Source organism: Calothrix anomala FACHB-343, from assembly GCF_014696435.1.
GTDB classification, from domain to species: Bacteria; Cyanobacteriota; Cyanobacteriia; order Cyanobacteriales; family Nostocaceae; genus Aulosira; species Aulosira anomala_A.
In genome coordinates, this window is sequence record NZ_JACJQG010000065.1 from 1 (window position 1) to 57,671 (window position 57,671).

The following is a 57,671-nucleotide window of genomic DNA, read 5'->3' on the forward strand; positions in this document are numbered from 1 at the left end:
GTTATGTTCATTGGCTTGAGGAGATGATGTTATGTTGACTATTTTAGGCTTTTTAGAATTACTCTAACCAAATATGTAAAGTTTTGTATCGAGATTCAACATTTCTGGTTTTGTCCATAATAAACCAGCAAAAGCTTGTCGCTGTACTTGGCGAATATCTGCTGATAAATTATTCGCAGAAATAAATTGATAAAATTCGTCGGCTTCTTGCTGACGCAACTGTAATGTGGTATCAAATTCTTCAGCTAAAGGTTCTGCTAAATCTGGAATATCAGACAATCTTAGGCGAATAATTTGCGTTTCTCCTGCGCCAATTTCTAATTGGTAATGGGTTGCTGCTTTTGTACCTGTTTGGCTGGGATTGACTGCTTGCTGATCGCCGTGAATAATATAGTCGTTAATTCCATCTTTGACATAGGGAGAATGATTTTTCACTCCAAATAAACGCTGGGAGTTAGTTTCATTTTCAGTAAATAAAACATTGTGGCAATTTTCAAAGTAAAGCCAGCGATTGCCTAAAGAAGGGTGAGATGCATGAATAACATTAGCAGCATGGCTTAAAATTGGCTTTTGGCTGTCACTTTGCCAAGACCAAGTATTACGAAACCAGACTGTAGGTAATATATGCAGGGTTTTAGCTGACGCAGCCCGATTGACAATGCTAATTTGAATGAGAATATCTTCGGGTGAATGTTTGGCATATTCGACAAACACATCAAAGTATTCATGATGATCAAAAATGCCTGTATCGACTAATTCAAATTCGGGTTCGTCGTAGCCCCGACGCTGATTTTCTGCTACTAATTTTTGGTAGGGAAATGCTTTTTGGGGATATTTATAAAGGTATTTCATGTAGGCATGAGAGGGAGTATTGTCAAGATAAAAGTAATATTCTTTGACATCTTCCCCATGATTACCTTCTGGCCCAGATAGCCCAAATAGCCGTTCTTTGAGAATGGGATCTGCACCATTCCAAAGTGCGATCGCAAAACACAACCGTTGATGATTATCACTAATACCCGCAATTCCATCTTCACCCCAACGATAGGCGCGAGAACGAGCCTGTTCGTGGGGAAAATAATCCCAGGCTCTACCATCTGTACTGTAATCTTCGCGCACTGTTCCCCATTGGCGATCGCTCAAATAAGGCCCCCATCTGCGCCAATAGGCTTCACGGTTGCGGTCTTGTTCCAGTCTGTTTTGTTCTGCGGTCATGTTTTTTACTCTTTTTGCTAGTTTTATTTACGCAGACCAAGCTTCTCGAAAGTCAGCGTATAGCGTTAGTCCACCATCAATAAATAGGGTTTGTCCAGTAATATATGCAGCTTCATCGGAGGCTAAAAAAGCTACCACCGCCGCCATTTCCGCCGCAGTTCCCGCACGACCCATTGGAATATGACTTTCCACAACAGCTTTCTTTTCGGGGTCGTTTACCCAATCTTCGTTGATGGGGGTGATAGTTGCGCCTGGTGCGATCGCATTCACGCGAATACCTCGGTTTGCATATTCCAACGCCAGAGTTTTAGTCATATTTTCCATCCCACCTTTGCTGATGGAGTAACTAATATACATCGGTCGGGGAATAATTTCGTGAACGCTGGAAATATTAATGATGATTCCCGGTTGATTTTGCGAGAGGAATTGTTTAATTGTTTCCCGCGCACAGATATAAGCACCACGCAGATTTACTCCAATGACTCGATCAAAGTCTTCAGTCTTGATTTCATGGGATGGACATTCAGTTTGAATGCCAGCATTGTTGATTAAAATATCAATACTGCCGAATTTGTCCACTACAGTGTTGACCATTTCGATAATGTCGGATTCCTGAGACACATCACCCTGTATCAATAGAGATTGAACGCCGCAATTATCGATATCGCCACAGGCTTTTTCCATAGCCATTTCCTCAGTATCTTCCGCAGCTTCGGGACTTTTGCGGTAATTAATCGCAATATTGCAACCTTCTTGCGCCAAACGAATAGCAACAGCTTGTCCAATTCCCGAACTTGCACCTGTAATCAAGGCGTTTTTACCTTTTAATCCTTTCATGGCATTTTTTCCTATATATGAATCAACTAATTTCTAGGACTTACGCACCGAACATCAAAACCCTCACAAGGGTGGTCAAAAGTCAAAAGTCAATGGTCAAAATTCAGGTTTTGGACTATGGACTATTGACCATTGACAAAAAGCATGAAAAATATCTGACACTGCGTAAGTCCTAATTGCTATGAATCTTTTTTTATCTAGTAATCCGGAGAATTTTGTCTTGCTGTGCTGGACAATTCCCCCGTCCATCACAGTTACTAGTTGTGACATATAATTCACCATCTGGCCCCATAATCGCCTCGCGCAGTCGTCCATATTGACCTTGTAAATACACCTCATGACGCTCGACTTGTTGGGGAGATTGGGGGTTGAAGGCGACACGTTGCAAATGTTGGGAACGCAGAGTTGCAATAATTAAGCTACCCTTCCATTCCGGAATAGAATTGCCAGTATAAATTGCTGCTCCCCCAGGCGGTAAAGCTTCGCGCCACACCATCGACGGCGTTACCAACCCTTCCCCTGCTTCGCAACGATAGATAGTAGGCCAGCCAAGGTTATCACCTGCTCTTGCTAAACTGAGTTTATCGTGACCTCTTCTACCCAATTCACCGCTAGGGCCGTGGTCTGTTACCCATAGAGTTGATGTATCACGCCAATCAAACCCCTGAGTGTTGCGAATCCCACTGATATATACAGGACTTTTCCCAAAAGGATTGTCTTGGGGTACTTGTCCGTCAGGAGTCACCCGCAGAATTTTTCCAGCCAGGCTATTAACATCTTGGGAACTTTGCGGTTCTCTCGCATCGCCAGTTCCAATGTAAAGCATTCCATCGGGGCCAAAGCGAATCCGACCACCGTTGTGAAATTGCGCTACAGGAATATTATCAACAATTACCCGATCTGCTGAAGCACTAAGTCCGTCTTGAGATAATCGCCAGCGTTCAACACGATTCACCTGCGATCCATTTCTATCTGCGGTATAGTACAAGTAGAAAAATTTGTTTTCAGCAAAATTGGGATGAGTTGCAATTCCCAGTAACCCATCTTCACCCGTCTCCGTGACTTTGATAGTAGCTACTGGTTTAGGAATCAGTTTTCCACCCTGCACTAGGCGAACTCTTCCCGGTCTTTCCGTAACTAACATATCTTGATTGGGTAAAAAAGCAATTCCCCAAGGAACTTCTAAACCTGTTACTACTTCTTCAGCCTTTAGCTTTACCTGTCCCTGGGAACCGAAGCCACTGTCTACTAAAGTACAGGTTTGATTATTACTCCCAGTTTGTTGGCTGACTGGTTGGGCTGTTTGTGTTTCTTGATTATTAATATTTGTGGAATCAGTTGTAGGTAAGTTACAAGCTGAAAGTCCTAATAATACCATACTAAAAAGTAATTTTCTTGTAAGAGTATTTGTCCTTTTCATAATTTATTCTCTGCCAAAAATAGCCTTTTGCATGGTTGAGGAAATTGCTCATTAATTGAGTTGGTTCTATAATGAGTTGCAAATTTAAGAATATTAATTAAATTAGCAACTTGAATTTTTCAGCACAATGAACACCATGATAATATAGTTTGTCTGTACCCAAATTTTATTGCATCTACCCATAGACCGAATTAGAAAAATTTGCCTTGAATATTCGGGACTTCCAGAAAGTAAATTATCCAGCGATAGGATATTTTTTTTGAGAAGTCCCTTGTTCGCGACCTATTTATGATTGCTGTAGGTACATTTAACCAGAATTTATCTAGAGATATATCCTTAACGCATCACGATATTTCGTTGAGAATTTGGTGTCTGTATAGTTATTTCATCTGTTACTTGACGGTATTGTAACCAAGCGAATAAAGCAGCAGTACCCAGAAAAATTAAAGTTATACTGGCTACAACTTGCAGCATGATACTGTAACGCATAATCAAAATTAAGGAAATGTAGATTTTGGGTTTTGGTAATCAATTGAAATGGGAATTTTTTCGCCAAAATTCTCCAATCAACCAACTAGGAATGTCGGCTAACGCTATAAAATAGCAACCTGTGAATTAAGTTAAACAAGGTTGTAATGTTCCATGTGAATATTAGTCACAGGTACATCCAACTTGTGTAAAGCTTTTTCAACTTCATTCATCATTTTTGGTGCAGCACAAATAAAGTAATTGCGAGTCGCAGGACGTTTAGGAATATAGCGTTCTAGCAGTTGTTGATCGACATATCCATTTTCGCCTGACCAATCTTCTGGAGGTTTGCGAAGAACGTGGATAACTGTCAGGTCTAATTTGTCTTTTAAGGCGTCAATCTCTTCTCGGTAGGTTATATCATCCCAAGTTGTACTCGCATAAATTAAGAGTAGAGGGCGCTCGTCTTGACGTTCTGCTAAAGTAAAAAGCATACTGATAATTGGTGTGATCCCTATCCCTCCAGCAATCAAGACAAATCCAGCTGTATTCTCATAGAGGTCTGTAGTAAACACGCCATAGGGGCCATCGAGGAAGGCTTTAGTACCTGGTTTGACATCCTTAATTGTGTTGGTGAAATCTCCTAAAGCCTTAATCCCAAATTCAATGCGATCGCGTTTTTCGGCACTGGAAGCAAAAGAAAATGGATGTTCCCGCATTCTAAACGGCGATATTTCCAAAGTCAGCCAAGCAAATTGGCCTGGTTGGAAAGTAATTCCATCATGTCCTCTAGGACGCAAAACCAAATTCCAGACATTACCTCTTTGGGGAATAGCAGCTTCCACTAAGTAGGGTTTTTTCTGCATAAAATAAGGTTTAACCAACCTGACATAAATCAACAGCCACAACGCCGTTATTGCAATAGCAGTCCAGATTAACGCTTTCCAAAACAGCCCTAAGTAGTTACCTACACCCAATGCATGTCCTAAACCAAATGCAACGATAATCACAGCTAAAATGCCATGAGCTATACGCCAAGGTTCATAGGGAATATTCAATTTTTGCCGCCAAATTGAGGTGACAATAATTGCAATTAGCGCCAAAGTAGCTATTACTGCTGCCCTTGCTCGCCACGGTGCTTGGATAAAATTTAATAGTTGTAGTGTCTCTGGATTATGAATGAATAGAACTATGGGATGAGCCAGGATAAAAAAGAATGCAACTATGGAAGTATAGCGGTGAAACTGAAGAATTAAGTCAACACCATAGGAGGCTTCGATGCTTTTAATCCTAGCAGTTAAGGCAAACTGCATTGCCATCATTGCTAAACCAATAAAACCCAAAGCAGCAGACAATTCTAACCAAAAACTACGTTCATCACTGGGTGTCGGTGGGTATAAAAGTAAGATGAATAGAGGGAAGAGAATAATTAAAATATATGCTACTATCCAAGATACCCCGATAACTACAGGATTTTTCATCAATAAACTTCTCATCAGCCCATACCTCTAAACTTTTTGTTGCAATCCAGCTTGCGATCGTCTGTTAATTTCTGTCCAATTCACCACATTCCACCAATTATTGAGATACTCAGGACGGCGATTTTGATATCTCAGGTAATATGCATGTTCCCAGACATCGTTACCCATAATTGGGTATAAACCATCCATGATTGGGCTATCTTGATTAGCTGTAGTTACTATTTGGAGTTGATTTTGGGCATTACGCACCAACCAAACCCATCCACTACCAAATCTGTCTCCACCTGCTTCATTAAATTGTTTTCTAAAAGCGTCAAAACTACCAAAAGTTTGATTTATTTGTTGGGCTATTTCTCCTGTTGGTTGTCCACCACCATTAGGACTCATAATTTGCCAAAAAATTGTATGGTTGAGATGACCACCACCATTGTTGCGCACCGTCTCCCGAATATCTTCTGGGATATTATTTAAGTCGCGCAGCATTGCTTCGACACTTCTATTTTTCAGTTCTGGATGCTTTTGTAAGGCTTCATTGAGATTATTAACGTATGTAGCATGGTGTCTGTCATGATGCAGTTTCATGGTTTCTGCATCAATAGCTTTTTCTAGTGCGTTATAAGCGTAAGGTAATTTTGGTAGCTGTGCGGGAGTAGCAGTTAATTCTCTATCAGGATATGCTACCGGTGGAGAGTTGGTAGTTAGAGGAGTTTGTTGTGTTACAGGTGAGACAGTAGCAGTTGGTGACTCTGTAATTTGGTTTTCTTGACAAGCAAATAGTACAGACACCAAAAAAATTCCGGCGATAAACAAAACAAATTGTTGTCGTAAAAATTTTGTCAGCATAGATTTTATCCAATTAAAAGTTGATACTTCTCGTTTATTGCATAACTCCAAATACAACAATTCCTGTTCAGGTAAGCGGTGCGATTAATCTTAGGAGTATAGAGTTAATAATTGCCAAGGAAATTGAGCCAAGCAAAGCACTCCAAAAACCGTATCTGAGACGAAAACCAGGTACGATCGCAGCTGATAAAGCAAAGATAATCGAATTGAGAATAAAAAAGAATAAGCCTATGGTAATGATAATGAATGGCAAGGTGAAAAAGGTTAAAACTGGCAGTAATAGAGCATTTAAGATGCCAAAAACTGCGGCGGTAATTAATGCTTTCCCAAAATTGTCTATTTCTACGCCTATTGGTAGTCGAGAAATAATCAAAAAACTGATAGCTGTGACTACCCAAGTAATAATCAGCCCAACCATAAAATACACTTGTGAACAATATTTTGATTATGAGCGATAAATGTGAAGAGAAAGTGACTGCTTTATCCTGCTCACTGTACCCCGTCGGGAGAAAGTGCTGCTCGATTACCAAAATGAAATATGCTGTTATTCAAGCGAACTTGATATAGGTTGTAGATTAAATTAACAGATTTCTCAATTTCTTTGAGTGGTGATTTATGTTTCAACGAGTTTTGATTTGCACAGATTTTGCGGATGGTTTGCATCGGCTCACAGGTTTTGTTTCTAGTCTGGCGCTGGCGGGGATGAAACAAATAGTATTTCTCCACGCTGTTCCCTTGTGGGAAAAAGGCATTATCCCACGAGTTGATAATGAAAAAATAGAACAAGCTCAAACTCGTTTGGCAAAAACTCTTGGTGAAAGTTCTACCGATGTAGAAGTAAAAATAGAAGTTTTATCGGGTAAGTCTGTTGATATTATTCTCAAGGTTGCCCAAAATTACCAGTCTCAATTGATTATACTGGGTTCTCAAAGCCGCAATTTACTCACTGAAAAATTAGTGGGCAGTACAATGGCTGATTTATCTCACAAAACAACAATTCCGTTGCTGGTGCTACGTCCTCAATTAATTTCTACTTATACTGCTGAGGAATTAACACTTCGATGTCAGCACCTTTTCCGTTCTTTACTACTCCCCTATAACGGAACTCCAGCTGCGAATTATTTAGTGCAACAGGTAAAGCAATTAGCGCAACAACAATCCGCTCGCTATGTTCAAGCTTGTACGCTATGTTGGGTATTAGAAACTACTGGTAATCGCTCACTACCGCAGAAAATTTCACCGCAGCAGGCGCAACAAAGCTTATCTGAGATAAAAACTGATTTAGAAAAGCTAAATTTACAAGTAGAGACAGAAGTGCGCGAAGGATCTACGGTAACGCAGATTTTAGAGGCGGCGACAATGGCAGATATTAGCGCGATCGCATTATCTTCAGCAACAATCGGTACAGCCCAAGAATGGCTAATTTCCAGCTTTGCTGCTGAATTATTGCGTTTTAGCTGGTATCCCGTACTCTTTTTTCCACCCCAACGTCGCTAAACCTGTTATCGATACCAGAAAAAAGATAAAGGCAATTTAGGGTAACCTTTTAGTTGGCGTAGAAGGCACATTTTGCTGCAGACAAGGTTACCCTTTTTATCTAATTACCAGGAAATGCCATAGTACTGAGCAAGGCATTTTCTGCTTGTCGCGAATCTAACCGAGTATGTTGCACTACAATCGGTACATCGGAGGTAATAACACTGGCAAAATCAGTATCATGCGGGATCGGTTCTGGATCTGTCAAATTATTAAAGCGGATATGCTTTGTACGTTGTGCAGGAACAGTTACCAGGTAAGGGCCAACAGGGTCTTTATCACTGTAATAAATCGTAATTTCTACATGGGCGTCCTTGACCCCAGCATTAAGAATACACACAGTTTCATGACTGATAAACTGAGGTTCCGGCCCGTTGCTGTATGGAGGAATGTAACCTTCAGCGATCGCCCAACAAGTACGTCCAATTGACTGATTCATCGAAAATCTCCTGGTAAATACCGCACTTTTCTACGTGATGTCTTTCGCTGTGACATCTAAGGAAAACCTATGCTTGTCAAGATACTGAAGGTACTACCAACAGCCTCATCAGCACTGGTTTGTTCTCTAAAATTATACAAACTGCCTACATCGTATAAATCGAAACAAATTTAAAGAATTTCTGATGTGAAATCCCAAAAAAACAGGTTTGTAAAAAACCAAACAGTATTGTTTATTTTTGCTTCTATCTACAGACAGAATTTTACTAATAAATGCCTTGTGTTCGTGATGACAGCAGATGCAAATCTAGCTAACTCAATCATTAAAAATAAATGTGATTAAAATGTGACTGCCAAAAAAATTCTCAATATCCTAAAAACTCTATTCTGCTTCTGAGGGAATACTCAAGGGTAGCGATCGCACTTATCCGTTACTGCGTCAAAAACTTTAGTTTGTAGATGCGTTGTCTAAATTGTTCGGCTCTTTGCTGGTTCGGGATTTCTGCTACCAAAGTTTCTATAAGTTGTTTTGATGTTATCTGGGGGTAATTATCTAAAGTATCTTTGAGAATTACACTACCAAAAGGCCCAACAAAACTATTTAGTTCTCGCCGACAATTTTCTAAAAATTCCGGATCGCTAATCGCCGGATATATGTCCAAGAGTTCCTGGGGATTTTGAGAAGTTTGCAGTTTTTTTGGGTTAGGTTCTACAGGAAGGTTAATCCGACTGCTAAATTCTTTTGCTCGTTGAGAATCAGGAATTGCCGCAGTTAGCACTTCAATAAATTCCTTTGGTGCTATCTGTGGATTTTCTTGCAAAGTGTGTTTCATCAAAAAACTAGCAAAAGGCCCGACAAAACTAGCTAATTCTCTTTGACAATATTCCCAGAATTCTGAGTTGAAAGCAACAGGGGTTTGTGTTGGTAATTTGTTAGTTGCTTCAATCTCTTGTTCAAGGCTTGGTTTATGTTGATCTAATACAATCAATTCCTCTGGAGATTGATGAGAAATTGCTGTTGGTTTTTGTTGTGGTTGAGAAATATTATTTTGTGTAGTTGGTGCTGACTGATTATCATTTATGTTATCAGATAATGTAATTGAATTCTTATTCAATGTGACAATAATTTCTCTAGCTGATTGGTAGCGATCGCTTGGCACTTCTGCCACCATTTTGTCTAGGATGTTAGCGAAATAGTCACTGACTTTGGTATGATAACGCCATTGCCAGCAAAAAGTTCTATCCATCAGCATAGATGGTATTTTTCCAGTCAAAAGCACTATTGCACAAACACCAAGTGCGTAGATATCGCTACAAGGATAGCATTTTCCCAAACGCAGTTGTTCTGGTGGCGAATAGCCAATTTTTCCCACTATTGAATTGCCAACTGAGTAATGATAATTGGCAGAATTACCAGCGAAAATTTGAGTAATTTTTTCCTTAACTACTCCAAAGTCAATTAGCACTAGCTGAGATTGGTTCTCAGGAAGCATGATATTTTCTAGGGAAATATCGCGATGAACAATATCGCGATCGTGGATATATTCCAAAACTGGCAATATATTTAATAGCCATGCTTTCACTTCTGCTTCTGAAAATGCCTTTTTTGTGTGAGTGAGACGTTCATGTAAAATTTGGGCAAAATTTTTACCATCAATATATTCCTGGACAATAAATAGCCGTTCATTTTCTGTCAACCAAGCTAAAAATTTGGGAACTTGAGGATGTTGAATTTGGTATAAAACTTTTGCTTCGCGCTCAAATAGTTCTCTAGATTTACGAATTAGCTCTTCTTTGGAGGTTGTTGGTACAAATTCTTTGACAACGCAAGGTTCACCAAAACGTTGCGTATCAATTGCTAAATAGGTTCGACCAAATCCTCCTTGACCAAGAAGTTTCTGAATCAAATAACGATTATTGATTAAAGTGCCTAATTTAATTTCTGGTTTCATTGCTATATTCTAATTATTTTATTCATATATTTTTAGATAACTTCGTCATTAATCATACCGCAGTTCAAAAGTTTTAAGTGCTAAAGAACTGTTGGGAGATGTTTGAGATTATCGAATTTGAGATTTCAAATTTTGGCTTGAGGAAATTTTCCGGGAAAATCCTAAATCCAAAATTGGGTTACTTTAATTTATACCGTCAAACATGAGCAACTTATGCAGAGAACAGGCTGTTAACTGCGTTCCTACCAGAAAATTCATTGTGAGTATATAATAGTATTTGATTTTTAAAATCAGTAAGAGTCTATTTCCTTCTTGCCTGTTCCCTCCCGACACAAATAATTTCAGCAATTAAATCGGATTAATATATATCAAGTTGGAGTATAGGTATTTTAAAAAAGCAAGATTTCGCGTTCAAAGTTTTCTGGAGTCGGTTCTGTCTCCCAAACTAATCCTTCTTGTTCTTCACCTAAAGCAATTTCAATGTAAATACTTTCTACAGCAGTTTTAGCTTGTACTTGGTTACCATCAAAAGGCTGTAAATCTTCTGTCAAAATTCTCAATTTAAATCCGCTGGGAATCATCTGTCCCCTAGTTGCATTTCGCAGTTCAAAGCGCCATACTCGATTTTCAATGTTACTTTTAGGCTGGACGCGCAATTCGTATTGTTGTCCAGCAATGGTTATTTTGCGTACTAAAGTTGGTAATGTGAATGCTGGCGCGGAACTCCTAGCACCAGCATAATTGATTTGTGAATCGATACTAGCCCAACCAAATTTTTGAGCAAAATCGGATACACCTGTTTGCAACCATTGGGAAATCGACCATTGTTGTTGTTGTCCTTGGCGTTGTTCATACAATCGCTGTCTCCAACCGCCATGTTCTAAGATTGCTCCCCAGGTGGAAAAGGGTACTGCTAAACGTGGTAAAATTAATTCTGGATTTCCTAGTCGTTGCAGTAAGTTTTGCACTTGAGCGATCGCTAATTCTGGTAACGGTGCAATTTCCTCAGGACGGGTTGCTTCGTCTGGACAGATTTGACTCGCCATCCATAAGATATTCAGGTGAGAAATCAAATCTGCACCATCTAAACAATAGGCGCGATCGCTTGCATCGTAACTACCCATACTTTTCAAGAGAATTTGGGTAGTGTATCCCCAAATGCGGATATAACCCTCTTCTACGTTAACTTGTACTGCTAGATAATAATCTGCTGTCCAACTGGGAATATCCACCCACTCTTGGGGAACGCGCAGTTCGCTTAAATCCATTGCTTCCGATGGAATTAAGACTAAGCGTTTACCTTCCCAAGAAATCCCTACGCCGTTGACTACTTCCCAAATGCTGGGTAAAGTAGCAAGATTTGGAAAAACAGCCGCATTGGGAGCATATTCTGTTTGTAGCCACGGTAAAAAGGTATTTAAGCTCAAGCGGTTAAGATATGCTATCCAACACCGATTATTGCTAGAAAATCCTTGACTTTGCTGCCAAATTTGGTTTTGTTCGGCTTCGGGAATTTCTAACCACAAATGTGTAGGGTTGATTAAATTGACTGTGCTGGAATCAAACATTTTAATTTATACTACTCCAACTAAGATGAGGAAGGATGATAGTAAGCTTTTAACCATTCCTCTAAAACTGTGCTGATATAGTTAAGTAGCAGCGAGTTTAGAGAAATATGCAGTGATTCCTTGCTCCAGTTGGCAAGTTTGAGTATTAATGAGTCTTTGGCTTTGCTGAGTCTGCGAGAAATTGTATATTGTTTAATTCCCAACTGTTTGGCAATCTGTTGTTGAGTTAAATCTTGGCTGTAATAAAGTTCGATAATCTTTTTTGCTTCCTCATCTAGCTCGTTCAAGGCGGCGATTAACACATTGCTGATGAGAGATTGCTGTGACTTTCGCTCCTGCAATTCTTCTTGAGCAATAATTTCCGTCATTAAGGAATCTTGCTTAAGTTGTGGTAATATATCTTGATACTCGCCTGAATCGTCATCATTTCTGGACGCATTCAAAGAGGCCATGCTGGGGTAAAAATAATCTCGTACTGCTTTGGCACTAGCAACCAGCCATTTTTCCATCGTTTGCCCATCGCACTCTGGCCCTGGTGGGGAAAGTTGGGTGTGACGTTCCGAATTGTAAAGCCGGGCGATCGCCATCCATGTCGAGTCATCTGGCTTTGACAGTTGACGAGTACCTGTAGGGTGCTGTGGCGCATAGATTGCTTGGTAGCATTTCCAAGCTAATACGTAGCGTTGTATTGTTTCTGCACTCAGTCCCACATTTTGTAAAGACTCCACCAGACGCTTTTGAGTTAGTTTGCGTAACAATCGCCAGTTAGTACTAATATCAATTTCATTGCGCGATCGCAACATTTCCTTGATTTCGTTGCTGAAAATCGTACTCGCATAATTATTCAAATTAAACCCCATGTTGGGTTTAAATCCTTTCAAAATCTTATCTACACGAGTGATGACCATTTGAAAACAGTCAGACACTGTGTATTGAGTAGCAGAAAGATTACTAATTATTTTGTCAGCAGACCAATAACAGGTTTCTTGTAAATAAGCCGAGAAATGTTCTCTCGCCAAACCTTCCGGCTGATTTTGCCACAGTTTATACCAATAACTTATCCAAAAATTCTCTGAATGTTCTGGCTGTGATAAACTTGCCTGACACTTGAGTAGATTTCGCCTTAGTTTAGCATCAACTGCCCAACCAATCACCCTGTCAGCATCTAATTGTAAAAAAGTTGTAAATAATTCAGTGATACTTTGACGAGTTCGCATAAAAGTTACTACTCATTTTGGCATCAGTCTTCAGTTATAAATTAGAATTTATGGTTTCGCAAAAATAATTTTATGACAAGTTACCCATAAGTAGAAATTTGCTCTATCATTGATAAACGTTAATAATTTTAATTTAAATTAAACATTAATAAACATAAATCTCACTCATAATACCATCAATTTCCCAAATCAGAGTACAAGATATCGATTACTGTGGGATAGTGGGTGAAATTATTGTCAGCGATCGCTATTTGAACTTCAAGAATATTCATATAGCTGAAATCTAGAGCTTGCTAGGCTCAACAAATATAACTACCCTTAAATTTTCTTACTTAACCTTAACTCAGTTTGTGAACGGGAGATTTTTGGACATCAAACTCCTTAAGTTATCAACATTTCACTTTCTCTGTGCAACAGGCAAACTAGTAATAACAGCGATGGCTGTGGATTTGGTTATGGACAAATTTAGCTTTTTTGGAGTTACCTTATGTTTGGTCATGTTACCTCCCAAGGAGAGAATTGGCGAATGCTAAAGTCATATTTAAAACATATTTGCTGACAAAAATACGCAAGAAGAGCGATCGCTCAACAGGCTAGTACCGCCGTGAATTCAAAATTCAAAATTCAAAATTCAAAATGAATACAGCATAGGTGTTTCATTGATTAGGAATGGGTGGTTTATTTCCGCCGACTTGTACTAGTGCATAAACTTTGCACCTTCATCGTTATAAAGCATTAGCAGCCAAAATACAAGTAAAATGACTTAGTTACAGCAATTTAGCCAAAAAAGCAACGGCACTTGAGGATCTGATAATATTTGAGAGAATTGAGAGTCAGAAATTTCATTTTCGCGGTAGTTGAGCGAAGCCGAAGCTGACTTAGCGCATAGGCGAAATGTCAATATCCTGGATGGTGAGATATGATGCTGAGACTGTTAGGCAGCAAAAATACAAGATTTTGCGATCGCACTATCGCCACTTGGATTTTAATACATGAATAGCAAATTTTTGCTATAAAAAGTAAAAGATAAAGTAATTTTTTACAGTAACTCCTTTTGAGAGTTTTTGACTGGATTATAACTCAAAGAAGCTAATTAAAAACAGTAATTTTAGGATAAAACTAGTAAAGATGTCTCCAATAGCAGTTGGTTCTAGTTATTCAAATAATACATTAAAAACGGGAGAAGCCAAGCTCTGGATTTTATTAGTTGGTGTTAACGAATACCAAGATTCTGGCTTACCTTCTTTGCGTTACCCAGCTGTGGATTGCCAAGGGTTAAAAGAAGCACTAGTAAAAGCCACAAAGGGATTTCCTAATAAAGAAGTAATAATTCATCATGATTTTGCGGCACAATCCCCGACCTTGGAAACAATTCGTAGTAGCTTGCAAAGAATTGTCTCGCAAACTCAATCCCAGGACTCGATCCTGTTATATTTTTCTGGACATGGAATGTTAGATCCTCATACTCAGCAAGCTGTACTTTGTTTAGCAGATACCCGCAAAGATGACCTGCTGTCTACAGGGTTGGGTTTGCAAGAATTATTACAGATGTTAGAGGTGACAGCAGCAAATCAGCAAATAGTTTGTTTAGACACCTGTCATAGTGGAGACTTCAAGTTATTAGGAGGAAACGCCGGTAGTGCTAGAGACGGAAATATCCCCGAGAATTTATTTAATTCTGCACCAACCTTGATGAAGGTGTTACAACAACGAGCCTCAAAAAGTAAAGGATTTTGCGCCTTATTATCTTGCGATCAAGGACAACAATCTTGGGAATTTCCCGAACTAGGACATGGTTTATTTACTTACTACTTAATGCAGGGCTTATTAGGTGAAGCTGCTGACTCCCAGGGTATCATCGAAGCCGACGGTCTTTACAAATATGTTTATCGTCAGACGCTGCAATATATTGATAAATTAAATCATCAACTGCGTCTGATTAATCAGCAAAAGCTCGATCGCGGTGACAGTAAACTTCATCCTGAATATCCTTTGCAAACACCCAAACGAATTGTGGAAGGTGTGGGAGAATTAATTTTAGGATTCAAACCTGATGCAGTTGAATCTCACAAACAGCGACGAGCGCTAGTCATCGATGGATTTGCAAACAAGAAAACTACAACAGACTTGAGTCGCCTATTTGCTGGATCTGGTAACTTTGAGGTAGAGTTGTTTCCTCAACAAGGTCAATCTTGGTCAGAAATCAGACGAACAATCCAAGAATTTCTACATAAGGGCGATCAATCCACAACTCAATCTGTTTCCCATCTAGGAACAATCAAAAATACACCAACCTCCTTATTATACTTACGGGGACACATCGAGGAAATCGAAGACGGGGAAGCATGGTTAGTTTTAGGCGATGGAATGCGTCTGAGTCGCTCTTGGCTAAGACACGAGTTACGACGCGCTACAAAGTCTCAACAAATAATTATTCTGGATTGTCCTGAAGCTACTACCCTGAACAATTGGATAGAAGATTTGCATAGCGGTACAGAACAAGGACAATGTATAATTGCTGGTGCTTCTATAGCCCAAGCTCCAGAACTATTTTCGCAAACCCTTCTCGAAACACTGAGCGCCGCTAACCCCCAAGCTGGGTTACCAATTGCTAAATGGATTACTCAATTACAAACCGCATTACCAGCAAAAGGTGTTAAACTTGATGTCTGTTTATCAGCTACACAAGCAGTAATTGATATTTTACCGGGTAATATTAATATAGTTTTTCAACAACTAAACGAAGTAGCATTAAACGCAGAAAAACAACAAGAAGAGCAGAAAAATTTACTTTCCCCAGACGTTAACAATTTACCAACAGTAGAATTTCCTTATCTACCTTCATCCCAGTCATTGATAGAACAGCCTGTCTCTGTTACTGCGCCTATTACTGCTGATTATGTAACGGAAGCACCACCGCAATTAAACTTCCAGCTAGACTCACAACAGTATTCTCAAATCGAATATTTGCTGAAGCTATCAGTAGGTTCGATTGCGCCTGCAATTTTAAAAAAGACTTTAAAAAAAGCTACTAACTCTCAAGAGTTAGTAGGAAAATTAACCACGCACTTGTTACCTGAAAAGCAACAAAGTTTTCAGCAACAAGCAATAGCTATTTTAGAACAATCGACTGTTGAATCTCAAAGCAAGTCAGATAATTCCTCAAGAATTTCTCCCGAATTTATCAGTAAATGCGAGCGCGAGTTAGCTTATGCAGTAGGGCCAATTGCTAGGTTTGTAGTTCAAGATATTTTGAAATCTTACCCGCAAATTTCTTTACTAGAATTTGTCAAGAAATTATCAGCAGGAATTCGCGATCCACAAAAGGCTTTAGAGTTTGAAAATCGGATTCTGGGTAACTGAAAATAATACCAATTCAAAATTCAAAATTCAAAATTCAAAATTAAGAATCCAGACAGAACAAGGCGTTGAGGTTGTGTATCTGTCGCATTCTTTTTTCAAATTGGTATAAGTTAGTCAGGAGGATATTCTGGCTAGGCGATCGCTTGCATTAAATTTTATTTAATATTGGTATTGTTGTTTAACATATCCAGAGCAATTTCTAAACTATACTTCATCCGGTTAAAAGCTTCTGCTAACATTCCGATTTCATCTTTATCTTGTTTACCAAAACTCGCTTCCATATCGCCAATGCTCACTTTTTCTGCTACATTCGCGATACTTTTGATTCGCTGTATTACTGTCTTTTTAATTAAAAAATTAATAATTATAACGATGACTATAAAAATAATTACTAACATTCCTAATATTAAGTAAGAAGACCGTTGAGCAGTTTTAAAAATTTCCTCAGCCGGAACATAGACCATTTGAGCAGCAACAATTTCATGTAGCTTCCACCCAAAACCATTTTCTCTTCCATAGGCTGTTATTTGACTTTTAGGAGCCGCTTCCGGCGTGCTATGACAACGTAAACAACTTTCTTGATTGACTATAAAAGGTCGAGCAGTATAAAATATTTTCTCTCCAGATGTATTAATAAACCCAGATAACTCTTGGTCTTTTTTGTCTGGCTGCTGACGAAATTTTTTAAGAATATCGGCTTCAAAATCATCCGCTTTATCTCGGAAATTGGTTGGATTTAGCGCTGCATCTTTATAGCTAAAAGCTAGAAAATTAGGATTGTTTTTGCGGTAAATTTCTACCATTTCTCTCACAGAAAATGTTGGTATAGATTCTGGGATAAACACTTCTTGAGTTTCAACTTTTGGTAACAATAAAGGTTGTACGCGATCGTTGGTATATTGTCGCAGCGAGTTGGCAATTTGCATGATCACTACTGCTTTCGAGGACACCTCTTTTTCTGCGTTGTGTTCCAGGACTTGTGATAAAGCAGTACCGCTAATTAAAATGCCACCGATAAACACTACGATCAAAATTAAATTAACTTTTGTTCCTATCTTCATGGGTGTACTTACTGTTTAATCGTCTATACTATACAGCCAAACATAACAATACATTAAAATATATTAGATTATATTAAAAATATATTTTTTATTTTGCTTAAATGTCCGCTAATGCGTTTTTATTGTTACTGTGGTAATCTAATTTTATCCTCTATTTGGGCATTTTACATCAATTTTGGCTATTGTTAACGTATTATTTTTGACATTTAATCATCAAATTAACCGATGTATTAAGTAGGGTTTTTCTGCCTCGATATGTATATTGGTTGTCAACCATCTGCATTTTCGATTCTGGCAGTTGCTCTTTCATCTCACGTTTTCTCAGTAAATTCTATGATTAAAATTAACTATTTATACTTCAATCATGTCATGTTCCCTCTTCTGAGATTATCTGCGCCTCCCTTTGTGCAGCACCTATTAAGAATTGCTGTAGGTATTATTTTACAGGCTAAAAGAGTAAGATGATTGTTAGACAGTCAAAAGCTATCCTTATACAAAATAATAGAATCTATTGATGAAAATTAAGAGTTCTCGGCGTTTATTTATTTTGCAGATGCTCTTTTTATTTGCTGCTTGTGAAAAACAAGATAGCTCAATTAAATTTACAGAGTTAGTTATTGGTGTAATTAGCTATGGTAAAGAAAAACAAAAGCTAGAACAATTTAGTCGATTCCGTGAATATTTAGGTAAAAAAATCAGAGCCAGGATTCAATTAGAGCCAACTTTCAATGAAAATATGGCGATAGAACGTATCAAAAATCATAATTGGTCATTAGTTTTTGCCTCTCCTGGTTTGGTAGCAATTGCTAAAGCGAAATATCAATATTTACCTATTTTTCCGTTGATGGTAGAGGTAAATCTCCGCTCTATTTTCGTGGTTCGCAAAGACAGTCCTTTGCAAGAATTGAAAGATTTGCAAAATCAAACAGTGGCTTTAGGTCTCCCTGGTTCTGCTACTGGATATTATTTTCCACTATACAATCTTTATGGTTTAACATTAGCAGAAATTTTATTTGCTCCTACACCAAAAACAGTACTTGAATGGGTGGCGCAAAACAAAGCTGCTGCTGGTGCTATTTCACTGGAAGAATTTAATGTGCATCGCCTAGAGCTAAGTAATGTAGAGTTTCGCATCTTATTCTCAGATCCTCAAATTGTCCCCCCTGGTGCTGTTTTGCTGAGTCCGCAACTTGACAAAAATCATCAAGATTTGATTCGTAATTATCTTCAAGAAGCGCCTCCTACTTTAATTCAAGAAGTTGGATATGTACCAAATGTCGAAGTATCCAATTATGAATATATGATTTCTGTGGTCAACCGGGTCACATCGATTGCTACTAACCTGCGCACTAAACCTGCGCGGATATTTTAATTAAGTAAGTCGGCGTAATTAAATATAACTGGTGAGGGTCGTCATTTGTCATTGGTCATTTGTCATTTGTCATTTGTCATTGGTAAGGGTTTTAATTGTGTTTACGTTTCTTAACTTAGTTCGGTTTTTTTATACTGACTGACTTAGGTGACTCTGGGAGTAATTTAGGCTATTTGAAATATGAATTGAACTGCTTCTCGCCGTCCGAAACTCAAGCTTAGTTCGGGTTTTAACTTATACCAAGTTCCGGGAATTAAAGGATACTTGTTGATAAAAGTTCCATTAGTACTACCCATATCTTGAATATAATATTCTTGACCATCAAAGCGAATCTGGGCGTGAATTCGGGAAACAACTGCCGAATTTGGCAAATCTCCGAGATTGATATCGGGATAAATGCGATCGCTCATTTTACCAATAGTAATTACCTCAAAATTTTCAGGAAAGAGAATTGTCTGATGAGTTTGGGGATGGAATAACTGTCCTATGGGTTGTTGGACGATTGTGGGAGATGTCAGCGGTTCAGAAACGAATGATGGAGGCTCATTACTAGGTGGTAGTGGTAAATGTATGGTTTTAGCCGTGAAGCTGAATACTTTAGTAGTTAACAGAAAATTAAAGATTGTAAATGAAATTAAGGCAAAAACGGCGCTAGTATAAAATACTGCTTTTATTCCCCCAAAAACTACGGCTATACTTCCCAGCACTGGGCCTAATGTTTGCCCCCAAGATAAAATTGTCATATTGATTGCCATAAATCCCGCACGAGATTCTTGAGCAGCTAATCCAGCTAACAGTGCTTGAGAACAGGGAAGAGCGACACCTTGAGCCACACCTAGTAAAAACATGGGGATAAATAGCAACCAAAAGTTAGAAACTAAAGGCAGAATGAAAAGAGCGATCGCAAATAATAAAAAAGAAAGTTTAATCAGCTTAATTTCTGAAAGATTTCGCAACAATCGCCCTAATTGAGAAGCAGTAATGGCGAGAGAAATTGACATACTAGTCAAGATAAAGCCATTAACGGTATCCGATGTCTGGAACTTTTCTACTGCTAAAAAGGGAATAAAAGTTAAACATAAAGTTTGCAATAAAAATAAAGCCATCACCGCAAATAATAATCCAATTACTGGACGTTGATTAATATTGCTCCAAGTGTTTTGGACATAAGCTTTAAAATCAAACTTTTGCGTATGTTGTTGTTTTGGTACTTTCAACATTATGAGAGCAATTACTGCTAGCGGCGCAGCCAGCACTGAAGCTAAAAATGTATATCTCCAGTTAAATTCTCCTAATTTTCCCCCAATTAAAGGTAGCAGTGCGCCACTAATACCAATCAAGCTGGCATTAAATGCCATCGCCATTCCTAAACTTCTACCACGATAAAGGTCAGCAATAATCGTAACTTGTAGCGGTTCTAAGCTAGCTGCACCAACACCTTGTAATAATCGCCATCCTAAATGACTAGTAAAATTAGATGTTAAGCCACTGAACATACCACTAAAAGCAAATAATAGCAGTGAAGGAATTAAAATTGCTTTTCTACCTAAGCTATCAGCTAATATTCCAAATATCGGGGTGATGATGGCACTAGGTAATTGATAAAGTGCTGCTGTCCATGAAATTTGCGCCTCCGAAACTTGGAAAAAATGCTGTATAGTTGGCAGTACGGGGTTAAAAAGTGTTCCCCCAATTATTCCCATGACTGTCACTAAATTGACGATGTAAAAATTTTTATCTTGGAAAATATTGGTGGGATTTTTAGATTTGATATTTGTCATCGAAGTCTGCATGGATTTGGATTTTGTTGTTGACGGTTGATTGTTGACAGTTGACGGTTGACGGTTGACAAGCGGGTTGATGATTTTAACCCGCTTTTAGGGTAAAATTTAGGTTAAGCTAAAGTAGCGCCTAACTGTCTTCCGGTTTGGGGGCCGACGACTCCATCTACTGTTAAATTGTGGTCTTGTTGAAATTTCTTGACGGCATTTTCAGTGACTTCATCAAATAAACCGTTGACGGGAATTTGATATCCTAAGCGAGATAAATCACCTTGTAAGCGTTCAACATTTTGACCAGAGATTCCGCGTTGTAAAATAGGCATTTGAGACATTTTGATTTCTCCTTGTGAGTTATATCTGTTAATAGCGGTAGCAGTTTGAGAATTATGCAATCTATTAAGAGGAAAAACTGAAAATAAAGTGAGAGATTTTTCTGTTTTCATGCAAAGCGGGTTGATAATATCAACCCGCTTTTAGAGGAAAATTTAGGTTAAGCTAAAGTAGCGCCTAACTGTCTTCCGGTTTGGGGGCCTACGACTCCATCTACTGTTAAATTGTGGTCTTGTTGAAATTTCTTGACGGCATTTTCAGTGACTTCATCAAATAAACCGTTGACGGGAATTTGATATCCTAAGCGAGATAAATCGCCTTGTAAGCGTTCAACATTTTGACCAGAGATTCCGCGTTGTAAAATAGGCATTTGAGACATTTTGATTTCTCCTTGTGAGTTATATCTGTTAATAGCGGTAGCAGTTTGAGAATTATGCAGGGGATGACAAATTTGTTGACGGTTGACTGTTGACTGTTGATGGTTGTAGGGGCGGGTTTACAAATATCTAAGGGTTGATAACCCGAATCTCGGTTAACCCGCCCCTACAGACTGTTGATGGTTGGTAGATCCCACTCCACATATAGGTTTGTTAAACCCCGGAATACCATTGTGGGGATATAGTTAAATTCTTGGTTGGGTTGGAGTCGCAGATTTGCTAGTCTTTGAGACAGGGTTTCTAAAGCGATTCGCCCTTCTCGCAGCGCTAAGTTGGAACCGATACAGCGATGGACTCCGTAGCCAAACGCTAGATGGTTGGGTGTGGTGTGCTGGAATCGTTCAATTTCCAAGCGATCGCTTTCACTGTATTTAGCTGGATCGCGGTTAGCAGCAGCATACATCAAAAATAACCGCGTTCCCTTTGGTAACTGCATTCCGGCTATTTCTACCTCTTGGGTAGTGGTGCGACTCATGGCGGGTACAGGCGCTTCATATCTGAGTATTTCTTCTAAAGCAACTGGTATCATTGAGGGGCGATCGCCTAAAGCTTGCCATAATTGAGGACGTTCTAACAAGTGTTTTAAAGCATTGCCAATTAAATGGGATGTTGTTTTATGTCCCGCTTGGATCAATCCCGTTAAAATTCTCACCAACTCTGGCATGGTTAAGTTAGAGGTGATGACATGACTAATCAAATCATCCCCTGGTGTTTGGCGTCGTTCCTCAATTAATCCCGCTACAAAATACTGCATTGATACCATACTACGCGCACATTCTACCTGTTCATCTGGTGTCAATGGCGATGAAATTAAGGCGTTCATGTCGTAGCACCACTTCTTAATCTCTGCCATCCTGTCTAAAGGTATACCGTACATGGTGAGGATGGCTTCTAAAGCCAGTGGGTAAGCAAATTGGGCAATAATATCTGCGTTACGATTATCAATAAAATCGTCTATTAATCTGTTAGCGATCGCGCGAATGGAATCTTCCATTGCTTCCAACCTTTCGGGCGCAAACACTTTCATAAAAGGCGCACGTAAGCGTTTGTGTTCTTCGCCATCGCTATCCACTAAATCCCGCACTAAGGGGAAGCCTTGACGCAGCACTTCAAATACCTGGGGCGTAAATTCAACAATTGGACTCAGGGTATCCGCAGAAGAAAACCGATTTGGGTCTTTTAAGACGGCTATGATGTCATCATAACGAGTTAAAACATAGCCATTAAGTAAAGGGCTGAAAAATATCGGTTCCTCTTGTTGCGCACGTTGATAAAAAGCATAGGGATTGTCTAGTTGTGGTTTAACAAAAGGTTGAAATTCCACACCCAAATGGGGACATTTTTTTGATTGTGTAGGATAATGTGCAGTCATACTTTTAATTAATTCGTAATTCGTAATTTGTAATTCGTAATTATTGGTGCAATACCACGCTAATACCAATTCAAAATTCAAAATTAAGAAATTCAGACTGTATCTCGGTTTCCGGCTTTGAATGTGTTGCTAGATTTTCGAGAATTGGTATAAATTGTCAAATTGGTTGTTTTTATCAGTTAGGGATTTAAACCCCAAATGATTCAATTAGTAACTCGGTAATTGCACCAAACTATTACGAAACCTATAAATCCACTTGAAGCCCTTACCAATGACAAATGACAAATGACAAATGACATTAACTTTGGCAATCAATAGTGAAGGGATTACCTTCTGGATCGGCACCTTCAGCAATTTGTAAACCTGGGGAAGGTGAACGAATTGGACTTAATTTGACACCGCGATCGCTTAGTTCTTTGTAGGCAGTTTGAATATCGTTGACGTGAAATGCTAACTTGGGTCTATCTTTACCATGTTGGGCTGCTAAATTGCCGTGTAGTACCAAAGTACATTCGCCTGTGGCAAATTCCACCCATTGTTTATCATTGCGTCCAGCTATCGAAAGGGAGGATTTAACCTCAAGCCCTAAGCGATCGCGGTAAAATTGCACCTGTGTGTCTATATCTTTGACATAGAGGATGGTTTTGGTTAATCCTTTGATCAAACTCATCTCACACCCCCACAGATTTTGTAAAGGTAACAGGTAAATGGTTCGGCCCGTGAAAGATAATGTTGTTTGCCCAATCGATGTTTTCACTGGCGAGGCGGAGTTCAGGTAAACGGTTGAGTAAAACATTAATGGCAATTTGTCCTTCGGCGCGGGCTAGGGTAGAACCAAGACAATAGTGAATTCCACCGCCAAAACCGCAATGCTTGATGTCTTCACGTTGGATATCAAAAACTTCGGGATTCTGGAACCGGGCGGGATCGCGGTTAGCAGAACCAAGCATTATACCAACGCTGTCGCCCCGTTTAATTAATTGACCGCCGATTTCAATGTCTGCGTATGCCCAACGGGTAATCATTTGAATGGGGGTATCGTAGCGGATGATCTCTTCAATGGCGTTGGGTGCTAGTTCGGGATGCGATCGCAATAATTTATAAGCTTGTGGATTTTGCAGTAAAGCTATGACACCCTTGGCGATTAGGTTAACTGTGGTTTCATGTCCTGCGGTTAGCAGATGGGTACAAGTAGCAACAATTTCTTCGTCAGTGAGTTTATCGCTTTCATCGGCAGCTTTGACTAAGTTAGAAATCAAATCTTCTTGGAGATTGGCGCGTCTGTCGGCAATGATGGGCTTGAAGTAGTCAATAAATTCTTGGCTGGCCTTTTCTGCTTTTTCGTAAACTTCTGGGGGTGGTTTCAAACGTGAGGCGCTAGCATTTTGTAAAGCGAGTGCCCATTGACGGAATAGCGGGTGATCGTGGGGATTAGCACCCAACATTGTCGCAATCACCATAATTGGCAGGGGAAAGGCGTATTCTTCCACCAAATCCATCTCACCACGGGCGTGAACTTTATCTAACAGACTGTCTGCAATTTCATAGACTACTGGACGCAGATTTTCCACTACCTTGGGGGTGAATGCTTTGGCTACCAAGGATTTGAGCCTTGTGTGATCGGGTGGTTCCCGGAAAACTATCCACTTGCTCACCATTGTTAAGAAGGTCTGATAAGCTGTTGGTACTGGGGTAGTTTCTACGTCCTCACGTTTAATAAATTCCCGCCCAAATCTGCGGTCTTCCATAACTTTCATCACATCTTCGTAACGGAAGACGTACCAAGCACCAGATAAGTTAGGGTTTGAGGAAACTCCCCAATGTACTGGGTCTTGCTCTCTGTAAAGACGGTAATATGTATAGGGGTCTGAGGTGACTTTAGGCAGAAATGGATTTAATCTCTCTATGGTTGAAATAGTCATTTTTTGAATTTCCAAATAAATTTGTGGTAGTTAGAGGGCAGTCAACAGTCAACAGTCAACAGTCAACAGTCAACAGTCAACACTAGTTGCAATGGATACCGCAACTTAGATAACATTGCGGTCATTTGCTCCCGTCCAGAATTGAAAGCCTTAGCTACAGAGGGTCTGGATTCTAGACGTTTGACGTAATTTCTCAGGTTGGGCAGATGTTGGTAGCTATAGAGCATACGTAGATAGGCGAGGGTAGGAGCTGCGGCACAATCAGCTAAGGAAAACTCTTCTCCCGCGAGCCATGTACGGTTTGCTAGTCGCTGATCGAGGAGTGCGATCGCACTTTCTAATAACCGCTTGGGTTTAACTAATTCCTTACCGCCTCTTTCTTGTTCTGGACGTTGGCTATCGGCAAATAACGCCTCTCTGCCAGTGTTGATATATACATCAACTATGCGTTCTAGCATCCGCACTTCTAAACTTAATTGTGGGTCGAGGGGAATCAGACGGGGTAATTCGTGAAAGTAGTTGTCTAGGTATTCAATAATGATGCCAGATTCAAAAATGACTTCATTATCATGAACCAGCGTGGGGATTTTACCAAAGGGGTTAATTTGCAAATAGCGATCGCGCGCTACGGGGTCAAATAAATTTACCGGAATTGGTATAAAGTCTGCACCTTTCTCATAGAGAGCAATTAAAACTCGCTGTGAGTAGGATGAAGCAGGAGCATAGTAAAGCTGCATATTCACAAACATCCTTGTTTACTTACTCTATTACTTAGCGGTAGGTAAAGCAAGTTTATGCAATTTTGCTCCGCGTACTTGATCAATTAATATTCCCGCATCTTCTGGTAAAGCTTCTCCTCTCCAAGCGACATGTCCATCAGGACGCACTAAAACAAAGTTACGCTCGTAAAGCTTGGCAATTTCTGGGTTGTTGATTTGCTGGGTTGTCAACGGTACGTTTCTTTCTTGGCAAGCCTGTTCTAATTTTGCAACTTCTTGTGGCTGGGAGTCAAAAGACATTAGCACAAATCCATGACCAAATAAATCTAAGGTAGATAACCCCGGTTCTAACCAAGCGTGAGGTGCGCGACAACCAGGGTAAGTACTTTGCTCCCATTGAAAAGGATCGTTGCTGGGGGGTGTGCCATCGGGGATAATTATCGGGGATTCGTAGCAGAAACCAAAGTGAACCCCAGGTGCGTCAAACTCCCGTTTTACACCACTGCGTTCCATACCTTCCGCCATTTCCTGGCGAATCTGCGCCCCTGCGGGGGAGTCAGTCATAATGACTGGGGGAATACTACGTTTTTGCGTGCGTTCTAAGTTAGCATTCGCCTGTTCTAAATTGCGGACAGCGATGGGACGGCGTTCGATTTCATAGGTGTCAAGTAAGTTAGCACCAGCCCAGCCTTTGATTGTAGCAGCCAGTTTCCAGCCTAAATCAACCGCATCAGCGATACCTGTGTTCATCCCAAAACCACCGGAAGGTGAAAGTGTATGGGCGCTGTCACCCACAAAGAAGATATTTCCGGCGCGGAAATTATCTGCAACGCGATGGGTTAAACGCCAGGGTTGATTAGAAATAATTTCAAATGGGGTATCAATTGATATCGCTGCGCGGATTGCTTCTTCCGCATCCCGCACTTGACCGTCTGCTTGTGGCTTTAAAATGAGACGATATAAAGAACGCCCGTCTACTGCTCGTAGTGGTTCTTGGATGATGGGATTGACCAGAAAATAAACCATTGCGTGGTTTTTTCCCATCTGCGCCGCTAATTCAGGTGCTTTAAAGACGACACTCTGAAAAGTTTGGGTGGCGTGAAAGGTAGGCGCATCAACACCGCAAGCTTTACGTATAGGACTACGCGCTCCATCGCAAGCTACCATGTAACGAGCGTGGATAATCTCTGTGTCTCCTGTTTCTACGTTTTTCACTTGGGCAACGATCCCTGCGTTTGTCTGCTCAAAGCTTTCTAAGGAAGACAGGAAGCGAATTGTTCCTTGAGGCTCTTTACCTAAGAAATTCTGAAATACTGGAGCAAACCAGTCTTGGGGGCATACTTGTTCTGGCTCTGGGGTATATTCAGGGAGAGTGCGATCGCGATAGGAGGGAAAATGAACTCGGTATATTTCATGACCGCCTACAGATGTTACCCAAGCAATATCTAGAGTATGATCGGCAGGCCAGCCAGCGTTACGGATTTGCTGGGAAATGCCCCAACGGCGGCAAAATTCCATTGATCGCGGCCCGACTGTGCTGACTTTGGGGTCGGTGACAATGCCGTCTGTTTGTTCGATGAGTAGGCAATTTATACCTTGATAGCGTAGTTCTACTGCCATTGCTAGACCCACAGGGCCGCCGCCGACTATTAGCACATCAGTTTCAATGTTGTTGTTTTTCATGGGTTTTCTGAAGGAACGAACCGCGAAGGCGCGAAGGACACTAAGGAAGAGGTAAAGAAGCAAAATTGGAAACTTGCTTCGCTCACGATTTCACTGGGCTTTTAATTAATACGGTTCAGTCATTACAGCAGTTTTCATGTATTTAAACCACAAGTTGGTATCTGTATTTCTTTGTTCCTTTGCGCCTTTGCGTCTTTGCGTGAGATAAGAAAATGTGCTTCATTTACACGAAGATCTGTAAGGTGATTTTTTTAAGGAACCGCAGAGGCGCAGAGGGCACAGAGAGAAGAGAGGAAGTTTAAACCTGCGTTTGTTCGTTAATGTAGTAAAGATTGGGGGTTATTCGCCAGGTTATCAAAAAATTTGGCGTAGTAATCAAACATTTCGGATACTGTACTGTGAATAACTTCGCATTCTCTGGCTTTCTGTCCCAGGCGCTCAAATCTGCGGGAGATTGCATTCATTGCTACTTCGGGTACGGGGATGTAAGCGGGTGTGTCAATCTCAAAAGATGGGCCTGCGGTTTTACCCCGTTTGCCAGAGGGCATACTCATTAATAATTCTCCTAAGGGACGCATCATCCCTGTCATGACATCAATTCCTGCATTCATTAATTTGGAACGCCGTAAACTACCTGTAGGCATGAAGCCAAAGTGCTGTACCATTAACTGCATCATGAGAAAATAGCTTTCGTTAAATATTTCCATGACGGCGCGGGTTTGGGGAACGGTAACGACATTACTGTTATAATCTCGCTGATTTAGGCAAGGATTACGCAAACTTGGGTAAGAAGGATTCCAAGCTCTTTTGCGTTCAGTTTTGGTGTCATTTATCTGTTCTTGCGCGAGCGCATCTGCCAAACGGCTGAATTGTTGGTAGTGCGATCGCTCAAATTTTGCTGATTTTTGCTCGCAGCCTTCTCCTTGTTCAACAATTAGATCTATGGCAAATAAGGCGCTGTTGAGATCGTCTACTTGTAATTGGTAGTCTGGATGGGCTTTATTAAAATCGTCACGTAAAAATAAGCGATGTTCGCCACCTACACGGCCTTTTTTGACTACAAATAAATCGGGGATATTCTCTAGTCCTTGGCGAATCTGGCGATACAGTTCGCTTAAGGAACCATAACCATGTAAGCTGTCAATTGTGCGATCGCTTGATGCTGGTTCGTTAGCCAAGTTTTCTTCTAAGAAGTCGGGCATTTCTAAGCGCAGGAAACGCTGTAGAGATGTAGGATTGAGTGGTTCTAGTGCTAGGTCTACATCAATGGGGAATCTTTGGTTAAGTTTACTAAAGTCGGGGACGGCTGGGTAAAAAGGTTCGCCAATCGCCATCAATATATTATTTACCATCAAAAAGTGAATCATTTCCTCACGGGAAATTTCGATTAATACTCCCCGCATTCCGTAATTCTTTACTTCTTTCCCATCGCCACAGGCTAAATGTAGCTGTTCTTGTGTCCACAATCCCCGGCGTACATATTCTTCGCCTGTGACGTAGTTGGGGATAGAATATCCAGCATAGATATATTGCAGCATCACAGCTACTTCTAACTCGGCTGCTTGTTTTAAAGCACTCACCAATTCTGCGCGAGTTTGAATGGTGCGTTGGCTATGCTTTGGTTCGGGAATCGCTGGGGGAACATAACCGACTCGCTGCTGATTTTGCAGAAATTTCCGTAACAGTGTGGTTTTAGCTTGGGACATATCGCGGCTGGGTGGCATATAGTAGGTTTTATATTTGTTCTTGGGATCGGACATTTGCCACATTAATCGCGCATAGGTTTCGACTTTGCACTTGTCAGCCAGACTGAAGACATCGACTTTCATAAACGAGAAACATAACTCGTAGTAAGCCAGAACATGTTTGTAGATCAAGTTAAAATCTACAGCTTCAGTGGGAATTTCATCTAAGTGCCAATCGTTACTTAATACGCGCACGGCAAAAAAGCCAGCACCTGACCAGAAGCCAAGTTTATTGTCATTGTCATAAGCTATTTCCGCAGCATCTACGTGATTAATATCACCAGGAAACTCATCAGGTTGGGTAGATAACAGTACCTTTGCAGTTCCCGCGATCGCACCCCGTAGAGTCACCCAACCGCGTCCAGTCGCATCAGTAGAAATTACAGTTTTAGGTGCAAAATCTCCTGGTTCCGCTTGCTTACCTGGTTTGAAGTGGACAATTGCCATTTCTGAGGGGTGGGGAAAGTGGAAAGTGGAGTCTAAATTAGTGCGATCGCGCAGTTGGGGAAATGCTCTCGGATTATAGAACTGACTGAGATAAACAGACTCAACCGCCGTCGGACAACCCCGTACAAAAGACCTTACCTCTAACTCAACTGCGTGGTCTTCACCAGTTTTTAAATTAGGATGTTCAATAAACAAACAAGCGTCATCTATCTGAAGATTGATTTCTTGTTCTTTAACAAGAATTTGCCGTTCTCCGTTAACATCTGTACCGATGATGCACAAACCTTGCTGTTCTATCTCATCGCGCAGATTCTCAAATGGTTCCGCTAGCTGTACATCTACAATCCCACTTGTCAATTGATAGGCTGGAAGCTGATAAGCATCCTTAAATATCCGTCCAATCAGCCGTTGACTACCAACTGTACGCACCTCCAAATCGCCCAAGTCAAGCTTGCAACCAATCGCATGGGTAGGCCCTGGCCCTGGCTTGGCAGCACGCCCCACACAAGGTACTGCCGTTATCATGTTCAAACTAATACCTTGTGAACTTACTTGCAAGGTAAGGTTAGAAAGCCCTCTTCCTTCCCCTCTGCCCTCTGCCTCCTGCCCTCTGCCTTCTTCCTCAGAAATCAACAACCGCCCATGCGGATAACTACTGAGTTCATCTTTACACCACAGTCCGATAGTTCCGTGCAGTTCCCAGAAACTGGGTGAATCCGGTTGAACTGGTGCAGACATATTGCTGATGCTAAACTGCACTACCAGTCCCAAAACATCATTGCGGTTCATCGCTTCCCGTAACATGGTTACCGTTGGTGACTGGGCGACTTCTTCACCCCATAACCAATCCTCAGCATCTTTGGGAATAGCAAACTGATAAACTGCTGCCCGTTTAAATTCCTGATTCAGGCAATGTTCTGGCAATTCGCGGATATAATCAAAGTTTTGCCACCGGGCTAACTGCATACCTGTGATGGGTGCAGAAAGCATATTTGGGACTTCGTGGGAAGCGCCTTGACGACCAAAGGTCAACTGACCTAACATAATTGTGTTAGTCCAGTTAGAAGCTGGATCGCATTCAAAGAAGCGGGCGCGGTTGAAAGTAGTTTTAACATAATCATTGTAATGACCCCACAAATCAACACTGCGTCCCACCACTGGATCTTGTCGATCAATTTGTCCAAACTCGCGCTGTGTGCTGACAATTTGTGCTTCTATCGAAAAATGACCGTTTCCGCCGAAATTCCAACCCATAGCGCTGCTAAACGCACCATTTTCATCTAATTGTCCTTCGGCGTTAAATCGCGTACCTAAGTTGTAGAGGTATTCGTGGTACTCAGATACAGGGCGGTTAAGGTCAACAGGTTTACCATTCATGTAAACAGTATTGCTGCTAACATCTACTTGTCCGTTTTTGTGTCCTGTAGGCGCATGGATACGGGCGAAACCTTGGAAATGAAGCCGGGGAAAATCTAGAATACTCATTATTCAAAAACGCTTTGATGAATGACTTGAATAGAAAGTTACAAAATAAGCAAAGACTTTATAATTGCTGGCGAGTTTAAGCTTTAGAAGTTGTTAATTGCTGTAGAGACTTTTCGGTTTCGTTCTTCAAGGAGTACTTTGTTGCTGTAATCAAAGCAGGTTTGGAGGAAACGATATCATAAATTGCTTCCAGTGCAGACTCAATTGAACCTTGTAGCCAAGCGGGATATCTAGAACAATGTTCGCCAGCAAAGAAGAGGGTGTTTTGGGGTCTAGCAGCTTCTAGATAATTAATGCTGTAGTTAGCTTCGTCGGACATATCATCCTTCCAGTGTACAGTGCAACCACCATCACTCCACTTGTAATTACCCCAGGCAATAGAAGCCACATTTGTTACCATATCAGATGATTGCAGTTCTGGATGAACTTGGCTGACAACGTTTTTAACATAGCTGTGACGTTGTTCTTCAGACATATTTCCTAAGCGATCGGCATCGTCACCGATAGTGTAGCTAGCTAACATTACACTACCACTATTGGGGTTAAAGTTTACAGAAGGATAATATGTTTGGCGCACACCGTCACCACTGAAGGAAGCACCACCATTAATACCTTGCTGTTGCCAAAAAGCTTCCTTTGTATGAAATGCAACTTTAGTTGCTGGGCAATATATTGTATTTTGAATCGAATCTAATTTTCTGTCATCGAATCCGCTTAACTCCATTTTCCGCAGGATAGAGAAAGGAATAGTACACAATACATAGTCACAACGGCGGGTGTATCTTTGTCCATTTTCTAACCAATCAATTTCTGTATAATCTTCATGGACACGAATCGCAACGATTTGTTGGTTGCACTTAATTGGCGCTTTGATGGATTGAACTAAACGTTGAATTAGTTGATCCATACCGCCTTTGAGTTGTAACAAATCGTGGCTAGTTTCCACTAAAATATCACTGAGGAACATATCAACGGCTTTGCTACAACGAGCGCGAAAACCAGGGTTGTCTTTAATAAAGGATTGCAGGTCAATATTTTCGCCGTCTTCGCTAAAATAAGGTTCTAAATCTAACCGTTCCAACTCATCCATTAAGTGTGACTGTAAGTCTTGTTCTAAGCTTTCACGCAAATTTCCCGGGGAGATAGTATCAACGATGGTTTTGAGCCAAGCAGCAAACAATCGAGTTTTCTCGCTGTAACGACTATCAGTAAAAATTCCTTGATAGCGTTCTTGGAGAATGCGGGGTGCATCTTTCATGCGGAAAATTTTTCCTTGGATATTCATGAAAGCATTTTGTTCTTCAAAGACTGTGACAAATTTGCACAGCTTGTCACTCAATCCCAATTTATGTACATAGTGTAGTGTGTGTTGATGTGCGCTAGGTATACGCATTGCTCCGAGTTCTGCATAGGGAGCATCAGGTTCATTACCAAAGCGATGTGTCCAAATTCTACCGCCAATCCGTGGGCTAGCTTCCATAATATCGACTTCATGACCCATGCGTTCTAATTCATAAGCTGCAACTAAACCTGCAATTCCAGCACCCAGAATGGTGATGCGCTTACCTTTTTGAAAGTTGCTCAGTTGGCTCATTTCTAGAATTGTGGTGGTGTCCATTTTTCAATACCTCGTAAAATTTTCAGATGGGATAAGATTTAATAAGAAAGATTGTGTTTTGGTTGAAAATCTGTAAATTAAGCTTGTGAGTTGCTTTACCGCAGCATTTCAACCGCCTCTGTTATTTGATAGCGATCGCCTAATTTGATTTATGCAATCCGCCGTAAAAAATTTGAAAAAACGCCCAAAATGCTTGTGGGGTAAGCAATCTAACTTACTAAGTTAGGTAGATTCTGTTCTGGTTGGGAAATAATGTTGACTGTTGACGGTTAACTGTTGACTGGGAAGAGAGATTGTCAAAGAGTTATACCTCGCTCCCATGCTCTGCGTGGGAGCGTAAGTCTAGGAGGCTCCGCCTCAATTCATTTCAACAGGAGGCAGCAGCCCACCAATACGCATTTCCAGGCTCAGTCTGGAAAAGAGAGTTTAAAAATAAGGACGCTAAGGCTAGGGAAAAAGCAGACTATGTTAATAAAAGTAAAGTAGCTCAAACTATCTTCTCTTCTGCTTTCTGCCTAATTTCGATAGGAAATATGCACAAAAAACTACTTATATAACGTAGAGCGATCGCTTGCTCCTGATTTTAGGAATGCATAACTTCTCTTCTCCTGCTGGTAGTGAAGAAATAGTTCACCAATGCAACACCCAGGAGACAGCAAAAAATGGTTCCCTTATCAAAAAAATTACCAAGTAAAGCTGCTAACAAAAAAATTGATAGTAATTTATTCCTAATAGTTTGTATATCTTTAATTGCCACAAGTGGCATATTTAGCATTAATCCTGTAGTGCCAAATATAGCTACAGGGCTTAATACCTCACCTCAAGAAATCGGGCTAATCATGACAGCTTTTTTATTACCTACTACATTAGGTAGCCCGATTGGTGGCGCTTTAGCTGACCGTTTTGGTAGAAAGAAAATTCTCATTCCTTCACTCATACTATTTGGTATTGGGGGAGTTTTATGTGCTTTAGCAACTAATTTCCGCAGCTTAGTAGAATGGCGATTCCTCACAGGTATTGGTGCTGCTAGTTTAGAGTCTGTAGAACTGACTATTATTAGTGATTTATATAGCGGTAAAATGCTTACTGCGGCAATGGGATTTAATTCGGCGATGATTGGCGTTGCTGCTACAATTTATCCTTTAATTGGTGGTGCATTAGCTGCTTTCAATTGGCGATATACATTTTTATTATCAGTATTAGCTTTGCCATTGGCATTATTAATTGGCACAAAATTGCAGCTACCAACTCAACAAAAAACTACTGAAAATTTAGATTGGAAAAGCTATCTCAAAACTACGTGGATAAATCTCAAGAATCCCCAAGTTATTGGATTACTATTTACAGTATTTTCCATGTTCATCATTGAGTTAGGTGCTTTCTATATATATCTTCCCATCTACGCAGGTAAATTTTTAAATGCAGCTGGTGCCCAAATTGGATTACTACTTTCTACTGACTCAATTGCTTTTGCTTTAGCCGCTTCACAACTGGGACTTTTAGTCCGTTGGTTTTCAGAAAAAACCTTAATTGTTGCTGGTTTTGTAATCGGTGCATTGTCCCTGTTGATGATTCCGGCAATTCATAACGTTTGGTTATTGCTGATTCCCTGCGTTATCGCTGGTGCATCTCAAGCCTTGGTTTTACCACCTCTGCAATCAATGTTAGCCGCGATTGCTCCCGAAGGTTACCGAGCTGGATTTATGGCGCTGAATGTTACTGTTCAATCATTAGGAAGAGCATTAGGCCCTTTATTTGGCGGTATTACCTTCGCCGCTTGGGGAATCGCCGGAGTATTTTATGCCAATGTCGCTCTTTCTTTAATTACAGTTGTAGTGTTTAGTTTGCTCTTGAGAAAAAGCAACTCAAAACCCTCCAACGCCTAAAGTTGTAAAATTGATAATTTCAGCTTCAAAGACATTTTACCCCACCCCTCAATCCCCTCCCCGTTTACGGGGAGGGGACGTTTTGCGTTAGCAAAGCTGGGGTGGGGTAAGGCGGATCGTGATGGTAAGTGAGAGAATTTGCTCATCTCTGTTCCTTGGCGTTCTTTGCGTTCTTGGCGGTTCGTTTATTAATATTAAGATTTTTTGTAGTGATGGCTCTCTAGCCCGCTTTCTTGATATTAGGGAGCAAGATGCTCCCACTACAAATTTATTTGGAGCAAAATTGAGATTCTCCCATTTCACTGCATAAACTATCGCTACCTACTTCTATATAAATTTATCAAGCGAAAAACTATTCCAAAGCGTACAAAGACATTAACCACAACCACAAATATTTCCGGAGAACAAGAAAATGATAGTTGTAATGAAAACCCACACCCCAGCCGCAGAAATTGAAAGCCTAATTCAAGAATTCCGCAGTTGGAATCTCACACCAGAAACCATTGAAAGCAACAACAAAGTAGTGATTGGTTTGGTAGGAGATACTGCTAGTTTAAATATCGAACAAGTTCAACAACTCAGTCCTTTTGTTGAGCAGGTTTTACGAGTCAAGCATCCCTTTAAACGCGCCAGTTTAGAATTCCGTCATGGAGAATATAGCGAAGTAGCTGTACCAACTCCCAATGGAGTCGTAACTTTTGGACAAAATCATCCTTTAGTAATTGTCGCTGGCCCCTGTTCTGTAGAAAATGAAGACATGATTGTGGAAATAGCACAGGTAGTTAAAGCTACAGGTGCGCAATTCCTTAGAGGTGGAGCCTATAAACCGCGTACCTCTCCTTATGCTTTCCAAGGACATGGAGAAAGCGCCCTATCCCTGTTAGCAAAAGCCCGTGAAGTTACAGGTTTAGGAATTATTACCGAAGTTATGGATACAGCGGATTTGGAGAAAGTCGCAGAAGTTGCAGATGTAGTGCAAATTGGTGCGCGCAATATGCAGAATTTCTCTCTATTAAAGAAAGCTGGTGCTACAGGTAAACCTATTTTGCTCAAGCGGGGCTTGTCTGCAACCATTGAAGAATGGTTAATGGCAGCAGAATATATTTTAGCTAGTGGTAATCCTAATGTAATTTTGTGCGAACGTGGTATTCGCAGTTTTGACCAAAAATATACCAGAAATACTCTAGATTTATCTGTAATCCCTGTATTGCGCAAATTAACACATTTGCCAATCATGATTGACCCCAGCCATGCTACTGGCTACTCAGAATATGTTCCCACAATGGTCAAAGCTGCGATCGCAGCCGGCACAGATTCTTTAATGATTGAAACTCACCCCAACCCCAAAAAAGCATTGTCTGATGGGCCTCAATCTCTCACTCCTGCGGAATTTGCGGAACTAATCGCAGAAATTACTCCCTTGCTACAATTCTTTGGCCGTGGTCATCAATCAGACTTGACAACAACATTTACTGCTAAAGTTCCTTCTACTGCTCTAATAACTGCATAAATTCAATTGTATCTCTTGAATTTAAGGTAGTAGTGATTAACTTGACGAAGGTAACTGTGGATGGGATTAGAGCAAGCGATGTCTACGACAAGCCGCTGACACGTCTACGCATGGAGCAAATCTTGGAGACAAACACAAAATTTAGCTTCGGGCGATCGCACTATTCCCATCATTATTATTTTGTAAATAAAACTCGTCAGAGGTAAGCATTTATGTATTTTGAAACAGGTTCCTATACAACTCAAGGCGGTATATTTATCTCCCGTTCCGTCACTAATACTTCCATCCACACGGCAATTGAAGAAGTTTTGATGCGTCTCGATTCTCAGAGGGGCGGATTACTTACAAGTAGCTATGAATACCCAGGTCGTTATAAACGCTGGGCTATGGGTTTTGTCAATCCACCCTTAGAAATTGCGACACGCGATCGCAGTTTTACAATTACCGCCCACAATGAGCGAGGCAAGGTACTGTTAGATTATTTAGCAGAACTATTGCGCGATCGGCCATATCTTGAAACTGTCACTCAAGAAAATAATTGTATCATCGGCTCTGTTCAACCAACCCAAAGCTTATTTTCCGAAGAAGAACGCAGTAGACAACCATCTGTTTTCAGTGTGATTCGCGAGATATTATCAGCCTTCGACAGTCAGGAAGATGAACACTTAGGACTTTATGGTGCATTTGGCTATGACTTAGTTTTTCAATTTGAGCAAATGCAAAAGCGTCTGGAACGTTCCTCAGACCAAAGAGATTTGGTACTATATCTACCTGATGAATTATTTGTAGTTGACTACCATCTACAACAAGCATTTCGTTTGCAGTATGATTTCGTCACTAAAAATAGTAGCACCAGAGATTTACCCCGCAAAGGTGAAGTTATAGATTACCGAGGTCAGCGTTTGAGTGTAACTCAAAACTCCGACCATGCACCAGGTGAATATGAGCAACAGGTAACAAAAGCACTTGATTACTTCCGTCGCGGCGATTTATTTGAAGTTGTACCCAGTCAAAACTTTTTTCAAGCCTGTGAAAAATCTCCCACCGAACTTTTCCGCACCCTCAAAGAAATTAATCCCAGTCCCTACGGATTTATCTTTAATTTAGGCGGAGAGTATATCATCGGCGCTTCTCCAGAAATGTTTGTTCGCGTAGATGGCAGACGTGTAGAAACTTGCCCCATCAGTGGTACAATACGCCGAGGAAAAGATGCAATTGATGATGCGGCACAAATCCAAAAGCTGCTAAACTCGCGCAAAGATGAATCTGAACTAACCATGTGTACCGATGTAGACCGCAACGATAAATCGCGGATTTGTGAACCGGGTTCAGTGCAAGTCATTGGTCGTCGTCAAATCGAATTGTACAGTCATCTAATCCATACAGTAGATCATGTAGAAGGTTTACTCAGACCAGAATTTGATGCTTTAGATGCATTTTTGACTCATTTGTGGGCAGTTACAGTCACAGGCGCGCCAAAACGTTCCGCCATGCAGTTTTTAGAACAAAACGAACACAGTCCTAGACGTTGGTATGGTGGAGCAGTAGGATATTTAAGTTTCAAAGGCAATTTAAATACTGGCTTAATTCTCAGAACAATCAGACTCAAAGACTCAGTTGCCCAAGTGCGAGTTGGTGCAACAGTTCTTTATGATTCAGAACCAGAAGCAGAAGCCCAAGAAACCTTGACAAAGGCCGCTGCACTTTTCCAAACACTTTTCCGAGTCAACTCCCAGAATACAGATTTAGCCAAAACATCAAAACTGGAGGCGCAACCAGCAAATACAGCAGCAGGTAAGCGTGTCTTGCTAATTGATTATGAAGACTCATTTGTTCATACCCTAGCCAACTACATCCGTCAAACTGGCGCTACAGTCACAACACTACGACATGGTTTTGCAGAATCAGTCTTTGATACCGAAAAACCAGACTTAGTTGTCTTATCTCCCGGCCCTGGTAAACCCAGTGATTTTGGCATTGCAGATACCATTCAAGCCTGCAAAAAGCGACACATTCCTTTATTTGGCGTATGTTTGGGATTGCAAGGAATTGTCGAAGCCCACGGCGGAAAATTAGGAATTCTCGATTATCCTCAACATGGTAAAGTATCTCGTGTTTCGGTTGTAGATCGAGATTCTCTAACTTTTAAAAAGTTACCCGAATCCTTTGCAGTTGGTCGATATCACTCCTTATATGCATTACCCCAGTACCTACCTTCAGAACTAAAAATTACAGCCATGTCCGAAGATGGCGTAATTATGGGCATTGAGCATAAATCCCTACCAATTGCTGCTGTGCAATTTCATCCAGAATCCATCATGACTTTAGCAGGAGGCGTTGGTTTAGAAATGATTAAAAATGTAGTTTTTGCATTCACAAATTTACCTGCTTTCTCAGTTCTAGCAAATTGAACCAAAAGCCTTCAGGCTCAAGTCTGAGGCTACACAAACAAAGCCTAAATATGCAGGCTCAAAACCTATCTTTTGTGAGTCCGCTGATTCCCCTCCTCGTTTGCGGGGAGGAGTTGGGGGTGGGGTATGATCAGAACGGTGCAAATAAACCTAAGTATTTAACGGAAAGTCAAGTTCACTAAAAACCTCTTCCCCTTCTGCCGTCTGCCCTCTGCCGTCTGCCTTTTCTTAACAATAAATATTCACGCCGACCTACATAAATCCTCCAAGCAAAATGCTAAATTATCATTCTCAACTCACACAAACAAATACAAAATCTAGCAACTCGCGTCATATTCTCGATGAAATTGTTGAGTATAAACAACAAGAAGTTGCTCAAATAAAGGAAAAATTACCTTTAGCAGATTTAAAACTTCAGCTAAATTTAGCACCGCATCCGCGAAATTTCCGCAACGCCCTGAGAGAGAATTCTCGTAAACCTAGCATCATTGCAGAAGTCAAGAAAGCCTCACCTAGTAAAGGAGTGATTCGTGCTGACTTTGAGCCTGTAAAAATAGCCCAAGCATATGAACAAGGTGGTGCGAGTTGTATCTCTGTTTTGACCGATGAAAAGTTTTTCCAGGGCAGTTTTGAAAACTTACGGATTATTAGAAATCATGTAGCACTGCCACTGCTTTGCAAAGAGTTTATTATAGACCCTTATCAAATTTATTTAGCAAGAGTTAATGGAGCAGATGCTATATTACTAATTGCGGCTATTCTATCTAATGAAACTCTGAAATATTTTATGCAAATTGCTCGCGATTTGGGCATGGTTGCCTTAATAGAAGTACATACTTTAGCAGAACTTGACCAAGTATTAGAGTTAGAGAATGTGCAATTAATCGGGATTAATAACCGCAATTTACAAGATTTCAGCCTAGATTTAAAAACAACTCAACATCTGTTAAGAGAACGGCGACAGCAGTTAAGCAGCTTAGATATTACGGTTGTTAGTGAATCAGGTTTATACACATCTGCTGATTTAGCTTTTGTTGCCCAAGCAGGTGCAGAAGCTGTATTGATTGGTGAATCTTTAGTTAAGCAAGCTGATTTAGTCCAAGCTGTTAAGCAACTCTTGATAAATTAACATAAGACTTACGCAAATTCATGAAAAAACGAACCACGAAGTACGCAAAGAACACGAAGTAAAGAGAGTGAGGGAGATTTATCGCGTAAGTCCTATAACAATATAAGCAAGGTAGAGGGCATAATTAGGAGCATCCCAAATGTGTAAATTTATTTTTTGTAGTGATGGCTCTCTAGGGCGCTGATTTGACATTAGGGAGCAAGATGCTCCCACTACAAATTTATCGCGCTCTTGCTATCAGTTGTAGGGGCGGGTTTACAGATATTCTCCTTAATTAAGGATGATCTAAATAAACCCGCCCCTACATATAAAACAGAACTTACGCAAAAATTGCCAAAAAGCTTAATTTATTGAACCGCCAAGACGCCAAGAACGCCAAGAATTCGTAGAGTGTGCGTAAGTCCTATAAAACTCCACCCATCAAGGGAAGGAGTTTTTTATTTACTTCTGCCTCCCGCCATCTTCCAACTGCCTTCTTCCCAAATTGTGCATTTTTTATTCTTCCTTTCCCCTATATAAAAATAGTTAACCTTTACTTACTAGTTACTTACTATGACATCTATTTCTCAACGATTTGAAGTTTTACGTGCAAAAAATCAATGTGCTTTGATTCCTTTTTTAACAGCTGGCGATCCGGATTTAGAAAATACAGCTGAAGCCCTAAGAGTTTTAGATGCAAGCGGTGCAGATTTTATTGAATTAGGAGTTCCTTATTCCGATCCGTTGGCTGATGGGCCGATTATTCAAGCAGCTGCTACCCGCGCCCTAAAACAAGGAACTCGTTTGATTCATGTTTTAGAAATGGTACAGTCGGTGACTCGGAGTTTGCGATCGCCTATTATCCTCTTTACTTACTACAACCCTATTTTAAATATGGGTGTGCAACGATTCCTTGAGCGGGTTGCAATCTCCGGGGTTAAGGGGTTAGTTGTACCCGATCTACCTCTAGAAGAGGCAGGTAAACTATTACAGATTGCCGATTCTGTGGGGGTTGAAGTCACATTGTTAGTCACTCCTAATAGTTCGCCAGAACGCATTCAAGCGATCGCGCAGCAATCCCAAGGCTTTATTTACCTAGTGAGTGTCACAGGTGTTACAGGTATACGTCAAGAGGTACAAACTCGTGTTAAAGATGTACTCGCCCAAATCCGTAATGTCACAGATAAGCCAATTGGTGTAGGATTTGGTATTTCTAGCCCAGAACAAGCCCTGCAACTGAGGGAATGGGGTGCAGATGCAGTCATAGTTGGTAGTGCCTTTGTACAAAGGTTGTCAGATAATACACCTTACCGAGGTTTACGCGCTATTCGCGATTTCTGTAGCGATTTGAAAGTATCCATAGGGGCTAGAGGCTAGGGATTAGGAAAACAAAAATCTATTACCCAACCTTTTAACAGTCAACAGTCAACAGTCAACAGTCAACCGTCAACCGTCAACAATTAACGAGATTAATCATGTTAACCAACACACAAAACACTAATATTTCTACTTCACAATTCAACCAGCAACCTGATGCTTTAGGTCGCTTTGGTCAATTTGGTGGTAAATACGTTCCAGAAACCTTAATGCCTGCATTAAGCGAGTTAGAATCAGCGTTTTACAAGTATCGTGACGATGTTAATTTCCAAGCTGAACTGCAAAATCTCCTCCGTGATTATGTAGGACGCGCAACCCCTCTTTACTTTGCTGAACGCTTAACTCAGCACTACGCCCGTCCAGATAGCACCCCGCAAATTTACTTAAAACGTGAGGATTTAAATCACACAGGCGCTCACAAAATAAATAATGCTTTGGCGCAGGTTTTACTTGCAAAGCGCATGGGTAAAAAAAGAATTATTGCGGAAACAGGAGCCGGTCAACATGGTGTAGCAACGGCAACAGTCTGCGCTCGTTTTGGACTGGAATGCGTAATTTATATGGGCATCCACGACATGGAACGACAAGCTTTAAATGTGTTTCGGATGCGCTTGATGGGTGCAGAAGTCCGTCCTGTGGTAGCGGGAACAGGAACTCTCAAAGACGCTACCTCGGAAGCAATTCGGGATTGGGTAACAAATGTGGAAACAACCCACTATATTCTCGGTTCAGTGGCTGGCCCCCATCCCTATCCGATGATGGTGCGAGAGTTTCAAGCCATAATTGGTAAGGAAACTCGCGTTCAAGCACAGGAAAAATGGGGCGGATTACCAGATATTCTCCTGGCTTGTGTCGGTGGAGGTTCTAATGCGATCGGGCTTTTCCATGAGTTTATCGATGAATCTTCTGTGCGCCTAATTGGTATTGAGGCGGCGGGTGAAGGTATTGATACCCAAAAACATGCCGCGACTCTCACAAAAGGACGAGTTGGGGTTTTGCATGGTGCAATGAGTTACGTGCTGCAAGATGAGGATGGACAGATTATTGAAGCGCACTCAATCAGTGCGGGATTAGATTATCCCGGTGTCGGCCCAGAACATAGTTATTTGAAGGAAATTGGACGTGCTGAATACTACAGCATCAGCGATGCAGAGGCGCTGGCGGGATTTCAACGTCTATCCCAACTCGAAGGAATTATTCCGGCCCTGGAAACATCTCATGCGATCGCTTTTTTAGATCGGCTTTGTCCCCAACTCACCGGTAGTCCCCGCATTATTATCAACTGTTCCGGACGGGGTGACAAAGATGTGCAAACGGTTGCCAAATTTTTCCCCCCTGCATAAATCAATAATCATCTCCGCTAAATAGTCAATATAGGCGTTGCATCAATGCGGGATGAATTAACGGTTAAACCATGATTGAGCAACGCCTCAATATCAATTACTTAGGAACCTATCACAATGATTACCAAGCGATCGCGCTACTGTTACCTACCGCAAATGGCTTAAACATTTGAATGTAAATTTTGGCACCATCGCAGCATGATATTCAAGAAATTACACCAAATTATTTCTAAGTAAAAATGAAATCTGTTCTTTTATTGGAAAAAGTTAGGTTTAAAACCTCGCCCCTAGTGGGCGAAAAAATCCTTGTTTCGCGCTTGTTGGTAGAAACCCCAACGCCAGTTCTCTCAAGTCGGGACACCCGCCCACGAGACTGGCTCCCCCTTGTGGGTGACTGTCTTTAATTTTGAATTTTGAATTTTGAATTTTGAATTGATTCATGTTTTAATTTCTGTCTATCTCGTGTTAGCTAATTCGTGGTAAGATTTTCACCTAAGTTTGATTGCATAAAAATGTCGCCTAAATGGAGACAATCAGCTACTGGTTTAACTATGTTTACCTGAGAGTTTTGCATTTAAAAAGCTTGATCAACTAAATTAAAAAAATATCCAAGTCTAATTTTTAACGCTAAAAATAGCCAGGTGTGAGGGAAAATGCTGAAGAAAGTTGTTAATATCAATACTGACCAAAAATTGCCGGGTAATATTGTCAAAAGTGTAAGTTCTTTAAGCTTATTACTGCTATTAACTTATCCAGCAAGGGCACAAAATGCACCAGAGTCTTTCCCAGAATTAGAAATAGCAGAAAGTACATCTGGAATGAGCCAAGTAACAAGTGTCAGTCAGCTGAGTGATATTTTACCTACCGATTGGGCATTCACAGCGTTGCAATCCCTAGTAGAACGCTATGGTTGCATAGCTGGATATCCTAATTCTACCTTTCGCGGGAATCGGGCTATGACCCGTTATGAGTTTGCAGCCGGACTCAATGCTTGCTTACAACGGGTGAATGAACTGATTGCAACAGCAACTACAGATTTGGTCAAAAAAGAAGACTTGGCGACTTTGCAAAAGCTACAGGAAGATTTTGGCGCTGAATTAGCAACTTTGCGCGGTCGGGTTGATACTCTAGAAGTACGTACAGCTGAATTAGAAGCCCATCAATTCTCCACAACTACCAAACTTGGTGGTCAGGTCATTATTTCTGTAAATACTGGGGGGTTTAGTGGCGATCGCATTATTGACCCTAATGGTCGAGTACTTGCTACCTCTAACCCCAATCCTACAGTATTGTATCGAGCCGGAATTGATTTAAACACCAGTTTCCACGGAACCGACTTACTAAAAATTCGTCTGGAAGGTGCAACTGGTGTGATAGACAATGGTCGTCCCGATGGTGGTAGAGACAATGCAGCCGGAGTCCTAGAACCGTTTTTTGGTAGTGTTACCGACTACTCAGTCAAGCCGCCTACAGTGGGGACATTCGATATCGGCAGACTAGTTTACACTTTTAGACCCATTTCCGACCTTGCAGTTTCTATCGGCCCGGATATTCGCACCACAGATTATGTTGACCGTAACAGTTACGCTAATCTGAGCTTTTTGGACTTTAGCACACAGGCATTTGCAAATAATTATATTCTCTTTCCGGTTGACGGCCCTGCGGCTGGGGCTGCAATTGACTGGAAGCCAGGAAACGGAGCATTTGCTGTGCGGGCGTTGTATGCTGCTGGAGACCCCGCTAATCCTGGTAGAAGCGGAGTAAATATCAGCACTGCAAGATTTACTCCCTTACTGTATCCCAGCGATTTTGCCCCCACTGCTCAGAGCGATCGCGGTTTATTTGGCGATACCTATCAAGGTACAGTCGAATTAGAATACTCACCCTCTAGGAATTTTGCCCTGCGCCTGCAATACAGTGGTGGTGAAGTATTTGCTAAACGCTTTGATGTCATTGGGGCAAATGTGGAACTCACACTCAGCCAAAGATTTGGTATTTTTGGACGCTACGGTTACGGTAGCTATAATGACACCGCCTTTGGCGACATTAAACCCAATTATTGGATGGCTGGGATTGCCATGAGAGATTTGTTTACACGGGGTGCTTTAGCTGGAATTGCCGTTGGACAGCCATTTATTGTCAATCAAATTGGTGATTCTACTCAGACTAATTACGAGGCGTTTTATAATTACCCATTTAGCCGGAATATCCAAATTACACCCACAATTCAAGTGATTGATAATGCTGGAAATCAAGGAAGCAACGGCACAATTTTTACAGGCACACTCCGTACTGTCTTTTCTTTTTAGCAGTAAATGTAACAAGCACACATTTAGGGAATTCCAAATGAAAAAATATTCCCATCATTAAAAACTTACCAAACACGCCCTACTTTGGCTATTAGCCTGAGAATTTATTCTCAGGCGGGTGACAAAGCTAAGACAGAGGCAATTTTTAACTTACAGCAGTTTTCACCTATTTGAACCACATCTGTCGTAGTAGGGGCACGGCATCAAAAATCTTTTGGTACATACAATAATTTTACTGGTGCCGTGCCCCTACAGCGTGGTCTATTTACCTGAAAATAGCTGTAAGTTGACACGTATGGATAACCCCGCCCCTACAATTGGCATGATTTATCGTACATAAAATGCTTTAAGACCCCTACGTCTATACGTAGTATCATTTTCAGTCGGGGTTTAAATTCCCGTCTGAAAATGTCTTTAATTTTGAATTTTGAATTTTGAATTGTTATTTTTTGGAGTTCCCTGAAGCTACAAGCTATACAGAAGGGTTAGCCACTCGATCAATCATAATTAGTAACGATAATCAATTGCTGTCACGAAGTTACCATCTACGCAGATTTTTTTTACGCAGCCATTAAGTATTGCTCGTTTATCTTGAGGATTCAGTCCTTGCCAGTAATTTTTATTAGCAAAAGCCTTAATAATACGTTCTTTAGCAATTAATGATTCTCTAGATATATTATTAATTGTTCCCAGTGCGATCGCTATTTGTTCTTTGATGTCATTTTTAATTTGTTCTATTGCCGAACTTGGTGGTAAGATTTCTAGATTATTCAGCGATGCGCGCAGAGTTTTTACTTCTGGCGGTTCTTCTATTATCGGTGGTTTGTCTGCTTCTACTAAGTTAGCTAACCGTTCGGCTTCTTGTGATAATAAATCTGCTACTTGAATATCTAATTTTTTTGAAGAAATCATATCTTTATGATTACAATTACCAGCTTTATACAAGCGACACTGATAATAGTAAATAGCTTGCCCCTGCTTATCTACTCGTTTTGCATGGCGCGTCATGGAACCTCCGCAATGAGCGCATTTAATTAAATTAGAAAATGGGTTAACTTCATTATCTTCTCTAGAAGCCCATCGATTATGACGATTACCGCGAATAATTTGTTTAATTTGTTCGTGTTCGGCGCAGGTAATAATGGCTTCATCATCGTGGGTTCCCCATTTTACCTTCCATTCATCAAAATGTTTGCGCTTTCCCTTAGATTTCACATAAGTATCAAAAGGTAAACCTCCTGCATAAACAGGATTAACTAATAAGGCTTTTAAACCAGGAATTGACCATCTTAAACCAGACCAAGGATAACGCAAAGGGTGATTAGCTTTAGCTGGTGTAAAGACAATTTTATCTAAGTCTTCATCACTAATAATTCGTGAATATTTTTCTACTTTATTCCAATCAAAAGCTTTTGTTTCTATGCCAAAATCTGAATGCAATTTACGCACGGTAGCCGCAACGGAACCGCATTCAAAAAAAGTATTAAAAATATATCTAGCTACATCTGATACAGTTAATTCTCTTCGCCCTGCTAACAAGCAAACGCATGGAGAATTATCCCGTACATATTTATCATTGTGAATGCGGTATCCTAATGGTGCAACTCGGTGGCTTTTCCCCTGGGTAACGCGATGACGGCGTTCGCTTTTTAATCTCTCCGTTACCATTCTCACTTCAAATTTAGCAGCAGCCAGCAACATATCAATGGTTAATTCTCCGCCCAGACTGTCGGGATCAACTCCTTGATCTAAAGCGATGAGTTTAATTCCTTTAGAGCGTAATACCTCTAACAGTGAATAAAATAAACGGGATGATGAACCAATGCGATCGATGCGGGTAAATTGCAGAGATATTACCTTACCTTTTGCAGATGTCTTCAAATCATTAATTAATTGTTGTAACCCTTCCCTAACTTCCGTTGTCCGTGACTGAATATCCCAGTAAACTTTGGAACAACCAGCATTTTGCAAGCGTTCTATTTGTTTACGCAATGCACCTTTATCTGTTTGCTGCTCCTCACCGCTAACCCTTGCATAACCCCAACTTTCCATAACAGCGCATAGACACAACCTTTATTATATTTGATAGTGAATACTGCTATTCTCAGAAATTCTCTGAGCAGTTACAAAAGCGTCAACCCCAGGTGAACTATGAGGGATAAAATATAAGGGATGAAGTATTGAATCTAGAATTCCACGGAAAAATAAGGCAGAGATGCTCAAACTGCCTGTGAAAGACTAGCTTGATACTTCACCTTTCTCCCTTCATCTTTCATCTTTGATAATTCATAATTCCTAAATTAAAGCCAATGCAAAGCAACTGCATTTATCTCGATAATAATGCCACCACAAAGGTAGATCCAGAAGTTGTAGAGCTGATATTGCCCTACTTAACGGAATATTACGGCAATCCCTCTAGTATGCATACCTTTGGCGGACAACTTGCCAAAGCCGTGAAAACAGCAAGAGAACAACTTGCAGCCCTTCTGGGAGCAGATGAGTCAGAAATTGTCTACACTAGTTGCGGTACTGAAGGTGATAATGCAGCAATTCGCGCTGCACTGTTGGCACAACCAGACAAACGCCACATTATTACAACTCAAGTTGAACACCCAGCAGTACTGAATGTCTGCAAACAATTAGAAACCCAAGGTTACAGTGTTACCTATCTTTCAGTAAATCGTCAGGGACAATTGGATCTCAATGAGCTAGAAGCTTCCTTGACAGGTAACACAGCTTTGGTAACCACGATGTATGCCAATAACGAAACTGGCGTGGTTTTCCCCATCGAGCAAATTGGCTTACGTGCCAAAGAATATGGCGCTTTATTTCACGTTGATGCGGTGCAAGCAGTGGGTAAAATCCCCCTGAATATGAAGAATAGCACCGTAGATATGCTGACACTATCAGGTCATAAAATACACGCACCTAAAGGTATTGGTGCTTTGTATGTGCGACGCGGTGTGAGATTCCGTCCCTTCTTAATTGGTGGACATCAAGAACGCGGGCGGCGTGCCGGAACAGAGAACGTTCCAGGGATTGTTGCTCTCGGTAAAGCTGCCGAACTGGAAATGTTACATTTAGAAGAAGCGACTAAGAGAGAAAGAAGGCTGCGCGATCGCCTAGAACAAACCTTACTCGCTCAAATCCCTGACTGTGAAGTTAACGGCGATACAACACAGAGATTGCCCAACACCACTAACATCGGCTTCAAATACATTGAAGGCGAAGCCATTCTGCTACTACTAAACAAATACGGTATCTGTGCCTCATCCGGTTCAGCTTGTACATCTGGCTCTTTGGAACCTTCCCACGTATTGCGGGCAATGGGCTTACCCTACACCACTTTACATGGTTCCATCCGCTTTAGCCTCTGTCGCTACACCACAGAAGCCGAAATCGATCAAGTAATTGCGGTTATGCCAGAAATTGTCGAACGTTTGCGTGCCCTTTCACCCTTCAAAAATGATGAAGCTGGCTGGCTGCAAGCGCAAGAACAAACATTGCTAGGGACTAGGGGCTAGGAGCTAGGGATTAGGGACTAGAGGTTAGGAGCTAGAGTATGAAGAATTTTCCTAATTCCCAATGCTCAATGCCCCATGCCCCATGCCCCATGCCCCATGCCCCATGCCCAATGCCCAATGCCCAATGCCCAATCTAAAATCCAAACTCTAAAATCCTAAATCGGCTATGTGGGACTACACAGATAAAGTATTAGAATTGTTTTACAATCCCAAAAATCAGGGAGTCATCGAAGAAGCTGAAGAAACTGGGGTGAAGGTAGCGACTGGGGAAGTAGGAAGCATTGCTTGTGGTGATGCTTTAAGACTACACCTGAAAGTTGAAGTCGCTAGCGATAAGATTCTTGATGCCCGCTTTCAAACCTTTGGCTGCACAAGTGCGATCGCATCTTCCAGCGCTTTAACCGAAATGATTAAGGGTTTAACTCTAGATGAAGCCCTCAATGTATCGAATAAAGACATTGCAGAATATCTGGGCGGATTGCCAGAAGCAAAAATGCACTGCTCTGTCATGGGACAAGAAGCCCTAGAAGCAGCTATATATAATTATCGTGGCATTCCCTTGGCGGCTCATGATGACGATGATGAAGGCGCATTAATTTGTAGCTGCTTTGGTATCAGCGAATCCAGAATTCGGCGCGTGATTTTGGAAAATAACCTCACTGATGCGGAACAGGTAACAAATTATGTGAAAGCTGGTGGCGGATGCGGTTCCTGTTTAGCGAATATTGATGATATTATTAAAGAAGTTCAGCAAGAAGCCGCAACACCTGCAATCAACAACTACGGCGTGAAAGTTGCAACCGATATTGCTACTGGTAAACAATCACAACTCGGACTCACGAATGTGCAAAAGATTGCACTGATTCAAAAGGTCTTAGATGAAGAAGTCAGACCCGTTCTGATTGCTGATGGTGGAGATGTTGAACTTTACGATGTTGACGGCGATCGCGTCAAGGTTCTGCTTCAAGGAGCATGTGGTTCTTGTTCTAGCAGCACAGCAACTCTCAAGATTGCCATAGAAGCCAGATTGCAGGATCGTGTCAGCAAGAACCTGATAGTTGAAGCCGTCGAGCCACTGCTATAAAGCTTTACGCACCACACAAATACACCTAATGTGCAAGACTCTAAGAAACAGAAAGTAGGATTTGACCGAGACAATTCACTTCGCATCAATGAATTAAATCCTACCCACAACAGACAGCTTAAGCACATAGGCAAGTATTCAACGCCTAATTGCGATTTCCATAATCCAACTCGCTTCAAAGGAATGAGGATATGAGCGCACTGTACGAAAAAATTGGCGGACAAGCAACTCTCGATAAAGTAGTTGCAGATTTACACAAACGCATCCAAGCAGACAGCAGCGTGAATACTTTCTTCGCTAAGACAGATATGGCGAAGCAACGCGGTCACTTTGTTGCATTCGTAGCTCAGTTACTCGAAGGGCCCAAGCAATATGCAGGTCGCCCAATGGACAAAACCCATACTGGTATGAACATCCAGCCCCAACACTTTGATACCATTGCTAAACACCTCAGCGATGCAATGGCAGCCAATGGAGTATCTGCTGATGATATCAGCGCTGCAATGGCTCGCGTTTCCAATGTCAAAGGCGCTATTTTGAACAAGTAATTGGACTTGATGATTGATTGTTGACGAAGAGATTCAGTCAAGTTCTACCAGGTGTTTCTATCTGAATCATAAGTATTTGTAAAGTGCGTAATTACCTTTGTTAATAGTCATTTCATGGCTATTAACAAAGAATAAAAGAAAAAAAATTTAATTTGACCGAGGAACATAGTACATGTCTTTACAACCGATAGTTTTTGCTGTGGAGCGATCGCCCCCGGCGACGTTCTACACAAACTCACTCCGAGCTTCAACGGGCGTGAGACCCAACAGACCAAAGCAAAAGACCCACCAACCAACCAATTGCAGGAAACACGAACCATGACTGACGAAAATATTAGACAGATAGCTTTCTACGGTAAAGGTGGTATCGGTAAATCTACCACCTCCCAAAACACCCTTGCAGCTATGGCAGAAATGGGTCAGCGCATCATGATTGTGGGTTGTGACCCTAAGGCTGACTCCACCCGTTTGATGCTCCATGCTAAAGCTCAAACCACAGTTCTTCACTTGGCTGCTGAACGCGGTGCAGTAGAAGACTTGGAACTCGAAGAAGTAATGCTGACCGGTTTCCGTGGTGTTAAGTGCGTAGAATCTGGTGGTCCAGAACCCGGTGTAGGTTGCGCCGGTCGTGGTATCATCACCGCTATTAACTTCTTGGAAGAAAACGGTGCTTACCAAGACCTAGACTTCGTATCTTACGACGTATTGGGTGACGTTGTGTGCGGTGGTTTTGCTATGCCTATCCGTGAAGGTAAAGCACAAGAAATTTACATCGTTACATCTGGTGAAATGATGGCGATGTATGCTGCTAACAACATCGCTCGCGGTATTTTGAAATATGCTCACTCCGGTGGTGTGCGCTTGGGTGGTTTGATTTGTAACAGCCGTAAAACTGACCGGGAACACGAACTCATCGAAACCTTGGCAAAACGGTTGAACACCCAAATGATTCACTTCGTACCTCGCGATAACATCGTTCAACACGCAGAATTGCGTCGGATGACTGTTAACGAGTACGCTCCTGACAGCAACCAGTCTCAAGAATACCGCGCGTTAGCTAAGAAGATCATCAACAACACCAACCTCACCATTCCAACACCAATCGAAATGGATGAATTAGAAGCATTGTTGATCGAATACGGTATCCTTGACGACGATTCTAAGCACGCAGATATCATCGGTAAGCCCGCAGAAGCTTCTGCTAAGTAAGCTCAGTAAGCAAAGTTTTAGGAAAAGGGAATACCTACATCACTTCCCTTTTACCTTTGATCTAATTTCTATCCCCCACGGGGACGAAGAGTCCCCAACCCCATAGGGGAAATCCCCTACCCTGACTATCCCGGTTCCTTAGGAGCAAGAGAGACTAGAAATGACTCCTCCAGAAAACAAGAATATCGTTGACGAAAGAAAAGAACTAATTAAAGAAGTTCTCCAAGCCTATCCCGAAAAAGCAGCTAAAAAACGGGAAAAGCACTTAAATGTATACGAAGAAGGTAAGTCTGACTGCGGCGTTAAGTCTAACATCAAATCTTTACCTGGTGTAATGACCGCTCGTGGTTGTGCTTATGCAGGTTCTAAAGGTGTGGTTTGGGGCCCTATTAAGGACATGATCCACATCAGCCACGGGCCTGTAGGTTGCGGTTACTGGTCTTGGTCTGGTCGTCGTAACTACTACATTGGTACAACTGGTGTTGATACCTTTGGTACCATGCACTTCACCTCTGACTTCCAAGAAAGAGACATCGTTTTCGGTGGTGACAAAAAACTCTTAAAGCTGATTCAAGAACTCGAAGTACTATTCCCCCTCAGCCGTGGTGTTTCTATTCAATCTGAATGTCCCATCGGTTTGATTGGGGATGACATCGAAGCCGTAGCTAAGAAAGCAGCTAAAGAAATCAACAAGCCTGTTATTCCTGTACGTTGCGAAGGCTTCCGTGGTGTGTCTCAGTCCTTGGGTCACCACATTGCTAACGACCAAATTCGTGACTGGGTATTCCCCAGAGCCGACCAAGCTAAGAAAGACGGTACACTGCCTTTCGACTCTACTCCTTATGACGTAGCTATTATTGGTGACTACAACATCGGTGGTGATGCTTGGGCTAGCCGGATTCTGTTAGAAGAATTAGGCTTACGTGTAGTTGCTCAGTGGTCTGGTGATGGCACCATCAACGAAATGATGCTGACACCAAACGTAAAAATTAACCTCATCCACTGCTACCGGTCGATGAACTACATCAGCCGTCACATGGAAGAGAAGTATGGTATTCCCTGGTTAGAATACAACTTCTTTGGGCCTACTAAGATTGCTGAATCCCTCCGGGAAATCGCTTCTAAGTTTGACTCTAAGATCCAAGAAAACGCTGAGAAGATCATTGCTAAGTACCAGCCCACAATGGATGCGATTATTAAGAAATATCGCCCCCGTTTGGAAGGTAAGACCGTCGCTATGATGGTTGGTGGTCTACGTCCTCGCCACGTTGTACCCGCTTTCCAAGATTTGGGTATGAGAATGGTTGGTACTGGTTATGAGTTCGCTCATAACGACGACTACAAACGTACCACTCACTACATCGAAAACGGCACCATCGTTTACGACGACGTTACCGCTTACGAATTTGAAGAGTTTGTTAAAGCACTCAAGCCAGATTTGATTGCTTCTGGTGTGAAAGAGAAGTACGTATTCCAAAAGATGGGTCTTCCTTTCCGTCAAATGCACTCTTGGGATTACTCCGAACCTAGCAATTGTTCTGAGAACTGGCGACTCTAGCAGGTTTTTTGGCGGTGGGAGAAAAAAGTGTCTATTTCTAGCCTAAATTTAATTTATAGCGTTATCTACTAACAACCTTTTTTGATACTTGAGACAATATAACCCTGATTCTGTCTGGTTTTGAGATTTGGCTGGCATGAGTCTTAAATTAAAACTGTTAAGTTAAAAACTAATTTAAATGACATTTTTTAGATTAAATAGTATAGTATCGGATTATTTTTATAATATATGATAAATCAGTAAGGCATTTTAGTAAGATTAAGGAGTAATACTTTTGGCTAAGAAAGTTACTATCACTATTGATGATGACATTCTTGCTTTTATTGACCGCAAGGCTGCCTCAGTTGGAGATACGCCTAACCGCAGTAGCTATATAAACTCTGTTTTAGCAAAACACCGTCGTACTGTTTTGGAAGCAGAAATGATCGCAGCGCTCAAAGAAGATGCCAAAAATCCTGAATATCAAGCAGAGATAGCAGCTTGGGATTCTGTTGCTGGAGATGGTATTGAATAATGCCAAATGGTATTTTAGCTTATCGACGCGGGGAAATTCGCTGGGTAAAACTTGATCCAACAGTGGGTGCAGAAGCCCAAAAAACACGTTCTTGTCTAATAGTTCAAAATGATGTGATGAATCAATATGGTTCTTTAACTATTGTGATGCCATTTCGACCGGGAACGAAAAATGCTCCTTATGTAGTAAACGTTAAAGCTACAACCAACAATGGTTTAGACCAAGACCGTTATATTGATGTTGCACAAATTCGCAGTGTTGATAATAGTCGGATATTGGGGTTGATCGGAATTTTGGAAAATGAATATTGGGAAACAATTCGTGCTGCGTTAGATATAGTCTTGAATTTTGAATGAAACGTGTTTGCTTTCGCTAATAATGTTGAAGATATCATTAGACCTCTTGCAAAAAGAGTTTTGAAAAAGGTCGTCATATTTCAGGCATTATGAGAAATGCGATCGCTAAATAAATTTAGCGATCGCTCTTAGAACTTGCAATCCTACCATGTTTTTTAGCGGCGGGAGAAAAAAGCATCTATTTTCTAGCCTAAATTTAATTTACAGCGTTATCTACTAACAACCTTTTTTGATGATTGAGACAATATAACCCTGATTTTGTATGGTTTTGAGATTTTGCTGGCATGAGTTTTAAATTAAAACTGTTAAGTTAAAAACTAATTTCAATAACATTTTTTAGATTAAATGGCGCGATCGCCCAGCTAGTTTTCTAGTGAAGGCGATCGCGTGATGGAGAATGCCATCCTTTAACTAGGTGGTAAAGGAAGTTTAGATGGATGAGGTTTTAGTGTGTTATCTAGATTGCCTCCTGAAAATAAAACTGTACGTCTTTGAAAATTCTCATAATTTGCGATACAAGTATTCAAGCGATCTAGAATTCCTTCACGGACTTCACGCTCTATCGAATACTTCCTTTCTCGATGTTTAAAAACAGAAATATGATCCAGAAATAGGGTTATTGCTTGATAGATAAGTCTCAAATTATGAAGAGAACTAGCTGCTGTTAATTGGACAGCCAAAAAACGGAACTGGCTACTAATCTTGCTGGCTTGCTCCTTAGTTAGTCCATGATCTGAATAGTGATAACCGATGACTTCTGCCATATACTGAGCGTGTTTAGCTGCGTCATGAATTTGAAACTGGGCTTTCTCAATAGGAGCCAGGATTTTATCCATTAATAGTTCGGCTGCAAATTGATCTCGAATATTCGAGTCAGCAATAATCGAAAGCTCCTGCAATTTTTGCTCATGTTTTCTACGATCTTCTTCTTGAAGTTGATCTAGAATCTTTTCAACAAGATTTACTCCTAAAAACATTTGGTCTAACATAATTTTTGTATTTTCTAGCAGAACTGATTTACTTTTAATATAAAGGGTAAGTTTGGTTGATTATAATTATTATATAGTTATATGTTGGTGCATTTGCATATTTCAGGCATTATGAGAAATGCGATCGCTAAATTTCAGGCTGGTGTTATTTAAGTTACGAATCCCTAATCTTAGCGGCTTAAGGGATTTTTATTCTGCGCTAGTGAAATTATGGTTTGCTGAATTCTCTTTAACCTTGTTTCTGGACGTTTAGCGCTCTCAATCCACGAAAGAATATTTTTCTTGGATGATTTATTCAACGCTTCAAAATACTGATTGGCTGTTTCATTAGCTGTTAATGCTAGTTTTAAATCTGCGGGAATTGTTAATGCTTCAATCGCATCTAAGCTGCTCCATGAACCATTTCCTTTTGCAGCTTCAATCTTTTTTAGCCCTGCTTCAGTCATCAAATTTTGGGTGATGAGTTCTTCGATATATTGCTTGTTTAATTTTGACCAAACACTTTTTGGTTTGCGGGGTGTAAATATTTGCATATAACGTTCTGTGTCTATAGTTTTGACCTTACTATCAATCCAGCCAAAACATAAGGCTTCTTTTACGGCTTCGCTATATTTAACGCTTGGTTTGCCACTTTTGACTTTGTAGTATATTAGCCACACACCTATAGAACTATGATGATTTCTCTGTAACCATTCTCGCCATTCTTGACGGTCTTTGGCATAAACGCTTTCTAGTTGATTATCAAATGTTGCCATAGCGGAAAATTTTAAAAATTATATATGTATTATATGATTATCCAGAATTTGGCGATCGCACTCAAAAAATCATTGAATTGCCTTGCTGGAGAATGCGATCGTAATCAGCTAAATTTGGCTTGTACGTAACAGTTCGGCATAGGCTATCGCTGTATCTTTCATATATTGGTATTCTTCTTTAATTTTTTTGTACTGTTTATCAATAGCCCAGCCATTATCGGGAAGTAAATGTGGATCGTAGCCAGCAATTTGTCTACCAATCAACATTTCTCTAATAAATCCTATGTACACTTGTTGTAATTCTTCAGCTTTATCCAGCAAACTTTCAATTTGAGATAATGCCCTTTGATACATTCCCTGTTGACTTGCATAAAAATCTGAAGTTTCTACTAAATCAAGCAATTCGTTGGTTTTAATCCACTGCTTTTTTAAATTTAAAATTTCTGGCTCAACAAAGTTAAGATGTTCTTTGATTAAGAAGGCTATTTCTTGCGCTGCTTTGAGGTTAACTCTACCTTGAGCATCTATTTTTTCTAAAATTGGCATACGGATAGATGCAAGATTATGCCAAGAGTAAATGTACTCAATGCCATCTGATGTCAGTTTTGGAAAAACAACTCTAATTCTCCGCTTTTCATTTACATCAAAAAAAATACCTAATTTACCTAAAGGTAAGTTGGGATAACGAGCATTTGCGCCATCAACTTCTACAACTAAATTACTTTGAATTTGGGCTATCTTTTTCTGGGAATAGAAGAAAATCCCATATCTTACTACTAAAAGCAATATAATAAAAATTATAATAAATTCCACGTTTGTAACCACTATCAACAGTTTTACTTAAAGTCTAGCATTTTACATTGCTTAGACTGAGTAGCTGGAAAAAATATGTATAATATCGATGATTGACTAATCAGCTTGAGGAATTGCACATCCATAAGCGGGTACTTCTGGATTAGGTCTAGATGAAGATTAACTCGTGAAACTCAGGGGTAGCAGGTTTCTCTCATCTGACAAAGATGCTCAAATTGCCTGGATAAGAAATGCGATCGCATCAATATTTATCAATATGCATCAATATAGAGTGTGATAATAAACTTTTTATGAACCTTCGTTAATTTGTTCCTAATTGTTAAGATTTATAAGTTCTAAATGGGAAGACTGAAACTTAATAGCAACTCCTATAACACTATTCGAGATTCAACTTTCCATCATGCAGAATCCGCATTCAACAGAACTAGCAATTCAACCACTCCACCAAGAGAATATTAACCTGAAACTGATTGTAGAAGGGATTGCATCTCAGGTTGGGGAAGCTTTTTTCCAAGCTTGTGCCCATTACTTAGCTGAGGTGTTGCAAATTCAGTATGCATTGATTGCAGAGTTTGTTGATGAGACTCAGCCACGCGCTAAAGTTTTGGCATTTTGGACAGGAGAAAACTTTGGCCCCAATTTTGAATACGATTTGGCGGGAACTCCTTGTGGTGTTCTTTATGAACAAGGTTTGCAGATTTACCCTCAATGCATCCAACAAGCATTTCCAGAAGATGCAGATTTAGTTATGTTGAACGCAGAAAGCTATTTAGGCGTTCCGATTTTCAATCCTGAAGGAAAGCCTCTCGGACATATTGCAGGTTTGCATACTAAACCATTAGAACGCAGTTATGAAGAACAAGAATCGATTTTAAAAATCTTTGCGGCGCGTTCCGCAGCAGAAATTGAGCGACAGCTAGCAGAAAACGCACTGAAACAACAAAATATTTACTTGCAACAAACGCTCAAAGAATTGAAAAAAACCCAAGCACAACTAATTCAAGCAGAAAGAATGTCTAGTTTGGGACATTTGGTTGCAGGTATTGCTCATGAAATCAATAATCCTATTGGTTTTATTTATAGCAATATTGTCCATACTAAAGACTCTATCAATATTCTTTTAGATCTAATTGAAGCATATCAATCAGAATATCCTCATCCCTCCAGCACAATGCAAGCAAAAATTGAAGAGGCGGAAATAGACTATTTAAAGAAAGATGTTTCCAAAATGCTAAATTCTATGCAAGCAGGAAGCGATCGCATTAGGAATATTGTCCTGAGTTTACGCAATTTTTCTAGATTGGATGAATCTAGCAAGAAAGCGATAGACATAGATGAAGGCATAGAAAGTACTTTATTAATTTTGCAACATCGATTACAAGCTAATCATAATTTTCCGCCAATTCAGGTGATTAAAGAATATCAACTACTTCCCAAAGTTAACTGCTATGCAAGTCAACTTAATCAAGTGTTGATGAATATTTTGAATAATGCTATTGATGCTTTACGTTCTGATTTTCACCCTATTTCCCAGCCAATGATTCATATTAAAACAGAGTTGGTTGTTGAAAACAATGCTGTGAGAATTTCGATTATTGATAATGGTATGGGTATGGATGAAGCAACATTAGCTCACATTTTCGATCCATTTTTTACCACAAAACCCGTAGGTTCTGGTACTGGTTTAGGACTTTCTATCAGCTATCAAATTATAGTTGAGCAGCATGGGGGAAAATTAAACTGTATTTCTACACCGGGAGCAGGTGCTAAATTTCAGATTGAAATACCGATGCAATTGTCTTAAGCATTTACCTATACCTTTGTTGCTTGTTGCATTCACAAATATTAGGGGCATACATTTATACATTTATATGCCCCTATCAAGCTATCTATCACAAATATGTTACTTTTTTCGGTAGCACTTCAGCCTAAATAGAGAGGGATTGCCAAATCATTGTCAATATAATTTTGCAGACATTGAAATTATGTAGGCAATCTTTTGCAGATACTTTGTGATTAAACTGACAGCTTTCAATATTAAAGTCTTGGCAGCAGTATTCATGCTCA

The 57,671-nt window shown here is 40.6% G+C and carries 44 protein-coding genes and 1 pseudogene (1 of these 45 running past the window's edge); 19 read left to right on the forward strand and 26 right to left on the reverse strand.

The features are described 5' to 3' along the window. Positions 1 to 108 precede the first annotated feature (108 nt). The 7 genes and pseudogenes from H6G08_RS28475 to H6G08_RS28505 all read right to left on the reverse strand — a co-directional run. Positions 109 to 1,215, reverse strand: a pseudogene (locus H6G08_RS28475) (MGH1-like glycoside hydrolase domain-containing protein); the annotation flags it as partial. Positions 1,216 to 1,242: 27 nt separating this feature from the next. After that, a complete protein-coding gene (locus H6G08_RS28480; protein ID WP_190549223.1) occupies positions 1,243 to 2,052 on the reverse strand; it encodes a glucose 1-dehydrogenase in 810 nt (269 codons plus the stop codon). Between the two features lie 193 nt (positions 2,053 to 2,245). Next, complete coding sequence (locus tag H6G08_RS28485; protein ID WP_190549225.1) at positions 2,246 to 3,472, reverse strand: PQQ-dependent sugar dehydrogenase; 1,227 nt, start codon at positions 3,470 to 3,472, stop codon at positions 2,246 to 2,248. A gap of 336 nt (positions 3,473 to 3,808) precedes the next feature. Next, positions 3,809 to 3,946 (reverse strand): hypothetical protein, encoded by a 138-nt coding sequence (locus H6G08_RS28490; RefSeq protein WP_190549313.1) that lies wholly within the window; start codon positions 3,944 to 3,946, stop codon positions 3,809 to 3,811. Between the two features lie 146 nt (positions 3,947 to 4,092). After that, on the reverse strand, positions 4,093 to 5,436 hold the full coding sequence (locus H6G08_RS28495; RefSeq protein ID WP_190549234.1) for a ferredoxin reductase family protein: 1,344 nt from the start codon (positions 5,434 to 5,436) through the stop codon (positions 4,093 to 4,095). Between the two features lie 12 nt (positions 5,437 to 5,448). Then, a complete protein-coding gene (locus tag H6G08_RS28500; protein ID WP_190549236.1) occupies positions 5,449 to 6,264 on the reverse strand; it encodes a superoxide dismutase in 816 nt (271 codons plus the stop codon). Positions 6,265 to 6,331: 67 nt separating this feature from the next. Further along, a complete protein-coding gene (locus tag H6G08_RS28505) occupies positions 6,332 to 6,682 on the reverse strand; it encodes a phage holin family protein (protein ID WP_190549238.1) in 351 nt (116 codons plus the stop codon). A 197-nt stretch (positions 6,683 to 6,879) separates the two neighbouring features. Between H6G08_RS28505 and H6G08_RS28510 the strand changes: the two genes are divergently transcribed. After that, positions 6,880 to 7,761, forward strand: coding sequence for a universal stress protein (locus H6G08_RS28510; RefSeq protein ID WP_190549240.1), 882 nt, complete (start codon positions 6,880 to 6,882; stop codon positions 7,759 to 7,761). A gap of 100 nt (positions 7,762 to 7,861) precedes the next feature. Here the strand turns inward: H6G08_RS28510 and H6G08_RS28515 are convergent, their stop codons facing one another. From H6G08_RS28515 to H6G08_RS28530, 4 genes are all read right to left on the reverse strand, one after another. After that, positions 7,862 to 8,239: a sensory rhodopsin transducer gene (locus tag H6G08_RS28515; RefSeq protein ID WP_190549242.1), complete on the reverse strand. Its 378-nt coding sequence runs from the start codon at positions 8,237 to 8,239 to the stop codon at positions 7,862 to 7,864. Between the two features lie 430 nt (positions 8,240 to 8,669). Continuing rightward, entirely contained in the window at positions 8,670 to 10,190 is a 1,521-nt protein-coding gene (locus tag H6G08_RS28520) for a serine/threonine-protein kinase (protein ID WP_190549244.1), read from the reverse strand. A gap of 389 nt (positions 10,191 to 10,579) precedes the next feature. After that, entirely contained in the window at positions 10,580 to 11,758 is a 1,179-nt protein-coding gene (locus tag H6G08_RS28525) for a DUF1822 family protein (protein WP_190549246.1), read from the reverse strand. A 20-nt stretch (positions 11,759 to 11,778) separates the two neighbouring features. Beyond that, a complete protein-coding gene (locus tag H6G08_RS28530) occupies positions 11,779 to 12,975 on the reverse strand; it encodes a sigma-70 family RNA polymerase sigma factor (protein WP_190549248.1) in 1,197 nt (398 codons plus the stop codon). A 1,128-nt stretch (positions 12,976 to 14,103) separates the two neighbouring features. On the opposite strand from H6G08_RS28530, the gene H6G08_RS28535 reads away from it, so the two are divergent. Continuing rightward, complete coding sequence (locus H6G08_RS28535; protein WP_190549250.1) at positions 14,104 to 16,338, forward strand: caspase family protein; 2,235 nt, start codon at positions 14,104 to 14,106, stop codon at positions 16,336 to 16,338. Positions 16,339 to 16,493: 155 nt separating this feature from the next. Here the strand turns inward: H6G08_RS28535 and H6G08_RS28540 are convergent, their stop codons facing one another. Next, a complete protein-coding gene (locus H6G08_RS28540) occupies positions 16,494 to 17,399 on the reverse strand; it encodes a Tll0287-like and HAMP domain-containing protein (protein ID WP_190549252.1) in 906 nt (301 codons plus the stop codon). A 514-nt stretch (positions 17,400 to 17,913) separates the two neighbouring features. Between H6G08_RS28540 and H6G08_RS28545 the strand changes: the two genes are divergently transcribed. Continuing rightward, on the forward strand, positions 17,914 to 18,771 hold the full coding sequence (locus H6G08_RS28545; protein WP_190549254.1) for a phosphate/phosphite/phosphonate ABC transporter substrate-binding protein: 858 nt from the start codon (positions 17,914 to 17,916) through the stop codon (positions 18,769 to 18,771). A gap of 164 nt (positions 18,772 to 18,935) precedes the next feature. Here H6G08_RS28545 and H6G08_RS28550 read toward each other — a convergent pair whose 3' ends face one another. The 10 genes from H6G08_RS28550 to H6G08_RS28595 all read right to left on the reverse strand — a co-directional run bounded on the left by H6G08_RS28550 (position 18,936) and on the right by H6G08_RS28595 (position 32,310). Then, entirely contained in the window at positions 18,936 to 20,552 is a 1,617-nt protein-coding gene (locus H6G08_RS28550) for an MFS transporter (RefSeq protein WP_242046312.1), read from the reverse strand. Between the two features lie 113 nt (positions 20,553 to 20,665). Then, positions 20,666 to 20,884: a peptidoglycan-binding domain-containing protein gene (locus H6G08_RS28555; protein WP_190549258.1), complete on the reverse strand. Its 219-nt coding sequence runs from the start codon at positions 20,882 to 20,884 to the stop codon at positions 20,666 to 20,668. Positions 20,885 to 21,042: 158 nt separating this feature from the next. Then, complete coding sequence (locus H6G08_RS28560) at positions 21,043 to 21,261, reverse strand: peptidoglycan-binding domain-containing protein (protein WP_190549258.1); 219 nt, start codon at positions 21,259 to 21,261, stop codon at positions 21,043 to 21,045. 164 nt (positions 21,262 to 21,425) lie between these two features. After that, complete coding sequence (locus H6G08_RS28565; RefSeq protein ID WP_190549260.1) at positions 21,426 to 22,691, reverse strand: cytochrome P450; 1,266 nt, start codon at positions 22,689 to 22,691, stop codon at positions 21,426 to 21,428. Positions 22,692 to 22,989: 298 nt separating this feature from the next. Continuing rightward, complete coding sequence (locus tag H6G08_RS28570; protein WP_190549263.1) at positions 22,990 to 23,361, reverse strand: VOC family protein; 372 nt, start codon at positions 23,359 to 23,361, stop codon at positions 22,990 to 22,992. 1 nt (position 23,362) lies between these two features. Next, on the reverse strand, positions 23,363 to 24,613 hold the full coding sequence (locus H6G08_RS28575) for a cytochrome P450 (protein ID WP_190549264.1): 1,251 nt from the start codon (positions 24,611 to 24,613) through the stop codon (positions 23,363 to 23,365). Between the two features lie 62 nt (positions 24,614 to 24,675). After that, the gene (locus H6G08_RS28580; RefSeq protein ID WP_190549266.1) at positions 24,676 to 25,350 is read right to left on the reverse strand and encodes a glutathione S-transferase family protein; all 675 of its coding nucleotides are present in this window, start codon (positions 25,348 to 25,350) and stop codon (positions 24,676 to 24,678) included. 30 nt (positions 25,351 to 25,380) lie between these two features. After that, positions 25,381 to 27,015, reverse strand: a complete 1,635-nt coding sequence (locus H6G08_RS28585) for an FAD-dependent monooxygenase (RefSeq protein ID WP_190549268.1) — start codon at positions 27,013 to 27,015, stop codon at positions 25,381 to 25,383. 317 nt (positions 27,016 to 27,332) lie between these two features. Further along, positions 27,333 to 30,692, reverse strand: a complete 3,360-nt coding sequence (locus H6G08_RS28590; RefSeq protein ID WP_190549271.1) for a ferritin-like domain-containing protein — start codon at positions 30,690 to 30,692, stop codon at positions 27,333 to 27,335. A gap of 76 nt (positions 30,693 to 30,768) precedes the next feature. Beyond that, positions 30,769 to 32,310 (reverse strand): flavin monoamine oxidase family protein, encoded by a 1,542-nt coding sequence (locus H6G08_RS28595; protein ID WP_190549273.1) that lies wholly within the window; start codon positions 32,308 to 32,310, stop codon positions 30,769 to 30,771. Between the two features lie 662 nt (positions 32,311 to 32,972). Between H6G08_RS28595 and H6G08_RS28600 the strand changes: the two genes are divergently transcribed. From H6G08_RS28600 to H6G08_RS28630, 7 genes are all read left to right on the forward strand, one after another. Continuing rightward, complete coding sequence (locus H6G08_RS28600) at positions 32,973 to 34,196, forward strand: MFS transporter (RefSeq protein ID WP_190549275.1); 1,224 nt, start codon at positions 32,973 to 32,975, stop codon at positions 34,194 to 34,196. A 412-nt stretch (positions 34,197 to 34,608) separates the two neighbouring features. After that, positions 34,609 to 35,706: a 3-deoxy-7-phosphoheptulonate synthase gene (gene aroF / locus H6G08_RS28605; protein WP_190549277.1), complete on the forward strand. Its 1,098-nt coding sequence runs from the start codon at positions 34,609 to 34,611 to the stop codon at positions 35,704 to 35,706. 212 nt (positions 35,707 to 35,918) lie between these two features. Further along, positions 35,919 to 38,117 carry an anthranilate synthase gene (locus H6G08_RS28610; RefSeq protein ID WP_190549279.1) on the forward strand — a complete coding sequence of 733 codons (2,199 nt, stop codon included), beginning with the start codon at positions 35,919 to 35,921 and terminating at the stop codon, positions 38,115 to 38,117. Between the two features lie 274 nt (positions 38,118 to 38,391). Then, a complete protein-coding gene (trpC, locus tag H6G08_RS28615) occupies positions 38,392 to 39,246 on the forward strand; it encodes an indole-3-glycerol phosphate synthase TrpC (protein ID WP_190549281.1) in 855 nt (284 codons plus the stop codon). Between the two features lie 552 nt (positions 39,247 to 39,798). Beyond that, a complete protein-coding gene (gene trpA / locus H6G08_RS28620; RefSeq protein WP_190549283.1) occupies positions 39,799 to 40,602 on the forward strand; it encodes a tryptophan synthase subunit alpha in 804 nt (267 codons plus the stop codon). A gap of 98 nt (positions 40,603 to 40,700) precedes the next feature. After that, a complete protein-coding gene (trpB, locus tag H6G08_RS28625) occupies positions 40,701 to 41,945 on the forward strand; it encodes a tryptophan synthase subunit beta (protein ID WP_190549285.1) in 1,245 nt (414 codons plus the stop codon). A 653-nt stretch (positions 41,946 to 42,598) separates the two neighbouring features. Next, entirely contained in the window at positions 42,599 to 44,254 is a 1,656-nt protein-coding gene (locus tag H6G08_RS28630; protein WP_190549287.1) for an iron uptake porin, read from the forward strand. A 507-nt stretch (positions 44,255 to 44,761) separates the two neighbouring features. Here the strand turns inward: H6G08_RS28630 and xisF are convergent. Next, on the reverse strand, positions 44,762 to 46,306 hold the full coding sequence (xisF, locus tag H6G08_RS28635; RefSeq protein WP_190549289.1) for a fdxN element excision recombinase XisF: 1,545 nt from the start codon (positions 46,304 to 46,306) through the stop codon (positions 44,762 to 44,764). A gap of 257 nt (positions 46,307 to 46,563) precedes the next feature. Here xisF and nifS point away from each other — a divergent pair, with 257 nt between their 5' ends. The 7 genes from nifS to H6G08_RS28670 all read left to right on the forward strand — a co-directional run bounded on the left by nifS (position 46,564) and on the right by H6G08_RS28670 (position 53,047). Continuing rightward, the gene (gene nifS, locus H6G08_RS28640; RefSeq protein WP_190549291.1) at positions 46,564 to 47,778 is read left to right on the forward strand and encodes a cysteine desulfurase NifS; all 1,215 of its coding nucleotides are present in this window, start codon (positions 46,564 to 46,566) and stop codon (positions 47,776 to 47,778) included. Between the two features lie 166 nt (positions 47,779 to 47,944). Next, positions 47,945 to 48,862, forward strand: coding sequence for a Fe-S cluster assembly protein NifU (gene nifU / locus H6G08_RS28645; RefSeq protein ID WP_190549293.1), 918 nt, complete (start codon positions 47,945 to 47,947; stop codon positions 48,860 to 48,862). A 191-nt stretch (positions 48,863 to 49,053) separates the two neighbouring features. Next, positions 49,054 to 49,410, forward strand: coding sequence for a group I truncated hemoglobin (locus H6G08_RS28650; protein ID WP_190549295.1), 357 nt, complete (start codon positions 49,054 to 49,056; stop codon positions 49,408 to 49,410). A gap of 318 nt (positions 49,411 to 49,728) precedes the next feature. Further along, positions 49,729 to 50,619 carry a nitrogenase iron protein gene (gene nifH, locus H6G08_RS28655; protein ID WP_096580147.1) on the forward strand — a complete coding sequence of 297 codons (891 nt, stop codon included), beginning with the start codon at positions 49,729 to 49,731 and terminating at the stop codon, positions 50,617 to 50,619. A 160-nt stretch (positions 50,620 to 50,779) separates the two neighbouring features. Next, the gene (gene nifD, locus H6G08_RS28660; protein ID WP_190549297.1) at positions 50,780 to 52,177 is read left to right on the forward strand and encodes a nitrogenase molybdenum-iron protein alpha chain; all 1,398 of its coding nucleotides are present in this window, start codon (positions 50,780 to 50,782) and stop codon (positions 52,175 to 52,177) included. 274 nt (positions 52,178 to 52,451) lie between these two features. Further along, a complete protein-coding gene (gene mazE, locus H6G08_RS28665) occupies positions 52,452 to 52,691 on the forward strand; it encodes a type II toxin-antitoxin system MazE family antitoxin (RefSeq protein WP_190549299.1) in 240 nt (79 codons plus the stop codon). Next, on the forward strand, positions 52,691 to 53,047 hold the full coding sequence (locus H6G08_RS28670) for a type II toxin-antitoxin system PemK/MazF family toxin (protein ID WP_190549301.1): 357 nt from the start codon (positions 52,691 to 52,693) through the stop codon (positions 53,045 to 53,047). Before mazE ends, H6G08_RS28670 begins: the two co-directional genes overlap by 1 nt. A gap of 407 nt (positions 53,048 to 53,454) precedes the next feature. Here the strand turns inward: H6G08_RS28670 and H6G08_RS28675 are convergent, their stop codons facing one another. The 3 genes from H6G08_RS28675 to H6G08_RS28685 all read right to left on the reverse strand — a co-directional run bounded on the left by H6G08_RS28675 (position 53,455) and on the right by H6G08_RS28685 (position 55,577). Then, the gene (locus H6G08_RS28675) at positions 53,455 to 54,036 is read right to left on the reverse strand and encodes a hypothetical protein (RefSeq protein WP_190549303.1); all 582 of its coding nucleotides are present in this window, start codon (positions 54,034 to 54,036) and stop codon (positions 53,455 to 53,457) included. Positions 54,037 to 54,206: 170 nt separating this feature from the next. Further along, positions 54,207 to 54,791, reverse strand: a complete 585-nt coding sequence (locus tag H6G08_RS28680; protein ID WP_190549305.1) for a YdeI/OmpD-associated family protein — start codon at positions 54,789 to 54,791, stop codon at positions 54,207 to 54,209. 108 nt (positions 54,792 to 54,899) lie between these two features. Further along, positions 54,900 to 55,577, reverse strand: a complete 678-nt coding sequence (locus H6G08_RS28685; protein ID WP_190549307.1) for a hypothetical protein — start codon at positions 55,575 to 55,577, stop codon at positions 54,900 to 54,902. Positions 55,578 to 56,004: 427 nt separating this feature from the next. Between H6G08_RS28685 and H6G08_RS28690 the strand changes: the two genes are divergently transcribed. Then, a complete protein-coding gene (locus tag H6G08_RS28690; protein WP_190549309.1) occupies positions 56,005 to 57,408 on the forward strand; it encodes a sensor histidine kinase in 1,404 nt (467 codons plus the stop codon). A gap of 208 nt (positions 57,409 to 57,616) precedes the next feature. Beyond that, positions 57,617 to 57,671, forward strand: the 5' portion of a protein-coding gene (locus H6G08_RS28695; protein WP_190549311.1) for a TraX family protein. Its footprint extends 596 nt past the window's final position; 55 of the gene's 651 nt are visible here — the first part of the coding sequence; its start codon is at positions 57,617 to 57,619; its stop codon lies beyond the right edge, outside the window.

Bases quoted from the DNA above. Each gene is read 5' to 3' on its own strand.
- H6G08_RS28600 (WP_190549275.1), top strand. From the start codon at position 32,973: ATGGTTCCCTTATCAAAAAAATTACCAAGTAAAGCTGCTAACAAAAAA.
- H6G08_RS28630 (WP_190549287.1), top strand. From the start codon at position 42,599: ATGCTGAAGAAAGTTGTTAATATCAATACTGACCAAAAATTGCCGGGT.
- H6G08_RS28490 (WP_190549313.1), bottom strand. From the start codon at position 3,946: ATGCTGCAAGTTGTAGCCAGTATAACTTTAATTTTTCTGGGTACTGCT.
- H6G08_RS28675 (WP_190549303.1), bottom strand. From the start codon at position 54,036: ATGTTAGACCAAATGTTTTTAGGAGTAAATCTTGTTGAAAAGATTCTA.
- trpA (WP_190549283.1), top strand. From the start codon at position 39,799: ATGACATCTATTTCTCAACGATTTGAAGTTTTACGTGCAAAAAATCAA.
- H6G08_RS28670 (WP_190549301.1), top strand. From the start codon at position 52,691: ATGCCAAATGGTATTTTAGCTTATCGACGCGGGGAAATTCGCTGGGTA.
- H6G08_RS28610 (WP_190549279.1), top strand. From the start codon at position 35,919: ATGTATTTTGAAACAGGTTCCTATACAACTCAAGGCGGTATATTTATC.
- H6G08_RS28515 (WP_190549242.1), bottom strand. From the start codon at position 8,239: ATGAATCAGTCAATTGGACGTACTTGTTGGGCGATCGCTGAAGGTTAC.
- H6G08_RS28680 (WP_190549305.1), bottom strand. From the start codon at position 54,791: ATGGCAACATTTGATAATCAACTAGAAAGCGTTTATGCCAAAGACCGT.
- trpB (WP_190549285.1), top strand. From the start codon at position 40,701: ATGTTAACCAACACACAAAACACTAATATTTCTACTTCACAATTCAAC.
- H6G08_RS28510 (WP_190549240.1), top strand. From the start codon at position 6,880: ATGTTTCAACGAGTTTTGATTTGCACAGATTTTGCGGATGGTTTGCAT.
- H6G08_RS28550 (WP_242046312.1), bottom strand. From the start codon at position 20,552: ATGACAAATATCAAATCTAAAAATCCCACCAATATTTTCCAAGATAAA.
- H6G08_RS28590 (WP_190549271.1), bottom strand. From the start codon at position 30,692: ATGAGTATTCTAGATTTTCCCCGGCTTCATTTCCAAGGTTTCGCCCGT.
- xisF (WP_190549289.1), bottom strand. From the start codon at position 46,306: ATGGAAAGTTGGGGTTATGCAAGGGTTAGCGGTGAGGAGCAGCAAACA.
- nifU (WP_190549293.1), top strand. From the start codon at position 47,945: ATGTGGGACTACACAGATAAAGTATTAGAATTGTTTTACAATCCCAAA.
- H6G08_RS28565 (WP_190549260.1), bottom strand. From the start codon at position 22,691: ATGACTGCACATTATCCTACACAATCAAAAAAATGTCCCCATTTGGGT.
- H6G08_RS28555 (WP_190549258.1), bottom strand. From the start codon at position 20,884: ATGTCTCAAATGCCTATTTTACAACGCGGAATCTCTGGTCAAAATGTT.
- nifD (WP_190549297.1), top strand. From the start codon at position 50,780: ATGACTCCTCCAGAAAACAAGAATATCGTTGACGAAAGAAAAGAACTA.
- H6G08_RS28545 (WP_190549254.1), top strand. From the start codon at position 17,914: ATGAAAATTAAGAGTTCTCGGCGTTTATTTATTTTGCAGATGCTCTTT.
- H6G08_RS28575 (WP_190549264.1), bottom strand. From the start codon at position 24,613: ATGACTATTTCAACCATAGAGAGATTAAATCCATTTCTGCCTAAAGTC.
- H6G08_RS28540 (WP_190549252.1), bottom strand. From the start codon at position 17,399: ATGAAGATAGGAACAAAAGTTAATTTAATTTTGATCGTAGTGTTTATC.
- H6G08_RS28560 (WP_190549258.1), bottom strand. From the start codon at position 21,261: ATGTCTCAAATGCCTATTTTACAACGCGGAATCTCTGGTCAAAATGTT.
- trpC (WP_190549281.1), top strand. From the start codon at position 38,392: ATGCTAAATTATCATTCTCAACTCACACAAACAAATACAAAATCTAGC.
- nifS (WP_190549291.1), top strand. From the start codon at position 46,564: ATGCAAAGCAACTGCATTTATCTCGATAATAATGCCACCACAAAGGTA.
- H6G08_RS28520 (WP_190549244.1), bottom strand. From the start codon at position 10,190: ATGAAACCAGAAATTAAATTAGGCACTTTAATCAATAATCGTTATTTG.
- H6G08_RS28570 (WP_190549263.1), bottom strand. From the start codon at position 23,361: ATGAGTTTGATCAAAGGATTAACCAAAACCATCCTCTATGTCAAAGAT.
- H6G08_RS28495 (WP_190549234.1), bottom strand. From the start codon at position 5,436: ATGAGAAGTTTATTGATGAAAAATCCTGTAGTTATCGGGGTATCTTGG.
- H6G08_RS28580 (WP_190549266.1), bottom strand. From the start codon at position 25,350: ATGCAGCTTTACTATGCTCCTGCTTCATCCTACTCACAGCGAGTTTTA.
- H6G08_RS28690 (WP_190549309.1), top strand. From the start codon at position 56,005: ATGCAGAATCCGCATTCAACAGAACTAGCAATTCAACCACTCCACCAA.
- nifH (WP_096580147.1), top strand. From the start codon at position 49,729: ATGACTGACGAAAATATTAGACAGATAGCTTTCTACGGTAAAGGTGGT.
- H6G08_RS28530 (WP_190549248.1), bottom strand. From the start codon at position 12,975: ATGCGAACTCGTCAAAGTATCACTGAATTATTTACAACTTTTTTACAA.
- H6G08_RS28485 (WP_190549225.1), bottom strand. From the start codon at position 3,472: ATGAAAAGGACAAATACTCTTACAAGAAAATTACTTTTTAGTATGGTA.
- H6G08_RS28535 (WP_190549250.1), top strand. From the start codon at position 14,104: ATGTCTCCAATAGCAGTTGGTTCTAGTTATTCAAATAATACATTAAAA.
- H6G08_RS28585 (WP_190549268.1), bottom strand. From the start codon at position 27,015: ATGAAAAACAACAACATTGAAACTGATGTGCTAATAGTCGGCGGCGGC.
- H6G08_RS28595 (WP_190549273.1), bottom strand. From the start codon at position 32,310: ATGGACACCACCACAATTCTAGAAATGAGCCAACTGAGCAACTTTCAA.
- H6G08_RS28505 (WP_190549238.1), bottom strand. From the start codon at position 6,682: ATGGTTGGGCTGATTATTACTTGGGTAGTCACAGCTATCAGTTTTTTG.
- H6G08_RS28525 (WP_190549246.1), bottom strand. From the start codon at position 11,758: ATGTTTGATTCCAGCACAGTCAATTTAATCAACCCTACACATTTGTGG.
- aroF (WP_190549277.1), top strand. From the start codon at position 34,609: ATGATAGTTGTAATGAAAACCCACACCCCAGCCGCAGAAATTGAAAGC.
- H6G08_RS28480 (WP_190549223.1), bottom strand. From the start codon at position 2,052: ATGAAAGGATTAAAAGGTAAAAACGCCTTGATTACAGGTGCAAGTTCG.
- H6G08_RS28500 (WP_190549236.1), bottom strand. From the start codon at position 6,264: ATGCTGACAAAATTTTTACGACAACAATTTGTTTTGTTTATCGCCGGA.
- H6G08_RS28650 (WP_190549295.1), top strand. From the start codon at position 49,054: ATGAGCGCACTGTACGAAAAAATTGGCGGACAAGCAACTCTCGATAAA.